The organism is Rhodococcus sp. I2R (assembly GCF_020889545.1).
Taxonomy (GTDB): Bacteria; Actinomycetota; Actinomycetes; order Mycobacteriales; family Mycobacteriaceae; genus Rhodococcoides.
In genome coordinates, this window is sequence record NZ_JAHUTG010000009.1 from 57672 (window position 1) to 115342 (window position 57671).

Genomic DNA, 57671 nt, shown 5'->3' on the forward strand with positions numbered 1-57671 from the left:
GGCAATCGACCTGCGATGGTTCCGGTCAGTTTCGTGACCTCCTCGACGCTGCGGAAATTGCAGTCGAGGACGATTCGTCTTTTCGCCCCAGGTTCGGCCAGATCAGCGACGAAGGAGGCATCGGCGCCCCGGAAGGCGAACACGGACTGATCCGGGTCACCGGCGATCACTGTCGATTCGGTGTTCGTACCGATCAGTCGGACCAGCTCCGCCGCCTGAGGATCCAGATGCTGTGCGTCGTCGACGATCAGGTGCCTGATGCGTGCACGCTCGGCACGAAGCAGTTCCGGGTCGGTGGCGAATGCCATCAGGGCGCTGCCGATCAACTCCGCAGCATCGAGCCCGGGAGCAGAGGCCCCCGCCGCCTCGACGCCGACCGAACCGCGAAGCAGCATCGCCTGCTCGTACCTTCTGGCGAATCTGCCGACTGCGATCCACTCGGGACGCGAGTGTTGTCGTCCCAGCTTGATCAGATCCTCCGGCCCGATCCCGCGCTCGGCCGACCGCAGCATCATCTCGCGCACCGCAGTAGCGAAGCCCGTCATCGCGAGAGCCGGCCGCAACCTGTCCGGCCAGTCGCGCGCCTCGTCCTCGAGATCGCCGCGAAGCATCTCGCGAACCACGGCGTCCTGCTCGGCTCCGGTGAGCAACCGGGGAGGCGGGTTGCCGTGGATTGCGGCCTGCAGTCGCAGGACGGCGAACGCATAGGAATGGACGGTCCGTACCAGCGGTTCTCGGGTCGCGCGAACCGAGTGCGCACCCGCAAAGACACCGCCGGTGATCTCGTGCCGCATCGCCACCGCAGCGCGTTTCGATTGTGTCAGCACCAAGACCGATTCCGGGTCGGTGGAGACGACGCGCGATACGGCGTAATCGGCCAGCAGCGCCGACTTGCCGGTGCCCGGCCCACCCAGGACCTGCCAGGGACGCCAGGAAGGCTCTCCGACCGACACCGCGGAAATGGAGTCGAGATCGCCGGCGAGCAACGCCTGCGCAGGCCCGGACCAGGAACGAGGACTCGCGACGGCCACTGGTTCCCGCACCAGGGTCGTGGCATTGCCCTGCCTGCCGTCATCACGCACGCCGACCGGCGAAGTGCGTGCTGCGATGTCGGTGTCCATGGGAGAAATTGCATCACGCACCACCGACAGACTCGGCATCGACGGCAAGACAGTCTGGACGGCAGCGCGACGCGTCCACCCGGGTACGGCATAGTGAACGTCGTGCCAGATCTGAATTTTCACACGTACGGGCCTGCCGACGGCCCCGAGATTCTCGCGGTTCACGGAATGACCGGTCACGGAGCCCGCTGGGCCGACCTGGCGGACAACCATCTACCCGAGGCGCGCATATACGCGCCCGATCTGATCGGTCACGGCCGTTCGCCGTGGACACCTCCGTGGGACATCACTGCTCAGGTCGATGGCCTGGCCGCACTGCTCGACGCCCATGCCCGCGGACCGGTCCTCGTCGTCGGACATTCCTACGGGGGCGCCATCGCAGTGCATCTCGCCCAGCGAAGACCTGAACTCGTGCGCGCACTCGTACTGCTCGACCCCGCAATCGGACTCGATCCGGCCGATCTGCTCGAGGTCGCGGAACTGACTGCGAAGTACCCGGATTACACCGATGCCGCCGAAGCGAAATCCGAGAAGGTCAACGGGGCCTGGGCCGATGTCCCGCCGGAACTGCTCGACCGCGAAGTCGACGCCCATCTCGTCGCCGCGGACAACGGCCGGGTCCGGTGGCGTATGTCCACGGCCGCGATCGTCGCATCGTGGGGTGAGCTGGCGCGTCCGATCGTGGTACCTCCGGCCGACACGCCCACCGTCGTCGTGCAGGCGGAGAGGGTTCAGCCGCCGTACGTGAGCGAGAAGTTCAAGACCGCGCTGCGAGAGCAACTCGGTTCGAGTCTCACTGTCGTCGAGCTGGACTGCGATCACATGGTCCCGCAAGCCAAGCCCGCCGATGTCGCAGCGCTGGTGCGTGAGCTTCTGTAGATGGCGGCGATCACCGAAGTCCAGATCGAGAGGGTGCGGTCGCTGGTCGCGTCGGTACCTGCCGAGCTGTCCAGCCCCCGAACGGTCGGCGCGATCATGCGCATGGACTCCGCGGATCTTCCCTGGCATCGGGTGCTCTCCGCGAGCGGGAAGCCCGCTCCGCACCTCGCGGAACGGCAGCTCGCCAAGCTTCGAGAGGAGGGCGTGACCGTCCGCGACGGTCGCGTCGATCTGCGCCTCGTTCGGTTCACCTTTTCGTGACCTGGCCGTACCCGCCCACGGCCACCTACTAGGGTTCCGGGTATGGACCTGGGACAGTTCGATCCGCGTGCGACGGCACCGTATGCCCTGTCGAAAGCGAGCCCGTTCGTCGCCTCGGCCGGTCTCGTCGTCGACGACGTTTCCGGTGTCCGCGTCGTCGGTCACATCGAGTTGGGCCCCGACCACTTCACCCCGTGGGGCGTCGTGCACGGCGGTGTCTACACGACGGCGGTCGAGACCGCGGCGAGCATCGGCGCCAGCGAAGCAGTCAAAGACCGAGGGGAATTCGCGGTCGGCGTGCACAACGGAACCGATTTTCTTCGAGCGAGCAAAGGTGGACGAGTCGACGTCGTTGCCGAGCCACTGCAACAGGGCCGCGTCCAGCAACTGTGGCTGGTGACTATCACGGCCTCCGACAGCGGCAAGACCATCGCGCGTGGTCAGGTGCGGTTGCAGAACGTACCACTGCCGCCGCGGTGATGACCGACGACGCTGTAACCGTCGACGCTGTGATCCTTGCCGGCGGAACCGCGCGCAGAATGGGTGGATTGGACAAGCCCGGCCTCACGGTCGGTGGAGTTAGCCTGGTTCAGCGCGCGATCGATGCCGCGTCGAGCTGTCGACACATCGTGGTGGTCGGGCCGCACCGCGCCGAGCTCGAGACGTACGTGAAACAGGTGCGCGAGGACCCAGCGGGCGGAGGTCCGGTCGCTGCCATAGCCGCCGGTCTGGCTGCTCTCGGTCCGGACGTCGGGGACGTCGTTCTCGTGCTCGCTGCCGATGTCCCCTTCGTCGGGACCTCCACTGTTGCAAAGCTTGTACGTGCCGCAGCACAGCAGTCCGCCGCGTTCGTCGTCGACGAGGCCGGCCGGACACAGTATCTGCTCGGCGCGTGGCAACGCCGAACCCTTGTCGAGGCCGTCACTGGACTCGATACCGTCCACAACGCCCCCCTGCGGGTGTTGGTCCCCACCGATCACGGTGAAATCAGGGTCGACGGCGTCGGCGACTGCGACACCGTCGAGGATCTCCGGCGGGCGCGGCTGCGAGCGGCTGCGGAGAACCCGCGAACTGCCGCAATCGACTTCGATCGAGTCCGCGCCGTCCTCGACAGCGGCCTGGCCCCGCTGCCACCCCGACCCATAGCGGTCAACGATGCAGTGGGTTGCGTTCTCGCGCAACCACTTTCCGCTGCCGCAGCGCTTCCACAAGTGGACATTTCGGCGATGGACGGTTACGCCGTGTCCGGCGAAGCGCCGTGGACGCTGCGCGCGGATGTGGCCTATGCCGGCACATCCGATCTTCCCGCTCTGCTCGCGGGTGAAGCCGTCCGGATCGCCACCGGCGCCGCGGTACCCGTCGGGGCGACGGCTGTGGTGCGTGATGAGTTCGTCGAGCATTTCGACGGCGAACTGACATTACGGAAGGGCGCACCCGCGCGGGACGATCGCCGACGAGTGGGGGAAGACTGGCACGTGGGAGCGCTGCTCGTTCCGGCGGGCACAGTGGTCTCCGAGGCAGTGATGTCCGTCGCACTGAGCGCGGAGGTAACCGAGTTGACCGTTCGCGGGCCCGTTCGTGCGCGAATTCTGTCGAGTGGCAGTGAGATTCGTGTCAACGGCCCCCTTCACCCTGGGCAGACCAGGGACACGATCGGTCCCGTCATTCCCGCTTACCTCCGCGCCTGCGGCATCGACGTAGTCGGGTCCGCACACCTCGAGGATTCACCGAGCGCTTTCGACGACGCACTGATCGACCCGGGTGATGCGGACATGCTGATCGTCATCGGGGCGACGGGCGGCGGCGCCGCTGACCGACTGCGGACCGCGCTGATCTCAGCGGATGCGCATGTCCTGATCGATCGAGTTGCTGTCCGTCCCGGTGGGTCGCAAATCGCCGCGGTGCTTCCGTCCGGGGTCGTCGTTCTGGGACTGCCGGGCAACCCCCTGGCCGCCATCATCACCACGATGACGACGGGCGCCGCGATCGCCGACGCCCTGACCGTCCGCCACCGGGCGCCGAGCCATCTCGGCCGCGTGTCCAACGCTGACGCCGTGCGTTCATCGGTCACACGGATCGTTCCGGTCACCAGTCAGGGCATGGTGTGGCTGGCCGAATCGCACCTGCGGACCGCGCATCTGCTGCAGATCGCATTCCACGAAGCGTTGGCCGTGGTGCCTCCGGACGTCACATCCGATATGCCGGTAGAACTGATCTTCCTACCGTAGCCAACTGCCGGCTGCCCTCCAGGTATCGATCAGCGACGAGGTCGATGATCGCCGGATGAACACCGAGAGGATCGGCAACGCCGTCGGCTCCCGCATCGGCGAGGCGATTGTGAAAAAGCCCGCGCGCCAGCAGATACGACGCCACGAATACCCTCGTGTGGCCGCTGGCCCGCAGCGTCGAAACCGCCTCGGCGACCGTCGGGGTGGCAGTGGCGACGTAACCGATGCGCACTGGCGCCTGCGTGCGGTCGGCGAGCATGGACGCAGCTCGGCGGTGTTCCAGAAGCGCCCTGCGATCGGACGAGCCGGCAGCGGCGAGCACTACTGCCTCACCCGGTTGCCACCCCGCGTCGCGAAGCCGGGCAAACATCACCTCGGCGAGCACGGGATCCGGCCCCAGCGCCCTTGTCACCACCACGTTTCCATGGTTGCTCTCGGCGATTTCACGCGGGACGTCGGTGTGGACGTGGTAGCCGGACGCGAGAAACGCGGGTACGACGACAGCAGGTTCGGACAGTTCCCGGAGCACCTCCGACGGCGACGGGCCCAGGACATCCACGAAGGCAACACGGGTGGTGCCCACTTGCCGAGCCAGTACCTCGGCCATGTCGGCCACCATCTGAACACCACGGGCATTGCGCGTGCCGTGCGCAACGAGGACAAGGACTGGATCTGCGGTCGTGCCATCGACGGACATTTCAGTACTTTCCTTCCGAGACAACGGTAGGCACCTTCGAGTAGGTCTCCACACCGAACGGATCCGCAACCCCGGTCGGTTCCGAAATCGGCGCATCGGGCTCCATGGCCAGCCGGTAGCCGCGCTTGACGACCGTCTGAACGATTTTGGGCGCGCCGAGCGAGGATCGAAGTCGAGTCATAGCGGTCTCCACTGCGTGCGTGTCATCACCGCCACCGGGCAGCGCGGCGAGGAGCTCATCCCTCGACACCACGCGCCCCGGCCTATAGGCCAGAGTCTTGATCAAGGCCATCCCTGCTGGCGATACCGGCCGTACCTCACCATCGACGACGACGCATCGGCTGCGGACACTGAGTGCGTGTCCCCCGGCGTCCACCGGCATCGATCGCCGCGGCAGCTCCTCGGCGATGTGGCGCGCAAGAGCACCGAGCCGGGCCCGATCCGGTTGCGTGGTACACACTTTCATCTGTTCCAACGGCGCCGCCGTAACGGGACCGACGCACACGGGCAGCACACGGGTACGCATCGAATGAAGGAGCGGCTCGAGCACACCGTTCTCGTCGGCCCGCATGAGCAGCGAAGCCACGGCAGGCGCGCTGGTGAAACTGACAGCGTCGAGATCCCCGAGAACCACCGCCTCGATCATGCGGTCCATCGGACTACTGTCGTCCGGCGCCGTCCACCGGTACACGGGAACCGGAACGACGTCAGCTCCGGCGTCGCGCAGCGCCTCACAGAAGTCGGGCATCGGCTCCCACTCCGTTGTCGCCCCGTGCAATTGCACAGCGATACGGGTTCCCTTCACGCCCTCGCGCAGCAGGTGTTCGAGGACCTCCGCAGAGGACTCCGACACCGGACTCCACTCCTCGCGCAGATCGGCGGCACGAATGGCACCCTTCGCCTTGGGCCCACGCGCAAGCAAGCGGGACGTGGCCAACGCGCGGCCGAGACTCTCGGCGCGACCCCACCCCTCAGCTGCCTCCATCCAACCGCGGAAGCCAATTCCCGTTGTTGCAACCGTGATCTCAGGAGGATTGTCGATGATGCTCGACGTCACGCGCTCCAACTCGGCATCGTCGGCGAGCGGAATGATTCGAATCGCAGGGGCGTGCATCACCGACGCGCCGCGCCGAACCAGTAGCGTCGCCAACTCCTCAGCCCTGCGCGACGCCGTGATCCCGACAGCGAACCCAGCGAGCGGCTCCGCTCCGGCTTCCAAGATCATGTCGATTGGCCGCGCACGAAGATCACGCCATCGACGACGGACGTTTCGAACGAGCCGAGCCCTACTGTGTCATCGTCCAAGCATCGACCGTCGACCAGCGAGAACACCTGCTTGAGCAGCGGCGACGCTACCGTAGGCTCGCCAGCACGGTCCCCGACCAAACCACGCGACATGACCGCGGCGCGTCCGAACGGATCGATGTTGCCGACCGCACGCAGCCCACCATCGGCCAGTAGAAACAGCGCAACCTGTGTGCCGCCACGAAGCAGAACAGCGACACCTCTACCCGGAACCAAGGCATCCAGGGCACATGCAGCGGTCCACCCCTCAGCGGTTCGAGGAACCGTGTTGGTTCGAGAATCGGTGTTGGTTCCAGAATCGATGACAGTCATCACGTACCTCCTTGTGCTATTGCACGTTGCCGATGTTTCTTCGTCGTTAAATAGCGATTACCCGGGTGTGCACATGTCTCGATAGTCGCGATAGTCGTGATCGGCTCAGCTCGACTAGCCGCCGAACGTCGGCATTCCCATGAGGACGGGCACCTTGCGGGCCCCGCTTTCGTCGAACGCAACCGTCGGGTCCGGTTCCTCCGGTGCGTTGACGAACGAGACGAACCGCCCCAGCTTCTCCTCGTCCTCGAGCACGCCCGCCCACTCGTCCCGATACCCCGCGACGTGGCGGGCCATGTCCGCTTCCAGCTCCGCACCGATACCCAGGCTGTCTTCACAGACCACCGCCTTGAGATGCTCGAGACCGCCGTCGAGAGAGTCGAGCCACGGCGCGGTGCGCTGCAACCGGTCGGCGGTGCGGACGTAGAACATCAGGTACCTGTCTATGTAGCTGACCAGGGTCGCATCATCGAGGTTCGAAGCCAGCAGCTGCGCGTGCTTGGGCGATTGGCCGCCATTGCCTGCCACGTACAGGTTCCAGCCGCCCTCGGTGGCGATGACCCCGACATCCTTGCCGCGAGCCTCGGCACATTCGCGAGCGCACCCGGAGACACCGAATTTGATCTTGTGCGGCGAACGCAATCCCCGGTATCGGTTCTCGAGATCGACGGCCATACCTACCGAGTCCTGAACGCCGTACCGGCACCAACTCGATCCCACACAGCTTTTCACCGTCCGCAGGGATTTTCCGTAGGCCTGACCAGACTCCATACCGGCATCGACCAAGCGCTTCCAGATCGCCGGCAGCTGCTCGACGCGTGCGCCGAACATGTCGATCCGTTGGCCTCCCGTCACCTTGGTGTACAGACCGAAATCGCGCGCAACCTCACCGATCACGATGAGCTGCTCGGGTGTGCATTCGCCGCCAGGCATACGCGGCACCACCGAATACGTGCCGTTCTTCTGGATGTTCGCCAAGAAGTGGTCGTTGGTGTCCTGCAGCGAGGCCTGCTCACCGTCGAGAATGTGGTCCGAGGAAGTCGACGCCAGGATCGAGGCCACCACAGGCTTGCAGATGTCACAGCCGGTTCCCGTGCCGTACTTGGCAATGAGCGAAGAGAACGTGCGCGTATTCGTGGCCCGCACGATCTCGTACAGCTCGGCGCGCGACTGACCGAAGTGCTCACACAGAGCCTTCGACATCACGACACCGGACGCTGCGAGAAGTTGCTTGATCGACGGTAGGCAACCACCACAGGTCGTGCCCGCCGACGTGCAACTCTTCACGGCAGCGACGTCGCCGGCACCATCGGCGATGGCCCCGCAGATCGCACCCTTGGTGACTCCGTTGCACGAGCAGATCTCTGCCTCGTCGGGCAAAGCTCCCATGCCGACCTGTTCGGCTGCCGGCGAGATCAACGAACCCGGATCCCCCGGCAGCTCACGCCCGACCAATGGTCGCAGGAGAGAGTACGCACTCGCGTCGCCCACGAGAATGCCGCCGAGGAGCGTCTTTGCATCGTCGGATACGACCAGTTTGGAGTAAGTGCCCTTGGGCGCGTCGCTGAAGACCACCTCGAGCGCACCCGGTGTCGCGGCCATCGCGTCGCCGAAGCTGGCGACATCGACTCCCATGAGCTTGAGCTTGGTGGACATGTCCGCTCCGGGGAACTCCGCGGCGCCGCCCAGCAGGCGATCCGCGACGACCTCGGCCGTGGAGTAGCCGGGAGCGACCAATCCGTAGCAGCGCCCCTCCACGGCAGCACATTCACCGATGGCGTAGACGGCGGGATCGGCTGTACGACAACCGGTATCGACCATGACTCCACCGCGCTCGCCGACCTCGAGACCACAATCTCGGGCCAGCTGATCCTGCGGACGAACACCGGCGGAGAACACCAGCAACGCGGCATCGATGACGCTGCCGTCCGACAGTTCGACGGTCAGTCCGGCGCCGTCGGGCTTCTCGGTGATCGACGAGGTGCCCACTCCGACGTGGACGTCGAGACCGAGTTCGGTGACCAGGCGGGCCAGCAGAGCTCCGCCGCCCTCGTCGACCTGCAACGGCATGAGCCGGGGCGCGAATTCGACGACATGCGGTGTCATGCCCAGCTTCTTCAGCGCGTTCGCCGCTTCGAGACCGAGTAGCCCGCCCCCTACTACGACTCCGACTGCACCCGGTCCCGCCGCCTCGGCACGCGCCCTGATCCGGTCGAGGTCATCGAGCGTCCGGTAGACGAAACACCCGTCGAGATCGTGACCGGTGATCGGCGGTACGAATGGGTAGGAACCGGTGGCGAACACCAGAGCGTCGTAATCGACGATCTCGCCGGTGGAGGTCGTCACCGTCCTCGCGGTGCGATCGACACTGTCCGCGCGAACTCCGAGGCGCATGTCGACCACCGTGTCACCGGGGTAGTCGTTGCCTGCGAGCGCGAGTTCCTTGTGATCCCAGGCGCCCACGTATGAGGACAACCCCACGCGGTCGTACGCCGGTAGTGCTTCCTCGCAGAGCACCGTGACTTTCCAGTCACCAGAGTCGTCACGTGCGCGCAACGCCTCGACGAACCGGTGTCCGACCATGCCGTGTCCTATTACCACCGCGTTCTTCACGTGGGGTCCTTTCCGAAGTACTTTGGTCGAGATGTTTCGCGAGCGGTCGTATCAGACCGAGCGGCCGGCCGGAGCGGCGTTCGAATCTGCGCCGCTTTGCTTGCGGAGGTAGACCGCCCAGGTGAGGAAGCAGCACACCACGTAGAAGATCAGGAAGACCCAGAATGCAGTCGTGGCCGACTTCGCTTCACCCGAATACGAAGCGCGGAGAACGAGATTGATCCCTACTCCACCCAGTGCACCGACGGCACCAGCGATTCCGATGAGTGCGCCCGACATCCGACGAGACCAGTGCTGCTGTTCGTCGACCGTCATGCCCTTCAGCTCGACCGACTTCGCTGCGAAGATCGCCGGGATCATCTTGTAAACCGAGCCGTTACCGATTCCCGAGAGCAGGAAAAGCAGGATGAAGCCCACGACGAAGAGAACCATCATCGTTCCGGTTGCCGCGCCTGCCGTGTTGTCGTGCCAAGTACCGGCCACGACGAGCAGCCCCGTGGAGAACACCATCGCCACGAACGTGTAGAGCGTGATCTTGCCGCCGCCGATCTTGTCGGCGAGCTTGCCGCCGTAGGGACGAGAGATGGAGCCGAGCAGTGGTCCGATGAAGGCGATTTGAGCGGCGCTCAGCGATGCCTGCGCCTGCTGAGCTGGGGTTGCAGGTGCACCGTCGGTCAATCCGGCCAGGAAGTTGATCTGCAGTACCTGCCCGAATGCAAAGCTGAAGCCGATGAACGATCCGAATGTGCCGATGTAGAGGAATGCGATCCACCACGAGTCCGCGAACTTCATGACGTCGATCATCGAGCGCCCGTTGGTCTTCTGGTTGTCGAGATTGTCCATGTACAACGCAGCACCGACAGCGGCGGCGGCGATGAGGACGAGGTATATGGCGCAGACGATTTCGGGTGCAGTGTTGCCGACAGTAGCGATGACGAGCAGACCGATGAGCTGGATGACCGGCACACCGATGTTTCCGCCACCTGCGTTGAGCCCCAGAGCCCAACCCTTCTCACGCTGGGGGTAGAAGGCGTTGATGTTGGTCATCGACGAGGCGAAGTTTCCACCACCGAGCCCGGCAAAGGCGGCGATGATGATGTAGGTCGTGTACGAAGCGGGATTGAGCATGAAGTACATGGTCAGCACCGTGGGAACGAGCAGAACCAATGCGCTGAAGATCGTCCAGTTGCGACCGCCGAACTTGGCGGTGGCGAACGTGTACGGGATTCGCAGTATCGCGCCTACCAGGGTCGGTACCGCGACGAGGAAGAACTTGCCCGCTGCATCGATGCCGTACACGGAGAGGGGCATGAACAGCACCATCACCGACCAAATGGACCAGATGGAGAATCCGACATGCTCCGCGATGACGGACCAGATCAGGTTGCGCTTGGCGATGTGCTTCCCGCCGGCTTCCCAGGCGTCGATGTCCTCGGAATCCCAATGGCGGATGTGGTGGTTGACCGAAACGGGGACGGTTCCCGGCTTCGGGCGTTGAGTCGAGGACGTATCGGTTGATGGAGCCTCGGGGCTACTTGTCACGTTGGGCCTCCTGATCACGTGGGAGACCCAAAGATAGAAAAGCCATGTTGCGCAGGCGCTGCCTGCGATGACCTGCTGATTAACTTGGTCTCACCTCACCCGAACGCAGCGAGTGAGGCAATTCTCGAGATCGCTGCGCGGGATGTGAGGTCCTCACCAGGTGTCTTCGAGCATCCTCGGCTTGCAGCAGAAGTACCCCGCGACGAGCAACACGGCAACACATCCGGTCAGCATCAGCATGGGAACGGCCCAGCCTCCCGACAACGAGTGCACCAGACCGAACGACAGCGGTCCGGTGGCCGAGACCACGTAACCGAGTCCCTGGGTGAAGCCCGACAACCTCGAGGATCCGACGGGTGTGCGAGTACGCAGGTTGATCAGTGTCAACGACATCGGGAAGGTCAAGGTACCGAGACCGATGAGGCACACCCAGAAGGCGGTGCCCTCGGTCGGCGAAAAGTGAAGGCCGGAGAAGCCGCCGAGGTAGAACACTGCAGCACCGAGGACGAGGCCGTAAGGATTGTTCAGACGCGCACACAGGCTGGGTGCGACCAGGGAAGAGATCAGGCCCATCGCACCGAATGCTGCGACGGAGGCACCGGCGCGAGCCTCACCGATCCCAGCATCGGTGAGGATGGTCGGCAGCCATGTCAGCATCGCGTACGTAATGAATGACGTCATCGCGAACATCCCGGCCATTCCCCAGGCGAGCGACGAGCGGAAGATTTGCCCTTCGGGTGCGGCAGCGGCAACCGCAGTGTCACCGGCCCGGTCTGCGCTGCCGATGTCGAGGCCGGTCACGGCGAGAGCCCTCGTCCGCTTCGTTTCGTGCCGGTGCACCAGCACCACGCCGAGCCACGGCACTGCTGCGGCCAGCGCGACCAGGGCCCACACACCGATCGACACACGCCATCCGTACACATCGGCGACGGGTACCGCGAGCAGAGGCGGCACCATCGTGCTGATCTGCATCGCGCAGATATATATCGTGCTGACCACAGCGAGTCGTTCCGAGAAGTATCGCTTCACCAAGGGTGGGATGACGACGTTGCCGATACCCATCCCGACCAGCGCCACCGCGGACAGCAGGAGCAAACTCGCCGTGTCGGGTGCGAAGGCGCGCGACGCCATGCCCACCGTCGTCAGTGACATGGCGATCAACGCCGCGAGTTCGAGCCCGGTCCGCTTCGCGAGTATCGGCGTCAACAGACCGGACACGGCGAACATTGCCGGTGGCAGCATCCCGACCAAACCAACCACAGTGGACCCGAACTGCAGGTCGGCGCCGATTCGACCGAACAACGGGCTGATCGAGGTCACCGCAGCCCGCAGCGTCAACGCCGAAAGGACTATTGCAGCGAATACGAGAGCGCGCCCCCGCAGCACGCGGCGCGAATCGGCGCGATCCTCGGTCTCCGTTGCGGCAATGGTACTCACCGGCAAATCATAGGATGACCGGATCACCTGACGCAAAGCAGTAAAGTGGACGCGACACGCCACACGGACACCCGGGGAGATTCACACGTGCAGCAGGTTCAACGCTCCAGCCTCATCGCGCAGGTCACGGCGCAGTTACGCGAGCAGATCGTCACGAAGCAATGGCCGGTGGGTGCGCGCATCCCGACCGAAGCCGAACTGTGCGAACTGACCGGAACCGGTCGAAACACCGTCCGCGAAGCGGTGCAAGCGCTCGTACACGCTGGAATGGTCGAACGCAGGCAGGGTTCGGGAACATTCGTGATGGCCGCCTCGGACCTGGGTGGCACGCTCGGCAAGTACTTCGCCGACGCGCAGGATCGCGATGTGACCGAGCTTCGCCGCACCCTCGAGGTCACCGCCGCCACATTGGCTGCCGAACGGCGCGATGCCGAAGACATTCGCGCGCTCACCGAGGCCCTGGGCGACCGCAACAAGTCCTGGGCGAGCGACAGCGTAGACACTGCGGTGTCCGTCGACGCGCGATTTCACCGAGCCATCGTCGCGGCGAGCCACAACGCCATCTATTTGGAGTTCTACGATTCACTGCTGCCGATAATCGAGCAGACCATGCACCATCACGTGACCCTGCACGGACACGATTACGTCGACGAGCACGTGGCCCTCGTCGACGCCATCGTCAGCGGCGATGCCGACAAGGCCCGCGCCGCCGCGCTGACGTTCTTCGACGAACTCGGACATGACATCTGCTCCGGCGGACCGACGCAGACACCTTCAGAGCAATAGCCGCACGAGGTCGGCGGTGCGCGCCAATCCCGGAAACGCCTCCGGCGTCGATCGGGGATGCAATGCGTGTACGGCGAAGCGGAAAACCAGCGCACGAAGCAACATCTGCGGCCATTCGGGGAGATCCTCCCACCGCCCGATGAGTGCGTCGTCGGCACCGCCCCACGAGATCGCGTCGACGACACTCACTGCCGCAGCCCACGAAGCCGGACGCCAATACGGTGCGATGTCGGTGATCCCAGGCGCTGCATTACCGTCGAACAAGACCGTGCCGAAAAGGTCCCCGTGCACGAGCTGGTCGGGCGACTGAACCGGTTTACGCAGGCTGGACAACTGCTTGATCAGTTCGAGGCTCTGCTTCCCGTCACTCGAACTCACCTCAGGCGCCCCGGCCGCCCGAGCCGCGCGCAGCGGCGTCGCCTCCCACGCCGACCGATCCGCAGCGACGAAGACGTCTGCGTCCGTCCAGGGAGCGACGGGCGGACCTACCAAGAATCTTGGCTTGTCCAACTGAGCGGTGGCGGTATGCAGCCGGACGGACAGCGAGACCACCTCATCGTGACGGGGTTCCGGTGAACCGACGATGAAGGTATCCGCCCGCCAACTGCTGACCACGTAGCGCCCGTCGGTCGAGCGCACCGGCCGTGCCAACCGCACACCATCTACGGCCAGATTCTCGCGCACCTTGGCCGACCACGCGGCGCGCGCATGGTCGGCGACGGGCGAGAGGACGACGTCGCCGAGCCGCCACCCACCGTCCCAATCCGCGCCGAGCGGAATCGGGGGTACGTCGCGCAGCCCGAACGTGGAAATCACGTGTTGAGGGGGTTCCACTGAGCTCACTCTCTGCACGCTACCGCCGCACAGACGGTGCGGACGGCAGGCGCGCTAGTAAACCGGTAACGACGGATCCACCTGTCTCGCCCATGCGGCTATCCCGCCCCGTAGATGTACGGCGTCGGCAAAACCGGCACGCTTCACCGCCGCGAGCGCTTCCGCCGAACGAATGCCGGTTTTGCAGTACAGCACGAGACGACCGCTCTGCGGCAGCGAAGACAAGGCCTCACCCGACAGGATTTTCCCCTTTGGAACCAGCCTTGCACCCTCTATGTGGACGATGTCCCATTCGACAGGTTCACGCACGTCGATCAGTGCGAGTTCGTCCGACCCTTTCATCAAGTCCGCGAGCTCAGTCGGCGTGATCGCGGAATCGGCGGCTGCAGCTGCGGCATCCTCGCTGACGACGCCGCAGAACTCGTCGTAGTCGATCAACTCGGTGACGGGTACACGAGCGGGGTCACGTTGGACCCGAATGGTCCGGTACGACATGGCCAACGCGTCGTAGATCATGAGCCGGCCGAGCAACGTTTCTCCGATGCCGGTAATCAACTTGATCGCCTCGGTCACCATGACCGAACCGACGGAAGCACACAGCACACCGAGTACGCCGCCTTCGGCGCAGGAGGGCACCATTCCCGGGGGTGGTGGCTCCGGGTACAGATCACGGTAGTTCAGACCACGCCCACCGGGTGCGTTCTCCCAGAAGACCGACACCTGACCCTCGAACCGATAGATCGAGCCCCACACGTAGGGCTTGCCGGCCAGGATCGCGGCGTCGTTGACGAGGTAGCGAGTGGCGAAGTTGTCGGTGCCGTCCAGAATCAGGTCGTATTGCTCGAACAACTGCACTGCATTGGCCGAGTCCAACCGGTACTCGTGGAGCCTGACCTCGACGCCATCGTTGATCTCTCTGATCGAATCCCGCGCACTCGCAGCCTTCGATCGGCCCACATCCGATTGTCCGTGGATGACCTGCCGCTGCAGATTCGACAGCTCCACCTCGTCGAACTCGACGATCCCCAACGTGCCGACGCCCGCCGCAGCCAGGTACAGCAGCGCCGGGGATCCGAGACCGCCCGCGCCGATCACGAGCACCCGAGCCGAACGCAACCGGCGTTGTCCGATCGTTCCGACATCGGGAATGATCAGGTGCCGGCTATAGCGCGCGACATCGTCGAAGGTCAGCTCGACCGACGGTTCGACCAGGGGGGGCAACAGCGTCATTTACTCCTCCACTCCTCAGCCCCGCGGGTGCGGCCACGGATTGAATCGGCACGTCTTCCCGTCCATCGGCACCACACCCTCCGGGTCGAGTCGCGCGATGTCGTCGTTGGCGGTGCCGAATGTCTGCTGCATCATCACCGGCGCGAGTCCGCCCTCGGTTTCGCACGGCTGGTGTTGCTGGTAGCCGATCGCATGACCCACCTCGTGATTGATCTGATACTGCCGGTACGAGCCGATGTCACCCTGGAACGCGATCGCTCCGCGGACCCATCGTGGCTCGTTCAGTACAACTCTGCCGATTCCGGGGTTGTAGCACGACACCTCGAGCTGAATGTCGTATCCGCAGGCAGGGCGAATGCTCAACTGGGACGTCAGCGATATCCGAAAATCCGGCTCACCCTGATCGATCCGCCGAAATGCGAAGCGCGGGTCGTTGGTCCAGCTCTTCGGATTGCTCAGCGTCTGATCGACCAACCGCGCGAACGACTCGTCGCCGCCGAATCCGGCAGTGTCGACGCCGTCCTCCACTTCGACCGTGTACGAGAAGACTCGCTCGGTACCCTGACCTACTTGCTCGGTGAAGCCGGGAACGATGTGCCACGTCCCTGCACCTTCGACGGCGAACGGACCGCCGTCCGGCAGTTGACCCGACGGTATGGACTCTGCGAAGTTCCCGTCGGCTGCAGGCGGGACACCGATGACGCCCGTGGTATCGGTGGTGTCGGAGCTGAGGGCACCGAATCCTGGATCGGCGGGCTGGCCGTTTCCGGAGGTCGCGGTGGTCATCGGATCTCCGGTCTTGACCGCATCGAACACCACGAGAGTGGTCACCACGAGCAGAACTGGAATCGCGTACGCGCGCCACCCGTACACCGAGGCGAACTTCCCCAGTTTCGACTGCTTCTTGGCCCGCCGATCCGGCCGAGTGTTGCGAGGCCGGTGCGGCTCGTTGCGAGCCGTCGGATCCCACTGCGCTCGCAGGGGCTGGTGCGAGCCTCGTCCCCCGTGCCGAGCGTCGTCGACGTCGGCATCTGCCCACGCCCGTCCGCCGCGCTGCGGCCCGCCTCGGTCAGTCACCCCGCCAGAATCTCACAGACGAACACGTACGCCGATCGCCGCGCCGATGTTTGTCTGTTCCAACAACGTCCCGTCGGTGACAACGGGAAAAACCGACAGGTCGGTCGGCGTGCCGGCCCTGCTCACCGCGACCGAGCCCACCGCCATCCCAACCGCTCGGGCCATGGCGGGTATCGTTGCGTTTTGATCTGCGCTACGGAAATCGCCCACCTGACAAGAGGTGGGGGCGTCCAACACGGGTGCAGTGACGATGCGGATGGGAACAACCACAATGACAGAACTCGCGGATCGGATGTCTTCGGATCGTCCGACCTCCCCTGCAGGCCGTCGAAGTGCGCGGCTGCCCCGCGATGCCAGGCGGGCGCAACTGCTCGCCGCGGCCAGCGAGGTCTTCGTGACCCGCGGCTATCACGCGTCGGGGATGGACGAGATAGCCGAATGCGCCGGCGTCAGCAAGCCGGTTCTGTACCAGCACTTCCCCGGGAAGCTCGAGCTCTACCTCGCGGTTCTGCAGAGTTATGTCGACACCTTGATCGCCGGCGTACGGCAAGCACTCCGGTCCACGACCGACAACCGCAAGCGCGTCCGAGCGGCGGTGCTCGCGTTCTACGACTTCGTCGACACCGACACTCAGGGATTCCGTCTCGTATTCGAGTCGGACCTCATGGGCGATCCCCAGGTGAACGCGCGCGTCGAGCAGGCAACCGAAGCGTGCGTGGACGCCGTGTTCGACCTCGTCGCTCACGATTCCGGCCTGGATCCCTACCGGGCGCGAGTGCTGGCAGTCGGTCTGGTCGGCGCCAGCCAGTTCACCGCCCGGTATTGGCTCGAGGCGGACCGGCCCATCTCGAAGGAAGACGCCGTCGACACGACCGTGTCGTTGGCCTGGGGCGGCCTGTCTCACGTCCCCCTCCAGGCGCCCTGACAGGCGCACCACGTGTCACGAAAAAGTCCGCGTATCGAATGCGATACGCGGACTTTTTCGTGTCGGTGGCCAGCAGCACCTGACCGCCGGCCTCGCCTCTAGCTGGGTGCGAAACCGACCTTGCGAGCGTCAGCGGGGCTGATCTCGACGTATGCCACCTTCGCCGACTGCACGAGGTATTTGCGTCCCTTGTCGTCGACGAGTGCGAGCACATCCTTCTTGCCAGCGAGAGCGTCGGCGACGAGCGCCTCGACCTCGGACGGCGACTGGTCGCTGTTCACCACGAGCTCGCGCGAGCTTTCCGACACACCGATCTTGACCTCCACGGCCAACCTCCGAACTCATAGACAACTTCAGCTGCTCCGCCCAGGCTAGTGCAGTCCGGGGTCGGGAGGCTCATCCCGCCGCTGTGCTGTCAGCGAACACTCTCGCCGGGTGCAGACCACCGGCCCGCGATTCAGACGAGACCGAGGACACGCATGCGCTCGGCGTGCTGCTCCTGCATCCGGTCGAACAGTGCGGCTACCCCGTTCAGATCGCCGGACGCAGTGATGACCAGGTCGGTCAGGCTCTCCCTCTGGGCCAGAACGTACTGCGCCTGCGTGATCGCCTCACCGAGCAGCCGCCGACCCCACAGCATCAACCGCGCCTTGTCCTGGGAGCTCGCCTGCACACGGGTGAGCACCTCGTGGACGACGAACTCGGAATGCCCGGTTTCGGCCAGCACCTCGCGCACGGTCGACGCGACCGCGGGGTCCAACGTGTGCGCGATCTCGCGGTAGAAGTCGGCAGCGAGTCCGTCGCCCACGTGGGCCTTGACAAGGACCTCGAGCCAGGTCGAGGGGTTCGTCGACGCGTGATAGTCATCGAGCGCGCGCACGAACGGATCCATCGCCGCGTACACCTCGACACCGCGGTCGGACAGCGCCTCTACCAAGGATTCGAAATGGCTCATCTCGGCTGCAGCCATGCTGGCCAAAGCGACGCGGCCCCGCATGGACGGAGCCATCCGAGCGTCCTCTGCGAGTCGGTAGAAAGCCGAGATCTCTCCGTAGGCGAGCACGGCGTACAGCTCCGAGACCCCCGGGTGATCGAACGCTATCCGCACCTCCGCAGCGGTGTCGGCCGGAGATGCTTCGTCGGTGATCGATTCAGGCGAGTGGGCTCCCATGCGGTCGATCGTAGTCGTGCGCCGCCGCTCCCCGCGCGGCCCGCGTACACACGCGGCTTCGACCTCCGACCCGGCCCACTCGACCAGCACGTCCCGCCTCGATGGGTGGTTTGAGTGCTCCGCGAGCTATCATGGTGGCGGATCCTCGCCCCGTGCCGATAACATGCACGATTTCCACGCGAGGGTCCCGCAATGTGTGCGCACCTGATTCGGGTCGCTACGACTGCTTCGCCCGTCGAGTTCTGCACAAGTTCCTCCGACACGGCTGAGGCTCGACGCGACATCACATCGGATCGAGGGCATCGACTTCGGCCGGCAATAGGCCTGTGCCCTTCCTTGTGCGTGCGTGTGACCACGAGGAAGGCCAGAACACTGAGCAAAATCGTTATAGACCAAGAATCCGAGACCGGCGACACCACGTTGTCCGCCCAACTCGACGACACCCACGTTCCTCCGACATTCGCCGAGCTCGGCGTCCGCGAGGACATCGTCCGTTCGCTGACCGATATCGGCATCGAGCGGACGTTCGCGATCCAGGAGCTGACCCTTCCGCTGGCGCTCGCCGGCGACGATCTCATCGGTCAGGCACGTACCGGCATGGGAAAGACCTTCGGCTTCGGTGTCCCGCTCCTTCATCGCATCACCACCCCGGACTCCGGCACCACCCCGCTGGACGGCACGCCGCGCGCACTGATCATTGTTCCTACTCGGGAACTGTGCGTTCAGGTCAGCTCCGATCTGTCGAACGCGGCGAAGCACTTGAAGTCGAAGAACGGCCCCGTCGAGATTCTCTCGATCTATGGTGGGCGGCCGTACGAAAGCCAGATCAGCGCGTTGCAGAAGGGCGTCGACGTCGTAGTGGGCACTCCAGGTCGCCTGCTGGACCTGGCAAAGCAGGGTCATCTCATCCTGGGCAAGGTCGGCGTGCTCGTCCTCGACGAGGCCGACGAAATGCTCGACCTGGGGTTCCTGCCCGATATCGAGCGAATTCTCGGCATGGTGCCCGACAGGCGGCAGACCATGCTCTTCTCGGCGACGATGCCTGGCCCCATCATCACTCTGGCCCGCACGTTCCTCACGCAGCCCACGCACATTCGAGCCGAAGAGGCCGAGTCCTCGGCTGTGCACGACCGCACCGCGCAGCACATCTATCGTGCGCACGCCCTCGACAAAGTCGAAATGGTCTCGAAGGTGCTCCAGGCCAACGGTCGCGGCGCAACGATGATCTTCACTCGGACCAAACGCACCGCCCAGAAAGTCGCGGACGAGCTCCTCGAGCGGGGTTTCGCCGTCGGCGCAGTGCACGGTGACCTCGGGCAGATTCAGCGCGAGAAGGCGCTCGAGAAGTTCCGCACCGGTGGGATCGATGTTCTCGTCGCAACCGACGTCGCTGCCCGCGGTATCGACATCGACGACGTCACTCACGTCATCAACTACCAGTGCCCGGAGGACGAGAAGACCTTCGTGCACCGCATCGGGCGGACCGGTCGCGCCGGTCGAACCGGAATCGCAGTGACGCTCGTCGACTGGGACGATATCCCTCGCTGGCAGCTCATCGACAAGGCTCTCAACCTAGGCATCCCGGACCCGGTGGAGACGTATTCGAGCTCGCCGCACCTGTTCGAGGAACTCGACATACCGACCGATGTAGCCGGTTCGGTGAAAAAGGCTCCGGCACCGCGGTCGGCGAATTCCCGCGCCGACGCAGCGGAGCCCGCACCGACCGATCTGACGGCAGGCGCGCCGTCTGCCGATGCGGAGACCGCGGGCGAGCGCCCATCGAAGCCTCGCCGGGCACGTTCTCGTCGGCGTACCCGCGCGGGACAGTCGGCGGCTGCCGAATCGACCGGTGGGTCCTCGGACGTCGCAGCCGATCGCTCCGATACCGAGCCCAGGTCGGCCGGGTCTTCCGAGGCCGACGCCAGCGAGGACCGTTCCGAGGACGGTGCACCGCGGCGCCGACGTAGACGTCGGCGCTCCTCGGCATCGGCGTCGTCCAGCACGAGCGCAGCCGAGTAGTCTTCGTTCGTGCTGGTACCCGAACGTCGTCGACGATCCGACTTGGTCGTCGCGGCGATCATCGTGACGGTCGCGTCACTCGTCCTCGGGCTGATCTGGCTCGGAAGCGATGCGCGCGGCACGACGTCGGTGACAGCTCAGACTCCTCTGCCTCCGGCACAGGCGGCTTCGACTGTGCCTGCGTCGTTATCGGAACTGTGGCGGGCTCACAGTCCGGCCACATCGACGCCCGTGGTGGCCGGCGGCGCTGTGGTCGCGGCCGACGGCGGCAGTGTGGCCGGTTTCGATCCGGCGACCGGTTCGCGGGCCTGGGAGTACAGCCGAGACAGATCGCTGTGCGACATCGTCGGCGCCTGGGACTCTGCCGTCGCGGTGTACCGAGACGAGCGGGGATGTGCTCAGGTCACCGAACTGAATGGATCAACCGGTGCCCGCGAGAAGCAGCGCACCTCCGACGCGGACGCCGCGATCGAGCTCAGCGAAGATGGGACCTACGTCACCTCGAGAGGTGACACGAGGCTGGAGGTGTGGCGCTCCGATCTGGTCCGCACCCTCGAATACGGCAGAGTCGATGCACCGGTCAATCCGGATGGCCAACCCAGATCCGGATGCACCCTGCTTTCCTCGGCATCGAACAGCTCTCGCCTTGCCGTTCTCGAAAGTTGTCCCGGGGACGCTGCGGCCAGGCTGACCACGCTCCATCCCGCACCCGAGGATCCGCGGGAACCGGAGGAGTTCGGCTCGACTATCGTGACCGCGCTGACCGGCGCAGACGGACCGATAGCCGGTGCGGCTGTCCTGGCCACAGTGGGTGACCGCGTGGCTGTCGCCATACCCGAACATGATGACGCTCCGGCAGCAGTGGCTCTGTTCGATGGCGTTTCCGCGCCCGTGATGGAATTCGACCTACCCGAGGAGCTCACGGACGGTTCCGAGTTCGACCAGTCCCCTGCCGTGATCGACGCGGCGAGTGTCTTCAGTTGGTGGACCGGAGCGGGAACGGTTGCTCTGGCGCTGGGCGATCTGTCCCCTCGGTGGATGATGCCGGGGGCACTCGGACCGGGGGCGCTCATGGCTGGACGATTGTTGATTCCGGTACCGGGTGGCATTGCCGTAGTCGAGGCCGAGACCGGTTCGATCGAGCAAACCATTGCATTCGATCGTGGCGATTACTCTGGGCCGGTCTCCACGGCCGTGATCGGCGATATCGTCGTCGAGCAACGCGGCGACGAACTGGTCGCGCTCACCGCCGACCGCTGAGCCGTCTGGCGATCGAGCGCAGCGTCAGTCGGCGGGCGAGTAGGTCGCGAGCGGCGAACCCTTCTGCCAGTGGGCCAACAAGTTCTCGGAAAGTTCGCGATATGCGATCGCGCCCTTGTTCTTTCGTCCGGTCAGGACGGTGGACCCGGATGCCGATGCTTCCGCGAAGCGCACGGTACGCGGGATCGGCGGCGCCAGAACCGGAAGATCGTAGCGATCGGATACGTCACCGAGCACGTCGCGACTATGCGTGGTCCGTGCGTCGAACAACGTCGGCAATGCCCCTAGCAGTGTGAGGTCCGGGTTGGTGATCTGCTGGACCTCGGACACGGTCCGCAGCAGCTGACCGACCCCCCGATGAGCCAACGTCTCGCACTGAAGCGGAACCAACACCGATTGCGCCGCGGTCAGGCCGTTCAGCGTCAGAACACCGAGGGAAGGCGGGCAGTCGATGATGACCACGTCGAAGTCGTCGACGATCGGGGCCAACGCTCTCTTGAGTGCGTACTCGCGCCCGGCACGCATCAGTAGCAGCGCTTCCGCCCCGGCGAGATCGATGGTGGAAGGCAGCAGCATGATGCCCTCGGCCGTCTCGATGAGAACGTCGGCAGCGTCGGCGTCCCCGGTGAGCACCTCGTGCACCGAGGAGTCGAGTTTGTCCGGGTTGTGCCCCAGCGAGAAGGTCAGACACCCTTGCGGGTCGAGGTCCACCACGAGGACTCGTTGTCCGAGCGCATGCAACGCGGCCGCAAGAGACGCCACCGTGGTGGTCTTTGCGACGCCGCCCTTCTGGTTGGCAACCGCTAGTACTGTCGTCACAGGCTAGATCCTTGCCTACATCTGCTCGCAGAGCCAGGGACCGACAGTTGTGGGCGAGTCGGACTATGAGACTCGACACGGCATCATGTCCAGCATGACCGCAATCGACATTCCCTCCGGACGCATCGTGCTTCTGCGCCACGGCCAGACCGACTGGGCGAGAACCGGCCGCCACACAGGGAAGACGGATGTACCGCTCACGAACATCGGCGAGGAGCAGGCGGTGGCTGCGGGAGAATTGATCGGCGAGTTGGATCTTCGGACGCCTCTCGTTGTCAGCAGCCCTCGTGCACGTGCGAGGAGAACGGCTGAGCTGGCCGGCTTGACGGTCGATCGTGAGTGGGATGCGCTCTCGGAGTGGGACTACGGCGACTACGAAGGTCTGACGACTCCTGAGATTCGCCAAACGGTGCCGCAGTGGACGGTGTGGACCTACCCGTGCCCGGGCGGCGAGACTGCGAACGAGACATCCGCTCGAGCCGACTTGGTTCTCGAGGTAGCCCTCGCGGCGCTCGCGGACAGGGACGTGGTGCTCGTGGGACACGGGCATTTCTCGAGAGTGCTGTTGACGCGCTGGCTGGAGCTCCCGGTCACCGAGGGGAAGCGTTTCGCGATGTCACCCGCGGCGTATTCGGTACTGGGCTTCGAGCATTCGTTTCGGCAGTTGATCGTTCACAACATCCACCCGTCGGTTCGAACCGGCAGGGATCACCGGACCGAGGACGTACGCACCTAGGCCGCGTCGTCGCCGTGGTCGTGGGCGTATTCGGCGGCCATCCACTGCGAGGACGGTGGACTGAACAGCAGCACGAGGATGGCGAGCACACCGATTCCGAGCAGCGCGCCGTAGAGGGGTTGATGCGAGTCGGTGAGCAGTGCCCACACCACCGGCAGCAGAAGCAGTTGCACGACGAGGGCGACGGCGCGTGCCCACCGCTTGCCCAGGACGAGCGCTATGCCTGCCGCTCCGACGATGATTCCGATCATCGCGAACCATCCCGCTGTGCCGTAGCCGTTTGCCACGGCGTCCTGCACTCCGTTTACCGCTCGCACTACCAGGACGACGGCCGCGACGAGGGCGATGAAGCCTTCGAGTGCGACGAGGACACCGGCGGCCCTGAACGTCGAGGGTGGCACCTGGGGCAAGGATGGCGTCGACACCGGGCCAGCCTAGAACACGTTTCCGACCCAACAGGCAGGAGTGGAGCCAGCGGAACGACCCAACAGGCAGGAGTGGAGCCAGCGGAACGACCCGTTAGGCTGATCTCCCGTGCGCGCGCTGCTGATTGTCAACCCGAATGCGACGTCGACGACCCCGGCTGCGCGGGATCTTCTGGCGCACGCTCTGTCGAGCCGTGTTCGTGTCACTGTCGCCCATACGACGCACCGGGACCACGCTGCGGAGCTTGCCCGTGAGGCTCGTGAGGATGGCGTTGGGTTGGTCATTGTGCACGGCGGTGACGGCACCGTCAACGAGGTGATCAATGGTCTGCTCGGTGTGCCGTTGCCGAAGTCGATGCGTTCGGTGACCATCGGCGCAATTCCTCCGTTGGCTGTGGTGCCCGGGGGAAGTGCCAATGTGTTCGCGCGGTCGCTGGGGATCGAATCGGATCCGGTGGCGGCGACCAATCAGTTGATCGACCTTCTGGCAGCGCGGTCGCGTCGGACGATCGGGCTCGGTCACTGCGACAACCGGTGGTTCACCTTCAACGCGGGTCTTGGACTGGACGCTGAGGTGTGCCAGGCGATCGACGCGAGCCGCAAGGAGGGAAAGCCGGTGTCGGCGACTCGGTATGTGCGGGCAGCGGTCGGCGCATTCTTCCGTAACAAACGTCACGATCCGAGGTTGACGGTCGAGATTCCGGACCATGATCCGGTGGCGGGTGTTCATTACGCTTTTGTTTCGAACTCGAGTCCGTGGACGTACCTCGACGAGCGGCCGGTCGAGACGAATCCCGGTACGTCGTTCGACACCGGCCTCGGCTTGTTTGCGATGACGACAACGAAGGTACTACCGACTCTGATGTTGTCACGGAAACTGTTGTCGCCCGGATCGAATCTGAAGTCTCGCAATCTTTTTCGGGTGGACGACGTCCCAAGAATTCGTATCACCGCCAGCGAACCCATCGGTTTGCAGATGGATGGTGACTTCATCGGGATGCGCACGGAAGCGGAGTTCTTCGCGACACCGGCAGCGCTGGAAGTGGTGGCGCCGACACCGCTTCCACGGTGAGATTCGCTCGATAATCGGCCGCCGACGAGGCGATACGTGGCAGTTTCGGTGGAAAACTTCTGCGCGAACGCCGCCAGGCGAGTACAAAGGTGCAGAGGAAGCTGAATGCAGCCTAACAGAGTGAGCTTGACCACGGTCACGCGGCTATCTCTTGACTTCCCCTAAGTTCGTGAAAGCATTCACAAGCAACAGTGCGGAAACATTGCATACGCACAAGTGAACGACAGCGGAATCTAGAACGAACAACGACGATGAAATCGAAACGGCGCTTCGGCGCCCGGTAAGGAGCAGAGGATGGACTGGCGCCACAAGGCTATTTGTCGCGATGAAGATCCGGAGCTATTTTTCCCTGTGGGAAACAGTGGTCCGGCGCTCGCGCAGATCGCCGATGCCAAGGTCGTCTGCACGCGGTGTCCTGTCACTGCCGAGTGCTTGTCCTGGGCTCTCGAGTCCGGCCAGGATGCCGGCGTATGGGGCGGCATGAGCGAGGACGAGCGTCGCGCTCTCAAGCGTCGCAACGCACGGACGCGGGCTCGTAGCTCCGTCTGATGCCTGTCGGTGTGCACGCAAGCGCACTCCACTGACGACACCCGCATTACAGAGAACGATCTCGGTGCAGCAAACAAAGAACCCGGCTCACTCGAAAGAGAAGCCGGGTTTTTTGCATCCGATCTCGCGATCACAGGCGCGGGGCACGCCGTCCCAGTGGGACCCTCAGCGATGCATCGGTCCCGCCGCCCGGCGCGGGTCGCAGGCCCAGCGACCCACCCAACTCGACCGAGACGAGCGTGCGCACGATCTGAAGTCCCAGTCCCTCTGACTTCTCCAGCGAGAATCCGGTAGGCAATCCGCGCCCGTCGTCGCCGATGACCACATCCAGCCACCGGGCGGAGCGAACAGCGGAAATGCGGACGATCCCCGCTGTCCCCCCGTCGAACCCATGTTCCATTGCGTTCTGCACCAGCTCGGTCAGAACCATCACCAAGGGGGTGGCGCGTTCCGCGGAGAACACGCCGAGCTTTCCCTCTCGAACAACTTGTACGCGCGGGTTCACGGTGGCGACATCGAGCATGATCGGAACCAGTCGTGCCACGATCTCGTCGAGATCGATCTCCTCGTCCACGGACATCGAGAGCATCTCGTGGACGAGAGCGATCGACGTCACACGCCGAACGGATTCCGACAAAGCCGTTCGAGCTTCTGCGTTGTCCAAACGGCGAGATTGAAGTCGAAGCAACGCTGCGACAGTCTGCAGATTGTTCTTGACCCGGTGATGGATCTCGCGAATGGTTGCGTCCTTGCTCAGCAACGCGCGGTCTCGACGCTTGACCTCGGTTACATCGCGCACAAGCACAACGGCCCCTACGGACCGGCCGTAGGGCCGCAGCGAAAGAGTCCGGATCAGAACTGTCGCTCCTCGCGCATCCGCCTCCATCCGGTGGCCTTCACTACCGGTGAGCGACGCGCGGATGTGGTCGGCGATCTCTTGTGAGTCGAACGGATCGGTGATCAGGGAACGTGTTACCGCAGCGAGGTCGCGCCCCGACAGTTCGGTGGTCAGGCCCATCCGATGGTAGGCAGAGAGCGCGTTCGGGCTCGCGTACACAACTCGCCCCTCGGTATCGAGGCGAATGAACCCGTCACCGGCGCGGGGGGACGAATTGACGTCGGTTCGCTCGACCGGCGACGGGAACGTTCCTTCACTGATCATTCGGCACAGATCATCCGCGCATTCCCTGTACGCGATCTCCAGCGCACTGGGCGGCCTCAGCTGGGTCGGGTTGGTGTCTCGGGTCAGCACCGCGATGACGTGCTCGCTGCACCTGACCGGGACACTCTCCGATGTAGCGCCCTCCCCACGCACGATTTCACGGGTGAGGAGCGAATCGATGACGCTCGGATGCTCGAATTCCGACACGATCGTCCCCACCATGTCCTCGGTGAAAGCCGTGGGTGCCGTGGTGGGCCGACACTGCGCCACGCACAGGACTTTCGCGTCAGGGCTGCTGCCGACATCATCGGTGCCAACCCATAACAGGACGTCGGCGAATGACAGATCCGCCAGCAGTTGCCACTCCCCGACCACCCGCTGCAGGTGGTCCACCGAGTCGCCCGGTAGATCGGTGTGCTCGGCGAGCAGGTCACTGAGCGTGGACACGACGCGGCCCGAGACTCAGGACACGACGGCGATGAGATCGCCCTTTTGGATGACGTCGCCGACTTCGACGTCGATCTTGCTGACCGTGCCGGCGGCCTCCGCCAACACCGGGATTTCCATCTTCATGGACTCGAGGATGACCAGGGTGTCACCGACCGTGACCGTGTCACCTTCGTCGACGACGATCTGGAACACAGTGGACACCATCTCTGCGCGTACGTCCTCGGCCATGGCAGTTCCTCTCGATCGGGGCTGATTCGCAGCTGGTATCGACCACCCCTGGAAGTACAGCCAATCACACGTGAAAGACTGTAGTGAATCCGCAGAGAGGAACTCATCATGGGTAAGCGTGGGCGCAAGAAGCGCAGTCGTAAGAACAACAAGGCAAACCACGGCAAACGTCCGAACGCCTGACGAGTTGCCGCAAGCACGAAAGAGGCCGGGAAGCGTGAGCTTCCCGGCCTCTTTCGTGTGCAAGTGCCCGCCCGTGAGCGAGACCCTCACCTAGCGGTCGCCCTCGGCCTGCCTGATGAGTACGGTCCGACGAATTTCGACACTGAGTCTCTCGCGAAGTCCTTCGGGGGCCTGATCGCCTCCGCACTTGCGGCTGATCAGACTCTTGACCTTCTCCTCGATGCCGTACACCGCGAAACACGATCCACACTCGTCGATGTGACGTTGCAGTCGCTCACGACTGGCGATGTCGCATTCATTGTCGAGCATCAGCCATACGTCGGCGATGACGGCGGAACAATCGAGTTGCTCGAACTCGCTGCTGCCGTCGTCCGGCGCGCCACCGATGCGCGATGCCTTCTCTGCCTCCGAACTCACTGCGAAACCTCCTGGTCGTGCCTGTCGACCGCGCCGTTGCGATTGAACCCGCGCTCGCGCGCCACACCTGAGAGCAGCCCTCTGAGCTGCTTGCGACCGCGATGCAGCCGCGACATCACAGTTCCGATCGGAGTGCCCATGATTTCGGCGATTTCCTTGTACGGGAAGCCCTCGACGTCGGCGTAGTACACCGCCATTCGGAACTCCTCGGGCAGCGACTGCAACGCGGCTTTGATGTCGTTGTCCGGTAGCGCGTCGAGCGCTTCCACCTCAGCCGAACGCAGACCTGTCGATGTGTGCTCGGCGGTCGCTGCCAGCTGCCAGTCCGTGATCTCGTCCGTCGGATACTGGGCCGGCTGCCTTTGCTTCTTCCGGTACGAGTTGATGTAGGTGTTGGTGAGAATCCGATACAGCCACGCCTTCAGATTGGTTCCTTCGCGGAACGATCTGAAAGCGGAGTACGCCTTGATGTAGGTCTCTTGAACGAGGTCCTCGGCGTCTGCCGGATTACGCGTCATCCGCAGAGCTGCGCCGTAGAGCTGATCCAGCATCGGCAGCGCGTCGCGCTCGAAACGCTCGGTCAGCTGCCTTTCGGACTCGATTTCCGGTTGAGTCGCCTGAGCTGGGCTCTCGACATCCTCCACGCTGATCCCTTCGGTAGCCATGTTCGACCAGGTTACCGCGGGCGTGGACAGATCCTTCACGTAGATCGTGCCGACTTCCGAGCCGGCGCGCGTTGGGCGCCCGATGGTCGTCACTGCCACAGTGGATCCTCCCTCTCAACCTCGTGTGCACACTTGCCGGTGAACACGCTCTTCGACGAAGAACACCGTCAGCTGCCTCGCTGTTCCCGCTCGCTCAGCTCCCGCTCGCTCAGCTCCTGGTCGCTACAGTGACCACCGTGTCCGCTGCGCCCACCCCTGCCATCGCAGCATTGATCCGCGCAGCAGTCCCCCATCACATACACACCTACGAGCACGATCCGCGAGCCCAGTCCTACGGAACAGAGGCGTCCGAGCTGCTCTCGGATCGGTTGAAGCTCTCCCCCGACCAAATCTTCAAAACGCTCGTGGTGCGGCGGTCCGACGGCACCCTGGCGGTCGCTGTGCTCCCGGTCACGCGGTCGCTTTCGCTCAAGCGGGCGGCGACAGCGCTCGCGACACGCAAGCTCGTCATGGCCGAACGAGTCGAAGCCGAGCGGTCGACGGGGTACGTCTTCGGCGGGATCTCACCGCTCGGTCAGAAGCGGGCGTTACCCACCGTCGTCGACGACTCCGCCCTTCACTGGAGCCGCGTGCTGTGCAGCGGTGGCCGACGTGGGCTCGAGGTGGAGCTCGATCCCCGCGAACTGGTACGTCTGACTCGCGCGGTGACCGCTCCCGTGGCGGCGCACTGAGCACGATGCGCAAAGATGGACGGGTGACTACCTGGACCGCGCCGTCGACCTCCGCACCCGTCCACGCGACGGTCGCCCTCCCCGGGTCGAAATCCATCACCAATCGCGCACTGATCATTTCGGCTCTGGCGAGTGGCGAATCGACCATCTCCGGTGCACTTCGCAGCCGCGACACCGACCTGATGATCTCGGCTCTTCGGCAGATCGGTGTACGCATCGATATCGACTCGGTCGACCCGACGATGCTGACGGTGACCAACGCCCCACTGCACGGCGGCTCCATCGACTGCGGGCTGGCCGGAACGGTCATGAGATTCGTTCCCCCGTTGGCCACCCTGGCGGCGGGCACGGTCTCTTTCGACGGGGACGAACAGGCCCGAACCCGCCCCCTGGACACGATCCTCGGTGCACTGCGATCCCTCGGTGCACAGGTCTCCGGAGACGCCCTCCCGTTCACGGTTACCGGCGCAGGCCGGCTCAGAGGTGGGGAAGTCGACATCGACGCCTCGGGATCCTCGCAGTTCGTATCGGGTCTGATGTTGTCGGCGGCCGCCTTCGACGACGGCATCACCGTCCACCACATCGGCAAACCGGTCCCGTCGATGCCGCACATAGAGATGACCGTCGAGATGTTGCGACGCGCCGGTGTTCGGGTCGAGACTCCAGGAGACAGCGGTGACGCAGATACCTGGCGCGTTCGGCCCGGCCAGGTGAATGCCGTGAACTGGGCCATCGAACCGGACCTGTCCAACGCCACACCGTTCCTCGCAGCAGCTGCTGTGACGCGCGGCGAGGTCCGTGTTCCCAACTGGCCTTCTTCGACGACCCAGCCGGGCGACGCGATCCGCGACATCCTCGGGTCGATGGGCGCCGATGTCACCGTGCGCGAGGGCACCCTCCTCGTCCGAGGTCCCGGCTCTCTGCACGGTATCGACATCGATCTGCACGAGGTCGGCGAATTGACCCCGACAGTTGCCGCGCTCGCCGCGCTCGCCGATGGGCCGTCCCATCTCCGAGGCATCGCACACCTTCGCGGACACGAGACCGACCGACTCGCCGCGCTCGCAACCGAGATCAACAGACTGGGCGGGTCGGCGACGGAGACGGAGGACGGCTTGCGCATCGAGCCGGCATCGCTGCACGGTGGGCTGTGGCACGCTTACGCCGATCATCGGATGGCGACGGCCGGCGCCATCCTCGGCCTGGTCGTTCCCGGCGTGGAGGTCGACGACATCGGCACGACGTCGAAGACGCTGCCCGGATTCGAGTCGATGTGGGCAGACATGCTCGCGGGTACGCCTGCGCGGGAAGGGATGTCGTCCTGATCAATCGCCGCTACGACGAATCGGACGTGCGGGTACGTCCGGGGAAAAGCACGCGTCCGCGCACGAAGACGCGGCCGGAACACGCCGATGCTGAATCGGCAATGGTGGTTTCGGTCGATCGGGGACGCTGGGGTTGCGTCCTCGGTGGTGACCCGAGCCGCGGTATCGTCGCGATGCGGGCTCGTGAACTGGGACGCACTCCCATCGTGGTCGGGGACGACGTCGACATCGTCGGCGATTTATCCGGCAAAGTCGACACCCTCGCACGCATCGTCCGGGTGGCAGAGCGCCGCACCGTACTGCGGCGCACGGCCGACGACACCGATCCCTACGAACGGGTCGTCGTTGCCAACGCCGAGCAGTTGTTGGTGGTCGCCGCGCTGGCAGACCCACCGCCGCGCACCGGGTTCGTCGAACGCGCCCTGGTCGCCGCGTACGTAGGCGGGCTCGAGCCCATCCTGTGCCTGACGAAGAGCGACCTGGCCGATCCTGCCGAGTTCACCGCCGCCTTCGCCGATCTCGATGTGCCCGTGATCCTCGCCGGGCAGAGCGAGGATCTGACCGAACTGACAGCCACTCTGAACAACAAGCTCACCGCGCTGATCGGCCACTCGGGCGTCGGAAAGTCGACGTTGGTAAACAGGCTGGTCCCCGATGCTCACAGAGCGACAGGGATCGTCTCAGGCGTCGGCAAAGGTCGACACACCTCGACGCAGTCGGTGGCGTTGCCGCTGCCGGGCGGCGGATGGGTGGTCGATACACCGGGGATCCGCTCGTTCGGGCTTGCCCACATCTCGCCGGAAAACGTTGTCGCTGCGTTCTCGGACCTCGCCGAGGCGATCTCGAACTGTCCGCGTGGTTGCACGCATCTCGGACCACCTGCAGATCCGGAATGCGCTCTCGACGGGCTGACGGGAGACGCCGCTCGCCGCGTCAGCGCCGTACGATTGCTGCTCGAAGCCGTACGCACGAACGACGCCTGGTAGTCGTCGCTCCCAGGCGTCGTTCGTCGTGCTGTACGGCTCTTTGCTAGGCGGCTCTCTTTGCGATGAGTCCGCGTATGCCCTTCTTCTTCTTCGATTCCGCGATGGCAGTACGAAGGCCGCGCCGTTTTCCGGTCTCGGGATCGACGGTCAGGAATCCGGCTGTGCCGCCCGCGAACTTACGTTCGGACGCCGTTTCAGGGGCGTCGTCGGCCGTGGCTCGGAGGTACTTGTTGGGCAGCGAAAGCTTGGCGATGGTCCGCCACGACAGTAGGTACTGCTTTCCGATCGACCCGGTCGTGTACGGCAGGTCGTACTTCTCGGCAAGTTCGAGCACACGCACCTTGATCTCCCGCAAGCGATTGCTGGGAAGGTCGGGGAAGAGATGATGTTCGATCTGGTAGCAGAGATTGCCGCTCATGAACTCCATGACCGGCCCGGCCTCGAAATTCGCACTGCCGAGCATCTGTCGCAGATACCACTGGCCCTGAGTCTCGCCCTCCATGTCGGCCTTGGTGAACTTCTCTGCGCCGTCCGGGAAGTGGCCGCAGAAGATCACGGTGTTCGTCCAGACGTTGCGGATCATGTTGGCCACGATGTTGGCGGTGAGGGTGCTCTTCCACGCGGGTCCGGTCAGCGCCGGGTACATCACGTAGTCCTTGGCGATCTGCTTGCCGATCTTCTCGAGCACCTCGCGACGCTTGCGTTCGAATTCCTCGCGCGGGATCCGCCCCTTGGCCACTTTGCCGAGCTCCAAATGCTGTGCAGCAACGCCGTATTCGAAGAACAGCTGCAACAGCAAGTTGTACACAGGATTGCCCAGATTGAACGGCTTCCAGCGCTGATCGCGGGTGACGCGCAGCAGTCCGTAGCCCACATCGTCGTCCATCCCGAGCACGTTGGTGTACTTGTGGTGGATGTAGTTGTGGGTCTGCTTCCAGTGTGCCGACGGGCCCGTGTTGTCCCACTCCCACGACGTGGAATGCACCTCGGGGTCGTTCATCCAGTCCCACTGCCCGTGCATCACGTTGTGCCCGAGTTCCATGTTCTCGATGATCTTCGCCGCACCGAGCATGCCGGTGCCGAGCAGCCAAGCCGGGCGTCTACGGCTGGCGAACAGTACGGCGCGACCGCCGATCTCGAGCGAGCGCTGCAGACGGATGGTGTTGCGGATGTACCTGGCATCGCGCTCGCCGCGCGAGGACTCGATGTCGCGGCGGATGGCATCGAGTTCGACGCCGAGCGCCTCGACGTCGGCGTCGGTGAGATGCGCGTATTCTTTGATGTCCGAAATCGCCATGGGTTGAAGCCCTCCCGGCAGTCGTCGGTGATGCACTTGGTGCACGTTCATCCACCACCGTACCGTAACCTACGGTTGCGTAGGTTACGACTGCGTAGGTGTGACTGACTTCACCCTATTGCGCTGAGCTTGCCGCATCAACTTGGCCTGCCGCTTGGCTTCCTTCTTCGCATTCCGAAGCGAGACCCGCGCCTCTGCGATCGCCGACCGCAATCCCCGTCGCTTACCCGTCAACGGGTCGATCCGTAGCGCATGCACGGTGGAGGCTTCACCCGAGCGGAAACGGCGTTCCGAACTGGTCTCGGGAGCGTTGTCCGATGTCGCGCGCAGCCATTGATCGGGCAGCGAGAGTTTGTGGATGGTGCGCAGCGCCAGCAGGTATTGCTTGCCTAGCGACCCCGTCGTGTAGGGGAGGTCGTACTTCTCACACAACGCATGCACGCGCTCCGATATCTCCTGATAGCGGTTGCTGGGCAGGTCCGGGAACATGTGGTGCTCGATCTGATAGCACAGGTTTCCACTCATGAAGGCCATGACCTTGCCGGCATCGAAGTTTGCGCTACCGAGCATTTGTCGCAGGTACCACTCGGCCCGCGTCTCCTTCTCGAACTGGCCCATGGTGAACTTCTCGGCGCCATCCGGGAAGTGGCCACAGAAAATCACGGCGTACGCCCACAGATTCCGGACGAGGTTCGCAGTAGCGTTCGCCGTCATCGTGCTCTTCCACGCCGGCCCGCTCAAAGCCGGGAACAACACGAAGTCCTTGCCCACCTGCCGCGCAATCTTTCGCCCGAAAGCGAGGTGCGCCGGGGACTTCCAGATCCGCTTCTTGTCTCCACCGTCGAGTCGCTTCTGCGCATCGAGATCGTGTAGCGCGATGCCCCACTCGAATGTCGTAGCGAGCACCACGTTGGCGAGCGGCTGCAGCAGGTTGATCGGTTTCCACGGCTCGTCGCGGGTCATCCTCAGGATGCCGAAGCCGATGTCGTGGTCCATACCGACGATGTTGGTGTACGTGTGATGCGAGTAGTTGTGCGCGCGCTTCCACTGCTCGGACGGACCGGTCTGGTCCCATTCCCAAGACACGGAGTGGATCTCGGGATCGTTCATCCAGTCCCACTGACCGTGCATGACGTTGTGCCCGAGTTCCATGTTCTCGATGATCTTGGACACACTCAACATTGCCGTGCCGATCAACCACGCCGGGCGATACTTGCTGCCCAGCAACACCGCTCGTCCCCCTAGCTCCAAACTCCGCTGGAGCCGGATGGTACGGCGAATGTATGCGGCATCCTTCTCGCCGCGTGAATCCTCTATGTCGCGGCGTACCGCGTCGAGTTCGCGTCCGAAGGATTCCAGGTCTTCTTCGGTGAGGTGTGCGAACTCCTTGATGTCCGTGATGGCCATCGTGGTCCTCCAGAAGTAAGGGGCGTTTCTCGAACGATACGTTCGCGTTATGACGCCGTTATCAGCGTAACCGAGGTTGCTGTGAAAGCCGTGTGTGCTCGTTCACCGACGACACCGGACCTACTCCGTCAAAGCTCGAGGGTGCAATCACCGGCAGCGGCGGAGATGCAGGTCTGAACGCGCTCGCCTTCACCGTGTTCCTTGCCGGATCGAAGATCGATCACGTGGCCCGCTGTCAGCGGAACCACACACGTCTGGCAGATTCCCATGCGGCATCCGAACGGCATTTGTACACCGAGGTTTTCACCGGCTTCGAGCAACGTGGTGGCACCGTCCACGTTTGCGGAACGATCGGATTTCGAGAAAGTCACCGTGCCACCTTTGCCGGAAGTGTCGGCGCGGGCGATCTCGAACCGTTCGAGGTGAAGCTTGTCCTCGATGCCCTCGTGCTTCCACGTCCGCTCGATGTCCTCGAGAAGCGCGGCCGGCCCGCACGCCCAGGTCTGACGAGTCCTCCAGTCCGGATACATCTCGTCGAGGGAGGCCAGCGCGAACTTGCCATCGGATCTAGTCAGCTGAATGTGCGAGGTGAACTGGGGATGACTCGACGCAAGAGCGCTGAGTTCGTCGCCGAACATCACTTCGTCCTCTGTCGGAGCGGAATGAATGTGCACCGTGTCCGGCATGTCACCGTGACGGTCCAGGGTGCGCAGCATCGACATGATGGGCGTGATTCCGCTACCGGCGGTGACGAACAAAATCTTGTTCGGTGGGGGCGTCGGCAGGGCGAAGTTTCCCTTGGGCGCAGCAAGGCGCACGATGGTTCCGTGCGGTACGCCGCCGACGAGGTGGCTGGAAAGAAAACCCTCTGGCATTGCCTTGACCGTGATCGAGATCAACTTCTCGTCCCAGTTGGGCGGCGAGGTCAACGAGTACGAACGCCAATGCCAGCGACCACCGATGTGAAGGCCGATGCCGATGTACTGGCCGGGCTGGTAATCGAAGTTGAATCCCCATCCGGGCTGGATGACCAGCGTCACCGCCGTCGCAGTCTCCTTCTTGACTCCCACGACTCGGCCTCGCAGTTCACGAGCCGACCAGAGCGGATTGGCAAGATGGAGGTAGTCATCGGGAAGCAGCGGAGTGGTGATGCGAGTGAAGGCACCACGAAGCAGGTTGAGCTTGGGCCGCTTCGGCGCGGAAACACCCGCGGCCGGGGCCTCCAACCACTTCTTGAGATCCATCCGGTATTTCATCCCCTCGCTCGATACAGTTGTCCGAACTCCTCGCAGGACGCCTCATGTCGAACGCCCCCTGCCAGGTTACGCTACCGTAGGTTACCGGGAAGCTGGCTGCAGTCAGAGAAATTCCAGCAGAAACTGTAGTTCCTGCGTCGCATACCAGGCGAGAGTGTGATCTTCAGCATCTCCCAGCACGAACTCGGCGTCCGCGTCACCCATGTCCGCCGCATCGATGATCGATACCGCCTTCTCGACCGCGGGCTCGGCCGCCTCGAGGTCGACGTGCACGGATGCGACCTGATCCATTCGCAAGGGTTCCTTCAGCCGCACCACGGAGTCGTCCAGGTCCGGCCGCAACGTCGGATCGTCGACATCCGCAGCGATCACGGCCCGACGGAACACAGCATCGCCGCGATCCTCGCCGTCCTCGTGATCGTCGAGGGCCGCAGCAACGAGACGCAGCGACGCCCTCGCCGCCTCGTTCATCGCCACCTCAGCCAGTTCTTCATCGTCGCCGGACGAGTAAGCCTCACGGAGCGTCGGCGTCACCGAGAAGGCGGTGCGACTGACCGGATGGAACTCTCCGTCGGCAACCAAGGTGCGCAGCATGGCAACCGTTGCCGGGACATAGACCCTCACGCGGACCTCACACTCTCGATTCGTTGCTGGCGTCGATCAGTTCCTCCAGCGCTTCGAACAGCAATGCCGTGATCACGTCGACGTCCGGCATCGCACCGCGATCGGCATTGAGACCGAAACACACGAAGCCGTCGTACGAGGTCAGTCCGATACTCAGTGCCTGATTCTCGAACAGCGGCGAAACGGGAAACATCTCCAACATACGGGCACCGCCGACGTACAGCGGAAACTGAGGACCCGGCGCGTTGGTGATGATCAAGTTGAACAGACGCTGCGAGAGCCGGCTGCCGGCGCGGGCCCCCATCGCGTGCAGACTCGCCGGAGCGAAACCCGAGATCGTCATCAGCGTCTGCGCGGTGACGCCCGGCGACTGCTTTGCGTGAGCCTCGGTCGCGTGAGCGATGTGCGACAGTCGCACCACGGCGTTGGGCTCACCGACCGGCAGGTCCACCAGGAAGGAGGAGACCTCGCTGCGCAGCTGCTCATCCGTTGGCTCCCCCTCGTGGTCGCCACTCAGCCGATCTGCGTACTGGTCGTAGCCTGCGCCCTCGTCCGAGACGTACACGGACATCGGAACCATCGCTCGCACCGTCGATGATGCCGTCACCGGTTCGCCTCGGGAGAGCAGCCAGTTCCGCAGCGCTCCAGTGACCACGGCGAGAACGACGTCGTTGATCGAGCACCCGAACCGGGTGTGGATCCGCCGATAGTCCGACAATTCGGTCTTCGCAACCGCGAAGCGTCGGTTGCGGGAGATCGGTGCGTTCAACGGACTCGAAGGCGCAACCTGCGCTGCGGTGCGAACCAGCGAGAACACCTTGCCCGACGCCGCCAGCACGCCACCTGCCACGCCCGCGAGACCGGCCGCGGCACCGCGGAGGACCTCGACGCTCTCGTTCGGCGACGCAATCAACTCGGTAATCGCGTCGAGGACCAGCGCGGATTCCTTCGGCTCCCGAGCGGGCATCCACAACTCCTCCGCCATGGCGACCGGGCTCTTGCTCGCGTCGAGAATCACCTGACCGATTTCGAGAGCCTTCTCCCCGTCCACCAGCGCGGAATGCGACTTGGTGAAGATCGCAAACCGGTTCTTCGTCAAACCCTCGACCAGATACATCTCCCACAGGGGCCGCGACCGATCGAGGGGCCTCGACGTCAGCCTGGCGACCAGGTCGTGCAGCTGCTCGTCCGTACCCGGCTTCGGAAGAGCAGATCGACGGATGTGGTAGGTGATATCGAAATCGCTGTCGTCCACCCACACTGGGCGAGCCAGGCCGAATGCCACTTCGCGGACTTTCTGCCGGTAGCGCGGCACCAGGACCAACCGCTGCTCGACAAGCGAAAGCAACTTCTCGTAGCTGAAGCCGCTGCGTGGAGTTCGGAACACAGCGAGCGAACCGAGGTGCATGGGTGTACTGCTCGCCTCGAGATAGTAGAACGACGCGTCCTGCGTTGTCAGCCTGTTCGCCATCGTGTGTACCGGTCCCCCGCTCTGGCTAGTCCGCACCGGACATCATTGTTCCCGGGATTCCGGAAAGCGTCCTGCGCTTGTCGAACCTAGACGAACCACGAGGCTACAGCCATCCGGCCCGAAAGCAGTGGAACCGATGGGCACGCCGATCCGTCTGAATTGAAGACAGGGCCCGATACACGCCAAGAGGTCCTCCGACAACAAAGGAGCGCCGTGGAGACGACGAACGGTTTCACTTCCTATTCTTTCGTCAGGCCTGCCCCGGTCTTCGAACCTCCAGCCGACGGCCACTGCCTCTGCAGTACCCGAAACACCGCCCGATGCAGTCGATCTTCGGAGAACACCGTTCGCTCCGGCAGCGACCGTCGAAGACCGTTTGCGCGAAGTCTTGGGACGCATCACGGGCCGGCCCGACACGACGCCGCCCGACGCGACGTGGATGTGCCGGAGGATGCGCGCCGAGGCGCGGAGCAGGCGCTGAGACTGCTACTGGAGGTGCTCGACCACCGACGGCCCGCCGAGAAAATGGGCAAGCTCTTCGCCCCCAATGTGGTCGAAGCGATCAAGACGATCGCCTCGACCCACCCGCCGGGACGCCGTCTGGGGCCGGCGTCGCTGCGCCGGGTTCACATCGCACGCTCGGCCCCCGACGCCGCTGAAGTGTTCGGTACTTACGCGCGGGGTCCGCGGGTGTTCGCGGTGGCGGCTCGCCTGGAGTATCGGGCGACCACTCGCAGATCAGGATGGACGATCACATCACTGCGGGTCTGCTGACGGAACAGCGACAGACCGGCCGCCCTAGCGCTTCTTCTTCCCCCTCGACGACTTTGGTGACTTGGCCTGCGCTCGAGCGGCCTCGCGTCGTTCACGGCGCGTCCCCTGCGCGGCCGCATTCCCACCCGTCGCCGCACCGGCTGCGCCACCCGTTCGGCGGACGGCCGTCCCGCCATCCTCGGCCGGACCCGAGAACGTCAGACGCTCTTCAGGCCGCTCGTCGAGCCCCTTTGCGCGGAGCGCAGTGGGCACCGGCGCTGCGGCAGTCTTCGCGGGTTCTTCTTCGCTCGGCGCCGGCGCAGGCTTGCTCGCACCGAGCGATGCGGCCGCGGGCGCCTTCGGCGGCGCGGAACTCTTGGTTCCGCCCGCCCCCACAGGCGAGGCAAGTCCGGGCGACACAGTCAGACCGGCACCGCGAGCCGGTCCCGCCGGCGCTGGTGTTGGTGTTGCTTCGACCTGAAGGTTGAACAGAAAGCCGACAGATTCTTCTTTCAACCCCTCGAGCATGCCCTGGAACATGTCGTAGCCTTCGCGCTGATACTCCACCAGCGGATCGCGCTGGGCCATCGCGCGCAGACCGATTCCTGCCTTCAGGTAGTCCATCTCGTAGAGGTGCTCGCGCCACTTGCGGTCCAGAACCGACAGCAGCACGCGCCGTTCGAGCTGACGCATGCCGTCCGGTCCCGCGATCTCCTCCACCTCGCGTTCACGTTTGGCGTAGGCCGCGCGTGCGTCCGCCAGCAGAGCCTCGAGAAGCTCGTCGCGGCTGAGATCGCTCTTCTCGCCGAGTTCGTCTTCGTGCGAGAGCTCCTTGTGGTCGAGTCCCACCGGGTAGAGAGTCCCCAGAGCGGTCCACAGCTGCTCGAGATCCCAATCCTCGACGTATCCCTCGGCTGTCGCGCCATTGACGTAAGCGGTGATCACGTCGGTGATCATGCCTTCGACCTGGCCCTCCATATCAGCGCCTTCGAGAATTCTCCGACGCTCCGCGTAGATGACGGTGCGCTGCTGGTTCATGACCTCGTCGTACTTCAGAACGTTCTTGCGGATTTCGAAGTTCTGCTGCTCGACCTGCGTCTGTGCGCTCTTGATGGCCTTGGAGACCATCTTGGCTTCGATGGGGACGTCGTCCGGCAGGTTCAGCCTCGTCATGATCGACTCGAGCGCACCGCCGTTGAACCGACGCATCAACTCGTCGCCGAGCGAAAGGTAGAAGCGGGATTCACCCGGATCGCCCTGACGACCCGATCGGCCGCGGAGCTGATTGTCGATGCGGCGCGAATCGTGCCTCTCGGTGCCGAGAACGTAGAGTCCGCCGGCGTCGCGGACAGTCTCGGCGTCAGCTTTCACCTGCTCCTTGACCGCCTCGAGACTGGTGTCCCACTCCGCCTGATACTCCTCCGGCGTCTCGACCGGATCCAGGCCCTTCTTGCGAAGCGCGAGGTCGGTGAGGATGTCCGGGTTGCCACCGAGCACGACGTCGGTACCGCGACCCGCCATGTTGGTGGCGACGGTGACGGCGCCGAGTCGTCCGGCCTCGGCGACGATCGTTGCTTCCTGTTCGTGGAACTTGGCATTGAGAACGCTGTGCACGACACCGCGTTTGGTGAACTGCTTGGACAGATACTCCGAGCGTTCCACGCTGGTGGTGCCGATCAGAACCGGCTGGCCCTTGCCATGCCGCTCGACGACGTCGTTGACCACAGCATCGAACTTGGCCTCTTCTGTCTTGTAGATCAAGTCTCCGTTGTCCACCCGAACCATCGGACGGTTCGTCGGAATCGGGATGACACCCAGACCGTAGATCTGGTGGAGTTCGGCGGCCTCGGTCTGGGCGGTGCCCGTCATCCCGGACAGCTTGTCGTAGAGGCGGAAGTAGTTCTGCAGGGTGATCGTGGCCAGAGTTTGGTTCTCGGCTTTGATCTCCACCTTCTCCTTGGCCTCGATGGCCTGGTGCATGCCCTCGTTGTAACGGCGGCCCACGAGAATGCGACCGGTGAACTCGTCGACGATGATGACCTCGCCGTCGCGAACGATGTAGTCCTTGTCCTTGGCGTACAACTCTTTGGCCTTGATGGCGTTGTTGAGGTAGTTCACCAGAGGCGAGTTCGCTGCCTCGTACAGGTTGTCGATACCGAGCTGGTCCTCGACGAGCTCGACTCCCGCTTCGTGCACACCGATGGTGCGCTTGCGAATGTCCACCTCGTAGTGGACATCGCTTTTCATCATCGGCACGATTCGGGCGAACTCGCCGTACCACTTCGAGGAGGCGTCGGCCGGACCCGAGATGATCAAGGGTGTACGCGCCTCGTCGATGAGGATCGAGTCGACCTCGTCGACCACCGCAAAATTGTGACCGCGCTGGACCAGGTCGTCCAGCGAGTGGGTCATGTTGTCGCGCAGATAGTCGAAGCCGAACTCGTTGTTCGTCCCGTACGTGATGTCGGCGGCATACGCAGCCCGGCGTTCCGCGGGCGTCATGCCCGCGAGAATCACGTCGACCTCGAGGCCCAGGAAGCGGTGGACGCGGCCCATCCATTCCGAGTCGCGCTTGGCCAGGTAGTCGTTGACGGTGACCACGTGGACACCCTCGTCGGAGATCGCATTGAGATACGCAGGCAGAACGCAGGTCAGCGTCTTGCCCTCGCCTGTCTTCATCTCGGCGATGTTGCCGAAGTGCAGCGCTGCACCACCCATGACCTGGACGTCGAAATGTCGCTGCGAGAGCACCCTCCACGACGCTTCCCGCGCAACGGAGAAGGCCTCGGGCAGGAGTTCGTCGAGGGATTCGCCGCCGGAGTAGCGCTTCTTGAACTCGGCGGTCTTCGCTCTCAGTTCCTCGTCGGACAAGCCCTCGACATCCGGGGACAGAGTGGACACGTGGTCAGCGATGTTCTTGAGTCGCTTGACCATGCGACCTTCACCAACACGGAGCAGCTTGGAAAACGACAGCGAAGGCACGGGCTTTCTCGTCCTCGATCCTCGGTTACTGATACTGGGCAAAAACTGATACTGGCAAAAACTGTTGCGGCGCGCCGCTCTGCGACACACACGGGGACTACACGAGCACTCGCGATCTGCATGCAGACGCGGTCCCGCGCGTCCATGGTAGGCGTTCTCGCGCGACCCACAGTAGACCCACCGCAGTCGAACAGGCCCGACCTGGGGTTTGCTTCCCAAGTCGGGCCTGTCTGTGTCAGCGAATCGGTGCGCTCAGGTCAGCCTGATGAGCCCGTAGTCGAATGCGTGCCGCCGGTAGACCACCGAGGGTCGATCGGTGGCGCTGTCATGGAACAGGTAGAAGTCGTGCCCGACGAGTTCCATTTCGTAGAGTGCGTCGTCGACACTCATCGGGGCTGCAGAGTGAACCTTGGTGCGAACGATCTGGCCGGGTCCGGTGGGCTCGTCTTCGAACGTGTCCAGGCGAGTCTCGGGGTCGAGCGCCAGACTGTCGTCCTCGGCCAATTCGGCGGTGGCTTCGGCTACCGAGACCGGGGTCTTCTCGCCGTAGTGGACCTTGCGGCGGTCCTTGGTCCGTCGCAGCCGGTTTTCCAGTTTCGACGTCACCGATTCGAGGGCCGCGTAGAAGCTGTCGGCGCTCGCCTCGGCACGGACGACAGGTCCTTTGCCCTTGGCCGTGATTTCGACGCGCTGGCACGCCTTGGCCTGTCGGCGGTTGCGTTCGTGCTGAAGTTCGACGTCGAACAAATAGATGGAGGGGTCGAATCGCTCGAGCCTGGAGAGCTTGTCGGACACGTATATCCGGAAGTGATCCGGGATCTCGACGTTGCGGCCTTTGACCACAACGTCCGCCTGGGTCTTGCTGGATTCGTCCGTTGGCTTCTCGTCGAAGAAGACCGATTCTTGTGAAGGGGTCGTCACGCGTACCTCCCGATATCGGCCGCGCCGCCGGTGCGACGCGGTGAATGCTCATTGCCGAGTGGGGAACCATCCGGCATCATTTTCGGCCGCATCACCTCCGCTGACGAGAAGTCGCAAACGCCCCGTCCGCACTACTAGGGCGTGATCGCGACGTTAGTCCGTCATGGGCCGGTCTGCCACTGTTCACCCGAAATTCGGGCGTGGCGGTCGAATACGTGTAGTGCTCACACTGCCGCGACGACGAGGACCCAGTCGGTTCGGATGCCGAAGGAGGAGAGGACGCGCACGGATTCGCATGCGGTCGCACCGGTGGTCAGAACATCGTCGACGAGCAGGATCGTCCGGTCCCGATGCTGAACCGTGGCGCGCGGTTCATCCCACCGCGCAGGCAAGAAGTCGATCCTTCCGGCCACGTTGGCTGCTCTCGCCGCAGCCCCCAGACCGACGGAATCGCGTACCCCCCTGCGCATTCGCAGCACCTGCGGTACCGAAACATGCTCCGGCGCCAGTACCCCGGCCGCCGCCCGAGCAAGGCGTTCGACAGGATCGCCACCGCGGCCGCGGGCAGCACGTGCACGCGTCGGTGCCGGGACGAGAACGAGGTCGGCGAGTTGGGGCGGGTCTATGTGACCGAGAGTGCGTAGCCGCGCCACAGTGCGGCTGACGGCACGTCCTAGAGGTGCCGCCAGGTCGCGCCTGCCACGTTCTTTCAGCGCCAGCACGGCGCCGCGACGCGGGCCCGTGTACGTTCCCATCGCCCAACACGGCACGCCGGGATCAACTCGCGGGTGCACTTCGAGTGGGGACGTCGTCAACTCGTCTTCGCACCGAGCACACCACAGCGTGCCCACTGCTTCACACCCTCCGCATTCACGCGGCAACACCAGATCCAGCATCGACGACAGTACAGAGGTCATGTCGCGCAGTATTTCTCACAGGTACGACATCTCACACAGGTACGACATCTCACACAGCTGCGACACTCGGGTTCGCACTCACCCCGGCAGGATCGGTATGGCTTTCACACCGGCGAGCCCGGCGACTTCGCGCCAGTATCGGTCACCGGCGGGGTCGTTGTTGTTCAGTTGGAATACCGCTCGCGAATCCGCCACGTACGCGGTGCTGGTGGACGCGTCCACAGCAAGCACCGGAGGTGTCAGGTTCCGGCTCGGCAGCGCATCGAGCCGCGAGCCGTCCGTGTTCACCTGGACAACCGGCACGTCGGTGGCGATACGCACCACGACCACAGCATCGCCGGTGCTCCAGTCGAGCGCGAGAGCGTCGCTCCCGAGACCGTTCGCCACCGCGCGCGGCGACACCAGTGAATGGGTTCCGTTCGCTTGGCGCACCACGGTGGCGACGTAGACCAGACCGTCGACGATCATTGCCGCGCGTACGCCGTCGCGGGAAAGCCGTAGATCGGTGATCCGCGCGCCGAGCGCTAGGACGGCCCCCGCATCGACCGGTTGGACCGAAACCTGGCCGTTGGTGGGGTCGCGCGCGGCTCGGATGACGTTGGTGCCGTCGATGACCGCCCAGGCGGCGTTGTCGTCGACTCCCCACGTCGGGCGGGTGATCGACTGGCCCTCGGCGACGGGGAACGCACCGCCGTCGTATCCGCCGATCATCAGCGTCGACGCCGGTTGCGGTGCCGGGCGTCCGGTGTCGGCCACGCCCGCGACGAGGGTTCCGTCGGTGGAGAGCGCCGCATACTGCAGATTCTCGACGGTGCCGAAATAGCCCGGCACCGGTGTGGTGTCGTTCTCGCCCACAGACACCAGTTTTCCACTCACCAATGCGTGCAAACCCACATCAGCGGCGGGTTCGGCGTTCGGGTCGAAGGACGCGACGTCGGCCGTCGTCCAGCCGTTCGGCATGTCATCGGCCAGCGGCTGGCCGTCGGCGAGCAACACGTACGGCCCCGCCACGCTCGCTGAGGCGAGGGTCCACACCACCTGCGCCGCCAGCAGTTCGCGATTCTGCGTGCCCATCGACTGCAGACCGTCGAAGTCGATACGCACTCCCCCGCCACCGACACCGACCTGATTGGTCCCACCTTCGGTGTCCGTGATCGGCCCGCGAATCCCTACATCGGAACCCAGTTCGTTCGATACCGCCGGCGCAAGCGTCGGCCTGGGTCCGTCGATCAACAACTGGACGAGTTGGTTGGCCATCTGGTTCGTTCCGCCGCTGACCCATCGAACATCCGGCACAAGCGCGGCACCGAGCGGGTCGACGAAGAACAGTGATTGACGCGCAAAGGCATTGAAGAACTGCGACCGATCCATGACCACGCCTGGCGGTAACTCGTTGATGCGCCATTCGCCGTCGACACGGACCATGGTGATGGCCGAGTCGACCGTGCCCGCGCCCGGCTGATAAACGCCGCCGGGTGCCAACAGTCCCACGATGTTCGACCGCAGGGTGAACTGGGCCTCGTCGTCCGTGCGCGGCCCGGTGAGCAAATCGACTGCGTCCGCGATGACCGTCTTGGCACCGTCATCCCAGGAGTTCGATGCTGATTCGGTGAGAAACTGCCTGGCGGCCTGATGTCTGTTGGCGCTGCTGGCACTCGCCGTGACGAAATCCCGCACCAACAGGTCCGGCTCACGTCCAGGCGCCGGTGGCGGTGGCGTCGTCGACTCGGCACCGCCGCTGAACGAGCCGATAGCCTGTGGGCTCGAGGACTCGGGAAGGCTCGCACAACCGGATACCACCAGCATCACGACCGCGGCGATCAGGAGCAACGATATTCGCGCGGGTGTCCGGTTCATGTCCATTCCTCCGGATCATCGGCAGTCCCCGCCGACACACCGAGCGCGCCGTTCGTACTCGGGGTGTCGAATTCAATCTGGGTGGATGCGGCGGGAAGCGGTTGCCCCTGCGCGTACCGTCGCGTGCTGGGTTTGAGCGGCAGCGGGCTACCGATCACTTTGTGCCCTCTGACCAGCGGTAGAGTCAGACGGAAGCACGCACCCTCGCCCATTGCACCCCACGCCTCGAGCTTACCGTCGTGAAGTCTCGCGTCCTCGACGCTGATTGCCAGTCCCAGGCCGGTCCCGCCCGATCTGCGCACACGCGACGGGTCGGAACGCCAGAAACGATTGAAAACAAGTTTTTCTTCTCCGGGACGCAGCCCTATGCCCTGGTCTCGAACCACGAACGCCGCCGCATCACTGTTCGCCCGAAGACGGATCAGCACGGGTTTGCCTTCGCCGTGGTCCAGCGCGTTGGCCAGCAGATTGCGCAGTATTCGCTCCACCCGGCGAGGGTCCACCTCGGCGATGACCGGGGCGTCGGGAAGATCGACGATCACTTCGGTTCCGGTCTCGCGGGCGAGATGGCGAACGGTGGACACCGCGGCGCGGGCGCACATTCTCAGATCGAGCTGTTCTGCGGCCAATTCTGCGACGCCGGCGTCGTGTCGGCTGATCTCGAGGAGGTCGCCAAGCAGGGTCTCGAACCGGTCCAGTTCGTTCACCAACAACTCGGAGGAACGTCGCAGAGCTGGGTCGAGGTCCGCGCTCCCGTCGTGGATCAGGTCGGCAGCCATGCGAACCGTCGTCAACGGCGTCCGCAGTTCATGGCTGACGTCGGAGGTGAAGCGACGCTGCAGGCTGCCGAACTCTTCGAGTTGCGTGATCTGTTTCGACTGGCTCTCGGCCATCTCGTTGAATGACATCGCCAATCTGGCCATATCGTCCTCACCGCGCACCGGCATGCGTTCCTTCAGCCGTCCGTCCGCAAATCGGACGGCGATACGCGAGGCCGAGCGGATCGGAAGCACGACCTGCCTCGCCACGAGCATCGAAATGGCGGCAAGCAAGACGAGAAGAACCGCTGCACCGATGAACAGAGTCCCGCGGACGAGCGAGAGAGTTCGCTCTTCGCTGCCGAGCGGAAACACAAGGTACAGCTCCAGGTCCGCGATATCGGAGGCCGTCGGGGTCCCGAAGATGATGGCCGGACCGGAGTAGCCACCCTGCTCGGAGTCGAAGACCGTCGCGTACTGCCAGCTGATCAGGTTACTTTGCACGAAGTTGCGAAGGCTCTGCGGTATCTGTGCCGCCGGGCCGACGGACGAGTCCGCGCGCACGCTGTCGCCTTCGACGATGAGTACTGGCTCGAAGGTGCCGGCCGAGCCCGCTGTCTGGCCGGCGTCGCTGTCCCGGTTGGACAGTTGGGCGCGCGCCCGTTCCAACCTCGCGTTGAGCCCGTCGGAATCCTCCGCGCCTGCCAGCGCACCCTCGACCGTGGTGCGTGAGCGCTCGAGTTCTTCGGTCGCGGCACTGATCTTGGCCTCGAGCAGACGGTCGGTGATCTGACCGGTGAGAACGGCGCCGAGAATGACGATGACGACCAGGGACAACGTCAGCGTCGAGACCACCACGCGAAGCTGAAGCGACCGTCTCCACGCGTGACCTGCCGACGTTCCGATCGATCGAAACCACCGCAAGAGCGGCGTGAAAGTACCGTTGATCTTTCGCCGCGAACGAGTGAACCAGATCACGGCGGTCCGGCCTTGTAACCGACCCCCCTCACCGTCAGCACCACCTCGGGATTCTCCGGATCCTTCTCGACCTTGGCGCGCAGCCGCTGGACGTGCACGTTCACGAGCCGGGTGTCGGCGGCGTGGCGGTATCCCCAGACTTGTTCGAGCAGGACCTCACGTGTGAACACCTGCCTGGGCTTGCGAGCAAGGGCGACCAACAGGTCGAACTCCAGCGGGGTGAGCGAGACCAGCTCGTCGCCACGACTGACCTTGTGGGCTGGAACGTCGATGACGATATCGGCGATGGACAGCAGCTCGGCCGGCTCGTCCTCGGTGCGGCGCAGGCGTGCGCGGACCCGTGCCACCAACTCCTTCGGCTTGAACGGCTTCATGATGTAGTCGTCGGCGCCGGACTCGAGACCGAGCACCACATCGACGGTGTCGGTCTTGGCCGTGAGCATCACGATCGGCACCCCGGAGTCGGCGCGCAGCACGCGGCACACGTCGATTCCGTTCATACCGGGAAGCATCAGATCCAGCAGTACCAGGTCAGGCCTGTTCTCACGGACCGCGGCAAGTGCTTGGGTGCCGTCGCCGACCACAAAGGGCTCGAACCCCTCCCCGCGCAGGACGATGGTGAGCATTTCGGCGAGAGCCGAATCGTCGTCGACAACAAGAATCCGAGGCTTCATGGTCTTATGTTGTCACTTTCTCGCTGAGGGGTGGCTGATTGGACACGTCGGCGGCGAGTCGATCGGGATCGACGTCAGGACCCACCACGCGCCAGGGCGAGACCCAGCTCGCCGCAGCCAGTCGCCCGTAGACCTCGGCGGTGCGATTCTGCAAGGAACCATCACGCTCGTAGGCGTCGCGCGCACGTGTGGAATCTTCGATCTCACGCATTGCAGCACGTTCGGCCGCAAGCTCGATCGGTACGTCGAGCAGTATCTGCACGTCGGGCACAGGAACGCCGAACCGCTCGAATTCGAGCGTCTCGACCCACCCGACGGCCTCGCCGTCCTCGCTCTGGTGCAGCCGCGCCGCGGTGTAGGCCGCATTCGAAGCGACGTAGCGGTCCAGCAGAACAATGTCGTTGTCAGACAACAGTTTTCGAAGTTCAGACGCGGCATCGCGGCGATCCAAGGCGAACATCATCGCCATCGCGTGCACGCTCTGTGCCAAATCACCATGCTCACCGCGAAGTGCTTCGGCCGCGAGATCTGCGTGAATCGAGCGTTCGTACCGCGGAAACCCGATGCGGACGACATCGAGGCCGTCGCGTTCCCACGCCGAAACGAGTCGACGGGCGAGCGTGTTCTTGCCCGCGCCGTCGACTCCTTCGATCACGATCAACTTGCCCATGTGGTGTGCGCGTCGATCAGTAGCGGTAGTGCTCGGGCTTGTACGGGCCCTCCACGTCCACACCGATGTACTCGGCCTGTTCCTTGGTGAGCTTGGTGATGGTGCCGCCCAACGCTTCGACGTGGATACGCGCCACCTTCTCGTCCAGATGCTTGGGCAGGCGGTAGACCTCGTTGTCGTACTCGTCCGGCTTGGTCCACAGCTCGATCTGAGCGATGACCTGGTTGGAGAAGCTGTTGCTCATGACGAACGACGGGTGCCCAGTCGCGTTGCCGAGGTTGAGCAGACGGCCCTCCGACAACACGATGATCGAGTGCCCGTCGGGGAACTGGAATTCGTCGACCTGCGGCTTGATGTTGATTCGGACGACGTCCTTGGCCTTCTCCAGGCCGGCCATGTCGATCTCGTTGTCGAAGTGACCGATGTTGCCGAGGATTGCCTGATGCTTCATCCGCTTCATGTGCTCGAACGTGATGATGCCGAGGTTGCCGGTCGAGGTGATCACGATGTCGGCCTTTTCGATGAACTCCTCGACGGTGCGAACGTCGTACCCGTCCATGAGCGCCTGCAGCGCGTTGATCGGGTCGGCCTCGGTGACCGTCACGCGAGCACCCTGCCCCTTGAGCGCTTCGGCACTGCCCTTGCCGACGTCCCCGTATCCACAGACGAGCACGGCCTTGCCGCCGATGAGCACGTCGGTGCCGCGATTGATGCCGTCGATCAGCGAGTGGCGGGTGCCGTACTTGTTGTCGAACTTGCTCTTGGTGACCGAGTCGTTGACATTGATCGCCGGGAAGGTGAGTTCACCCGCCGCAGCGAACTGGTACAGACGCAGAACACCGGTGGTGGTCTCCTCCGTCACACCCTTGACCGAGGCAGCGATGTCCGTCCACTTGGTCTTCGACTCTTCGAGCGAGCGACGCAGCAGGCCAAGAAAGACCTTGTACTCGTCGGAGTCCTGGTCGTCGTCGGTGGGCGGCACGACGCCGGCCTTCTCGAATTGCGCACCGCGCAGCACCAGCATCGTGGCATCGCCGCCATCATCGAGAATCATGTTGGCAGCCTGCGGGGTTCCATCAACTGCGGCCGGCCAGGTGAGCATCTGCTCGGCGGCCCACCAGTACTCTTCGAGCGATTCGCCCTTCCACGCGAATACCGGCACACCCTTGGGTTCGTCCGGTGTGCCGTGTGGACCGACGACCACAGCCGCCGCGGCGTGATCCTGTGTGGAGAAAATGTTGCACGATGCCCACCGCACCTCGGCGCCGAGCGCAACGAGGGTTTCGATGAGCACTGCAGTCTGAACGGTCATGTGCAGCGACCCCGATACGCGTGCGCCCTTCAGCGGCAGCACCTCCGCGTATTCGCGACGAAGCGCGATCAGTCCGGGCATCTCGTGCTCGGCGAGGCGAATCTCCTTGCGGCCGAATTCGGCGAGCGACAGATCTGCGACCTTGAAGTCGATTCCACCGCGACGCTCCGCAGCGAGTGCCGATCCTGTGGCCGAACGATCGTCCGGCGTTACTGAGGTCGTCATCTTCCCTCTCCTGTATTTACATCGAAAATCCTGCACAAGGCTATCGGGTCGACGCAGGCAAAGCTCGCGCTACCTGTCCGCGCCCTGCAAACGCCGACGCGTACTTGTCCTCGATCGCGGCCCGCTTGCGCGGCAAGATGTTGGCACGAGTGACATCTCCGTCGTAGTGCGCAACGACCTTGGAGTCCATGAGGCGTCGCCACAACGGCGGAACGGCGGCGAGAAGAACCATCGTGGCGTATCCGGCAGGCAGTTGCGGAGCTTCGTCGCAACTGCGCAGCGTTTGGTAGCGCTTACCTGGATTCGCGTGATGATCGCTGTGCCGCTGCAAGTGATAGAGGAATATGTTGGTGCACAATCGGTCGCTGTTCCAGCTGTGTCGTGGTGAGCACCGCACATAGCGGCCGCGGTTGTTCTTCTCCCGCAGCAACCCGTAGTGCTCCACGTAGTTGACCGCCTCGAGCAGCAGAAACCCCACCACGGCCTGCACCGCGAGGTACGGAAGGATCTCCGGACCGAAGACGAGCGCGAGCGCTGCAAAGAGCGCGGAACTCATCAGCCAGGAATGCAGCAGATTGTTGCGGATGCTCCACCGATGGACCCCGCGCCGATCGAGGCGCTCGTGCTCGAGCTTCCACGCCGAACGTAGCCCGCCGACGACGCTGCGCGGAAGGAAGGACCAGAGGCTCTCCCCCAGCCGAGCGCTGGCGGGATCCGCGGGGGTGGCCACCCGCGCATGGTGTCCGCGATTGTGCTCGACGAAGAAGTGCCCGTAGAACGTCGGTGCCAGCGCCACTTTGGCCAACCAGCGTTCGTGCTCCTCGATCCGGTGGCCGAGCTCGTGCGCGGCGTTGATACCGGTACCCGCCACCAGACCGACCGTGACCGCCAGGCCCACCTTGTCGACGACGGTGAGCGTTCCGAACGCCCACATCCAGCAGGCGACCAGTAGGGCGATGAACTGAACCGGTAGGAAAAGGTAAGTACACCATCGATAGAAGCGGTCGTCCTGCATCTCTTCGAGGTCCGAGTCCGCCGGATTGTCTCCGTCTTCGCCGGCGAGGTAGTCGACCAGTGGAATGATCACGAAGAAGACCATGACACCGCTCCACCAAAAAATCGGCATGCCCGTCCAGAGCACCAGTTGCGACGGCAACAGAGCCGACGCGGGAGCGAGTAATCCCAACAGCCAGAGTGGACGCTTTCCGGACCGTCTTTTAGCGGCGTGTTCGATACATGCCTCCTGCTCCTCGGCAGTGGCTGCGTCCCCCGACACGCCGCCACCGGGATGTGCACCCCCGAGGTGGGGGCGACCGGCGCGCTACTCCCGCGAATGGCTGGACAGAACGCAGAGTTTGTTACTACGACTTTATATCAACTTCTCGATAGTTGGCACCAGCACCCCCGACGACGTACTAGGAGTGTGGTCGCATCGATCCAACGGTCGCGTCGAACACTTCTGCCTCACCCCAGCGGGCGTGCACGGTGACAGCGGGATCGGAAGCCGACACCCACATCGCCGCCCCCTGCTCGAGAATCGACACGCTTGCACCGCAGGAGAGTTCGACCCTGCCGCTGGTACACAGCACTATTCGAGGCCCCCTACGCACCAACTCGACCGAAGAACCGTCCTTCAGAACGGACCGCGAGAGCGCGAATTCGGGTGCCGGTGTCTCGTAGAGCGGCGGGGCTTCGCCGAAATCGACAACCGGCTCGAGAACGTCGACATCGGCAGGCCGAAAGTCCAGGACTCGAAGCAACTCCGGCACGTCCACGTGCTTCGGCGTCAGTCCGCCGCGCAGGACGTTGTCGGAGTTGGCCATGATTTCCACACCGGTACCTGAGAGGTACGCATGGAGATTTCCTGCGTTCAGATACAAACCCTGCCCTGGAGTCAGCGTGACTCGATTGAGCAGCAGTGCCGCCAACACCCCGGCATCGCCCGGATACGACTCGCCCAGTTCCAGCAATGTACGCGCCTCTGCGACAAATCGACTGCCGTCCTGGTGGGCGGTCGTAGACAGATAGCGAATACATCCCTCTGCCACCAGCGGCAACAGCGTGTCCAACGCAGGCCCAGGCAGCGTGATCCAGGAGGTGAACACTGTCCGCAAGCCTGCGTCGTCGGGTTGCTCGGCGAGCAGCGATCGATAGCCGGACAGTGCCTCGACGCCGAGCGAGTCGATGAATTCGACAGTCGGTCCGGGTGACCGAAAGCCCGCCAGTGCATGGAACTCGGTCAGGGCAACTATCAGTTCCGGTTTGTGCGAGCGGTCGCGGTAGTTACGCACAGGTGAATCGATCGGAACGCGGGCGGCATCCTCACGCGCGAAACCCTCTTGGGCTTGCGCCGAGCTCGGATGAGCCTGCAGTGACAGCGGCTCGCCGGCAGCAAGGAGCTTGAGCAGGAACGGCAGGCGGGAGCCGTACTGCTTCGCGATATCCGGGCCGAGCTCTCCGTCTGGATCTGCGTCGATCGCCCTGAGCAACGAACGTGTCCCCTCGTCCGATACGAGGTGCGCGGGATCGGCTGGGTGGGCGCCGAGCCAGATTTCTGCCTCGGGATGCTCCGACGGCACGGACCGACCCTGAAGCTGTGCGAGCGAAGTTCGAGATCCCCATGCGTACGACCTGACCGCACCGCGCAGCAGTTGCACTATTGACCACCCATCAGATGAAGGTATGCGGCAGATAGTTCCAGCCGCGTCGCCAGAATCGCCATGGACTCGACGTCGTCGAGTCCGCTTGCCGCGGAGTCTCCCGGGTCGTGGGAGGGGCTCGTGGCGTGGCCTGCATCCGACGTCGCCTGAGTCTGCGGGGGACTCGCAATCAACAAATCAACCTCAGGGAGCGCGGCAGTACGACGTTCGGCTTCGAAGGTACGCGCAGACGGGGCGAGTACGAGAACACGCACGCCGGCCTCCGGCCGAGGTCCATCGACCTGATCGTCGTGGAAGAACGGGTCGTAATCGGCCGGGCTTGCCGATCCCGTGTCCCTTACCGCAATCGCAGCTGCGACGACCTCGGATATCTCACCGGCCGCGGTCACTGCCCCGGCGGCACGGAGCATGATCTCACTGCTGTGTCGCGCGGTGTCCGTGCCTGCCGCACCGATACCGGTGAAGACGATACGTTTGCCCACCATCCGGGTCGCGACCGATTTCGCCGGATTGCGAAACACCTCGCGCAGTGGGTGATTCTGCGCGGCTTCGTCGTCGAGCCGATCGGCCAAACGACCCAGATCAGGAAGGGCCGAACCGTACACGCCGTCGGCAACAGCGCCCAGCACACAGATCCCGGCCGCTACGTAGCGCATCAACATGTTGTGCTCGCGCACTGCGATTCGGGGAGGAAGAAAAAACGCGCGACCGGCGGCCGCCGACCTCAACGGCCCCTCATCGGGAGTGACGAGAATCGTCTCGGCGCCTCGCCGGACCGCTGCAGCTGTCGACTCGGCCAGTCTCGGATCCCCCGCGTCGTCACCGGCGACGACGACCACGTCCAACGGTCCGACCCAGGGGGGTGTGACCGAAGCGCGAACAAGGGGAACGCCGATCCGCGGCGCCACCGCAGCGACCAGGAACGATGACGCCCGGCTCGAACGACCGGCCCCCGAGACGAACACCACGCTGCGCGGCCGGAGGTCACGAAGCCGATCTCCGACGACATCATCGAACGATGCCGCGCTCGCGCGGACTTGCGCGCCGGCAAGCGCAGCGCTGCGCAACGCACCATCGGAATCGGCGACGATGAGAGCATCGGCGTCGTCGAGATCGAGAACTGGCGACACAGTAGTCATGTCAGCGAGCCACCGTCCTTCCGTGCCGAGATCCTCCAGGTACGTAACATCCATCACGTGAGCCGTATACCCATCCTGGCGTCCACTATTCCAGGCGTGCTCGAACCACGCCCAATATCTCGGCGGTGAGGGACTCGACCTCGCCCGCCGTACGTGCTTCCACATTGAGCCGAAGCAGGGGTTCGGTGTTGGACGCCCGCAAATTGAACCAGGCGCCGTCCCCCAGATCCACCGTCACTCCGTCGAGCCTGTCGATCGACACGGTGCGATCGGAGAACGCGTCGACCACCGATGCGGTGCGCGCAGCCGCGTCGTCGACGGTGGAGTTGATTTCACCCGACGCCGAGTACGTTTCGTAGGATTTCATCAGCTCGGACAACGGCCGATCCTGGGATCCCAACGCGGCGAGTACGTGCAGCGCAGCCAACATCCCCGAATCCGCACCCCAGAAATCTCGGAAATAGTAGTGCGCTGAATGCTCGCCACCGAAGATCGCGCCGGTATCGGCCATTTGCTGCTTGATGAACGAGTGGCCGACTCTCGTGCGCACCGGTGTTCCTCCCAGCCTTGCCACCAACTCCGGCACGGCACGCGAGGTGATCAGATTGTGAATCACCGTTGCACCAGGCTCTTTGGCAAGTTCACGTTCGGCGACGAGACCCGTCACTGCCGACGGCGATACCGGGTCACCGTTCTCGTCCACCACGAAGCAACGATCGGCATCACCATCGAAGGCAAGGCCGATGTCCGCACCGGTCTCCCGCACGAACCGCTGCAGGTCCTTCAGATTCTCCGGGTCGAGCGGATTGGCCTCGTGATTGGGGAAAGTACCGTCGAGCTCGAAGTACAGCGGTTCCACCGTGACCGGCAGACCCTCGAAAACTGCGGGAACCGTGTGTCCACCCATCCCGTTGCCGGCGTCGACAGCAATCTTCACGCCGGACACCTGCGACAGGTCCACGAGGCTGCGAACGAACTCGGCGTATTCACCGAGCACGTCCCGCTCCGAGACCGAGCCCTTCGCGCCGTCGTGAACCGGCACTCCTGCCACGAGCTCAGCCTTGATGGTGGCCAAACCGGTGTCCTGGCCGACCGGCTTGGCCCCGGCACGACACAACTTGATGCCGTTGTATTTCGCCGGATTGTGGCTGGCCGTGAACATCGCACCCGGGCAATCGAGCAGGCCGGAGGCGAAGTAGAGCTGGTCGGTGGACGCGAGCCCGATGTGTACGACATCGAGGCCCTGCGAGGTCACTCCGTCGGCGAAAGCACGCGAGAGGTCGGGCGAGGACGCTCTCATGTCGTGGCCAACCACGACCTGTGACGCAGCCGTGCCGGAATCGCGTACCAAACGCGCGAAGGACGCTCCGACGTCACGGACGAACTCTGCATCGATCTGCTCACCCACCACCCCTCGTACGTCGTAGGCCTTGATGACGGCGTTGACGGATTCGGCAGTGCGTGCCACGAACGACTCCTCGGTTGGATGTGAATGAGACCTGACGCGGACGAACGGTTTTCGATGCGAAGACCGGTTGTGACATTCATCGTCCCCCGATAAGAATCTGTCACAGATAGTTGTGGTGGGCGCGACGACGATCACCTGATGTGACTGAAACGACGCCGGAACCGCTCAGAGGAGCGAAGGTACTGGACAAAGCTCCAACGCCCCGATTGCGCTCTCAGGCAGCATGGCGATCTCAGGAAGTGGGGTCGGGCAGTACTCGCAAGTGACCACGACGGCCGGTTCGTGCCGACGATGCTGGTCGGCGGTCACCATCTCGCGCCGAAGGCTGGCGGTGCTCGCGCGGCACTACGGAAACCGAGTGGTCGTCTCGTACTCGATCACCCCTGCCGGCTTCTCGAACTGCCTCGGCCAGAGCGGTCAGATCATCCTCGTCCGGCGAGGTCGTCGAGAACCCGCCTTCGTAGCGAACCAGTTCCCACCCTTTGGGCGCGGTGGTCGTGGATGCGTGCACTTCGCACAGATCCCACGAGTGCGGCTCGTCGACCGTGGCCAGCGGCCCCACGACGGCCGTCGAATCGGAGTAGACATACGTGAGCGTGGCGACGGCCGATCGGTTGCAGCCGGGCCTGCAGCATCCACGCAGTGATCTCACGCCCCAGAGACTATCCCCCCGGTCCGACAGCGAGCCGCTCGACACACCGCGGGCGGTCGGCGATAACCTCACGCCATGGCTCCGAGTGGTTCCCGACGCAGCACTACCTCCCGATCGGCCGCGCGGCGCGGACGCGATATCCGCGGTCCCGTACTTCCGAGCAGTGTGCCCGGTCACCGCTCGCGCGCGGACCGATTCGATCGCGCGGTCCTCGAAGCATTCGCACGAATCGACCATCGATGGCACGAGCGGCTCGAAAAACTGGACATAGCGGTCGACGAAGTTCCGAAGATCCGAGCCATCGACCCCGAGTCGGTGAACTGGCCACCTGAGGTCGTCGCGGAAGGACCTGTTCCCCTGTCACGACTCGTTCCGGCCGGGATCGACAAACGCGGTGAGACGACACGCGCTCGGATCGTGCTGTTCAGGCGACCACTACAACTGAGGGCGAAACACCGCGACGATCTGGAAGACCTTCTCTTCGAGGTTCTGGTGGAGCAGGTGGCGACATATCTGGGCGTCGACCCGGACGTGGTGGATCCTGCTATCGACGACGAGATGTAGGCGACACGCTCGGCAAAGACGAACGGATCAGACGATTCCGCGCTTGAGGCGGCGCCTCTCGCGTTCGGACAATCCGCCCCAGATACCGAATCGCTCGTCGTTGGCCAACGCGTATTCGAGGCACTCGTCCTTCACATCACATCCGAGGCAGATTCGCTTGGCCTCGCGGGTCGAGCCACCCTTCTCGGGAAAAAAGGCTTCAGGGTCGGTCTGCGCGCACAGGGCGCGCTCCTGCCACTGATCCTCGATTTCCTCGAACATCTGATCGAAGCCGGGAATGGCCATCAGCGTGGGCCTTTCGGCTTCGCGCAGTACGACAGCCAAGTGCTCCCCGTCGTCGATATCACCGTCGACATCATCGCTCACCTGGCCGACGCTCTCGTCGGGGACGAGGTCGAGCCCTCGACCTCCGACATATGCGGCCCCAGCATCGACCGGAACCGATGCATTCACGGGAGCCTCTTCGCCGACGCGCTGTGCTGCGCCTGCGTCGAAATCGGTCTGCGGCGCGTCGCTGACCGCGCTGAGGTGAGCAGGGGTTTCGCCCTGTCGTTCACGTATCACGTGCTGGTCGTACATCGCTTCCGCCTCCTCACCATTCGATAGCGCAGTAATCTTCGGTCGGTTCCGAATTCCGTGCCCCGCGCCGGAATTCAGTGTCATACACATATCCTCGATCTTCACTCCACGCTTCCGTGTTATGAAGATGCATGGGAACGCGTGTTCGAATCAAGGTTCACAGCAAGCGATCTCACTCGGTGACCATGGAATGACATACATGTGATTAGACACGCCCCGGTACGTCGCGGTCAAGCCGATGGACATTTTTCCAATACCATCTCTTGCCCCGAAAACAGCGCTCACCCCGGATTAGCGCCCGTCTCGTGCGTGTCGTGTCGAAAAAACTGCCCGAACAGCCGACGCGTTCGGTCTTCGCCGGGCGGCCGTCCACCGAACAGAGGAACAACATAGGCTTCGAACCTGTGAAAGTGACTGTATTGGTCGGTGGCGTCGGAGGCGCGCGATTCCTCCAAGGCCTGCAAGCCCTACTAGGATCCGACGGTGATATCACTGCTGTCGTCAACGTCGGTGACGACGTGTGGATGCACGGTCTGCGCATCTGCCCAGATCTCGACACCTGCATGTACACCCTCGGCGGCGGAATAGACACCGACCGCGGGTGGGGTCGAATCGCAGAAACCTGGCATGCTCGAGACGAACTCGCGGCGTACGGAGCCGACCCGGACTGGTTCGGTCTCGGCGATCGCGACATCGCCACCCACCTGATCCGGAGTCGAATGCTGCGTACCGGCTATCCGCTCTCTGCGGTGACCGAGGCGCTGTGCAACCGATGGAAACCCGGAGTGCGCTTGATTCCGGTGACCGACGACCGCAGCGAGACCCATGTCGTGGTGACCGATCCGGCCGATCCCAGCGGGGACAGCAAGCGAGCAATTCACTTCCAGGAGTGGTGGGTTCGGTACCGCGCCCAGCTCCCCACGCACAGCTTCGCCAATATCGGTGCCGAGCAGGCCAGCCCGGCACCCGGAGTGCTCGACGCCATCGCCGATTCCGACGCCGTCGTGCTCGCTCCCTCGAATCCGGTCGTGAGCATCGGAGCCATTCTCGCTGTGCCCGGTA

56 protein-coding genes (2 of these 56 cut by a window edge) are annotated in these 57671 nt (G+C 64.1%); 18 read left to right on the plus strand and 38 right to left on the minus strand.

The window, feature by feature from the left end:
• Positions 1-1121 carry the start of an ATP-dependent DNA helicase gene (locus KVY23_RS11295; RefSeq protein ID WP_230556467.1) on the minus strand. The gene continues 2272 nt to the left of window position 1, outside the view, so only the first 1121 of its 3393 coding nucleotides appear in the window; it begins with the start codon at positions 1119-1121; its stop codon lies beyond the left edge, outside the window.
• Between the two features lie 102 nt (positions 1122-1223).
• On the opposite strand from KVY23_RS11295, the gene KVY23_RS11300 reads away from it, so the two are divergent.
• The 4 genes from KVY23_RS11300 to KVY23_RS11315 are packed head-to-tail and all read left to right on the plus strand — an operon-like array spanning position 1224 to position 4489.
• A complete protein-coding gene (locus tag KVY23_RS11300) occupies positions 1224-2000 on the plus strand; it encodes an alpha/beta fold hydrolase (RefSeq protein ID WP_230556468.1) in 777 nt (258 codons plus the stop codon).
• Positions 2001-2261, plus strand: a complete 261-nt coding sequence (locus tag KVY23_RS11305) for an MGMT family protein (RefSeq protein WP_230556469.1) — start codon at positions 2001-2003, stop codon at positions 2259-2261.
• A gap of 42 nt (positions 2262-2303) precedes the next feature.
• Positions 2304-2741, plus strand: a complete 438-nt coding sequence (locus KVY23_RS11310; RefSeq protein WP_230556470.1) for a PaaI family thioesterase — start codon at positions 2304-2306, stop codon at positions 2739-2741.
• On the plus strand, positions 2741-4489 hold the full coding sequence (locus KVY23_RS11315; protein ID WP_230556471.1) for an NTP transferase domain-containing protein: 1749 nt from the start codon (positions 2741-2743) through the stop codon (positions 4487-4489). The genes KVY23_RS11310 and KVY23_RS11315 overlap by 1 nt, the downstream gene beginning before the upstream one ends.
• On the opposite strand, the gene KVY23_RS11320 is transcribed toward KVY23_RS11315, so the two are convergent.
• The 6 genes from KVY23_RS11320 to KVY23_RS11345 all read right to left on the minus strand — a co-directional run bounded on the left by KVY23_RS11320 (position 4449) and on the right by KVY23_RS11345 (position 12395).
• Positions 4449-5186, minus strand: coding sequence for a sirohydrochlorin chelatase (locus KVY23_RS11320; RefSeq protein ID WP_230556472.1), 738 nt, complete (start codon positions 5184-5186; stop codon positions 4449-4451). The genes KVY23_RS11315 and KVY23_RS11320 overlap by 41 nt on opposite strands.
• Position 5187: 1 nt before the next feature.
• Entirely contained in the window at positions 5188-6411 is a 1224-nt protein-coding gene (locus KVY23_RS11325; RefSeq protein WP_230556473.1) for a uroporphyrinogen-III synthase, read from the minus strand.
• Positions 6408-6803 carry a nitrite reductase small subunit NirD gene (gene nirD / locus KVY23_RS11330; protein WP_075840190.1) on the minus strand — a complete coding sequence of 132 codons (396 nt, stop codon included), beginning with the start codon at positions 6801-6803 and terminating at the stop codon, positions 6408-6410. The genes KVY23_RS11325 and nirD overlap by 4 nt, the downstream gene beginning before the upstream one ends.
• A gap of 114 nt (positions 6804-6917) precedes the next feature.
• Entirely contained in the window at positions 6918-9416 is a 2499-nt protein-coding gene (gene nirB / locus KVY23_RS11335) for a nitrite reductase large subunit NirB (protein ID WP_294637207.1), read from the minus strand.
• A 51-nt stretch (positions 9417-9467) separates the two neighbouring features.
• Positions 9468-10868 carry a NarK/NasA family nitrate transporter gene (locus KVY23_RS11340; RefSeq protein WP_230556586.1) on the minus strand — a complete coding sequence of 467 codons (1401 nt, stop codon included), beginning with the start codon at positions 10866-10868 and terminating at the stop codon, positions 9468-9470.
• Between the two features lie 243 nt (positions 10869-11111).
• Positions 11112-12395, minus strand: a complete 1284-nt coding sequence (locus tag KVY23_RS11345) for a CynX/NimT family MFS transporter (protein WP_230556474.1) — start codon at positions 12393-12395, stop codon at positions 11112-11114.
• A gap of 87 nt (positions 12396-12482) precedes the next feature.
• On the opposite strand from KVY23_RS11345, the gene KVY23_RS11350 reads away from it, so the two are divergent.
• Complete coding sequence (locus tag KVY23_RS11350) at positions 12483-13181, plus strand: FadR/GntR family transcriptional regulator (protein ID WP_206511252.1); 699 nt, start codon at positions 12483-12485, stop codon at positions 13179-13181.
• On the opposite strand, the gene KVY23_RS11355 is transcribed toward KVY23_RS11350, so the two are convergent.
• The 4 genes from KVY23_RS11355 to KVY23_RS11370 are packed head-to-tail and all read right to left on the minus strand — an operon-like array spanning position 13170 to position 16487.
• On the minus strand, positions 13170-14024 hold the full coding sequence (locus KVY23_RS11355; RefSeq protein ID WP_230556475.1) for a TIGR02569 family protein: 855 nt from the start codon (positions 14022-14024) through the stop codon (positions 13170-13172). The genes KVY23_RS11350 and KVY23_RS11355 overlap by 12 nt on opposite strands.
• A 45-nt stretch (positions 14025-14069) precedes the next feature.
• Positions 14070-15245: an adenylyltransferase/sulfurtransferase MoeZ gene (gene moeZ / locus KVY23_RS11360; protein ID WP_230556476.1), complete on the minus strand. Its 1176-nt coding sequence runs from the start codon at positions 15243-15245 to the stop codon at positions 14070-14072.
• A 15-nt stretch (positions 15246-15260) separates the two neighbouring features.
• Positions 15261-16322: a DUF3152 domain-containing protein gene (locus KVY23_RS11365; protein ID WP_230556477.1), complete on the minus strand. Its 1062-nt coding sequence runs from the start codon at positions 16320-16322 to the stop codon at positions 15261-15263.
• Positions 16323-16334: 12 nt separating this feature from the next.
• On the minus strand, positions 16335-16487 hold the full coding sequence (locus KVY23_RS11370) for a hypothetical protein (RefSeq protein WP_230556478.1): 153 nt from the start codon (positions 16485-16487) through the stop codon (positions 16335-16337).
• 106 nt (positions 16488-16593) lie between these two features.
• Between KVY23_RS11370 and KVY23_RS11375 the strand changes: the two genes are divergently transcribed.
• Complete coding sequence (locus KVY23_RS11375; protein ID WP_206511255.1) at positions 16594-17247, plus strand: TetR/AcrR family transcriptional regulator; 654 nt, start codon at positions 16594-16596, stop codon at positions 17245-17247.
• Positions 17248-17345: 98 nt separating this feature from the next.
• On the opposite strand, the gene KVY23_RS11380 is transcribed toward KVY23_RS11375, so the two are convergent.
• Positions 17346-17573: a DUF3107 domain-containing protein gene (locus tag KVY23_RS11380; protein ID WP_230556479.1), complete on the minus strand. Its 228-nt coding sequence runs from the start codon at positions 17571-17573 to the stop codon at positions 17346-17348.
• Between the two features lie 131 nt (positions 17574-17704).
• Positions 17705-18418: a ferritin-like fold-containing protein gene (locus KVY23_RS11385; RefSeq protein ID WP_075839822.1), complete on the minus strand. Its 714-nt coding sequence runs from the start codon at positions 18416-18418 to the stop codon at positions 17705-17707.
• A 342-nt stretch (positions 18419-18760) separates the two neighbouring features.
• Here KVY23_RS11385 and KVY23_RS11390 point away from each other — a divergent pair, with 342 nt between their 5' ends.
• The gene (locus tag KVY23_RS11390; RefSeq protein WP_230556480.1) at positions 18761-20437 is read left to right on the plus strand and encodes a DEAD/DEAH box helicase; all 1677 of its coding nucleotides are present in this window, start codon (positions 18761-18763) and stop codon (positions 20435-20437) included.
• A gap of 9 nt (positions 20438-20446) precedes the next feature.
• The gene (locus tag KVY23_RS11395) at positions 20447-21697 is read left to right on the plus strand and encodes a PQQ-binding-like beta-propeller repeat protein (protein ID WP_230556481.1); all 1251 of its coding nucleotides are present in this window, start codon (positions 20447-20449) and stop codon (positions 21695-21697) included.
• Between the two features lie 24 nt (positions 21698-21721).
• Here the strand turns inward: KVY23_RS11395 and KVY23_RS11400 are convergent, their stop codons facing one another.
• Entirely contained in the window at positions 21722-22516 is a 795-nt protein-coding gene (locus KVY23_RS11400) for a ParA family protein (protein WP_075839807.1), read from the minus strand.
• Positions 22517-22610: 94 nt separating this feature from the next.
• On the opposite strand from KVY23_RS11400, the gene KVY23_RS11405 reads away from it, so the two are divergent.
• Entirely contained in the window at positions 22611-23252 is a 642-nt protein-coding gene (locus KVY23_RS11405) for an acid phosphatase (RefSeq protein ID WP_230556482.1), read from the plus strand.
• Here the strand turns inward: KVY23_RS11405 and KVY23_RS11410 are convergent.
• Positions 23249-23677: a hypothetical protein gene (locus KVY23_RS11410; RefSeq protein ID WP_075839806.1), complete on the minus strand. Its 429-nt coding sequence runs from the start codon at positions 23675-23677 to the stop codon at positions 23249-23251. The two genes, KVY23_RS11405 and KVY23_RS11410, sit on opposite strands and share 4 nt — an antisense overlap.
• Before the next feature lie 109 nt (positions 23678-23786).
• On the opposite strand from KVY23_RS11410, the gene KVY23_RS11415 reads away from it, so the two are divergent.
• Complete coding sequence (locus tag KVY23_RS11415) at positions 23787-24749, plus strand: diacylglycerol kinase family protein (protein WP_230556483.1); 963 nt, start codon at positions 23787-23789, stop codon at positions 24747-24749.
• Between the two features lie 294 nt (positions 24750-25043).
• Positions 25044-25298: a WhiB family transcriptional regulator gene (locus tag KVY23_RS11420; protein WP_026347946.1), complete on the plus strand. Its 255-nt coding sequence runs from the start codon at positions 25044-25046 to the stop codon at positions 25296-25298.
• Between the two features lie 130 nt (positions 25299-25428).
• Here the strand turns inward: KVY23_RS11420 and KVY23_RS11425 are convergent, their stop codons facing one another.
• Both KVY23_RS11425 and KVY23_RS11430 read right to left on the minus strand, forming a co-directional pair.
• Complete coding sequence (locus tag KVY23_RS11425; RefSeq protein WP_230556484.1) at positions 25429-26907, minus strand: PAS domain-containing sensor histidine kinase; 1479 nt, start codon at positions 26905-26907, stop codon at positions 25429-25431.
• Between the two features lie 15 nt (positions 26908-26922).
• Positions 26923-27138 carry a biotin/lipoyl-binding carrier protein gene (locus KVY23_RS11430; RefSeq protein ID WP_075839804.1) on the minus strand — a complete coding sequence of 72 codons (216 nt, stop codon included), beginning with the start codon at positions 27136-27138 and terminating at the stop codon, positions 26923-26925.
• A gap of 108 nt (positions 27139-27246) precedes the next feature.
• Here KVY23_RS11430 and KVY23_RS25270 point away from each other — a divergent pair, with 108 nt between their 5' ends.
• Complete coding sequence (locus tag KVY23_RS25270; protein WP_139318187.1) at positions 27247-27321, plus strand: 50S ribosomal protein bL37; 75 nt, start codon at positions 27247-27249, stop codon at positions 27319-27321.
• Between the two features lie 90 nt (positions 27322-27411).
• On the opposite strand, the gene rsrA is transcribed toward KVY23_RS25270, so the two are convergent.
• Together rsrA and KVY23_RS11440 are read right to left on the minus strand one after the other, a co-directional pair.
• Entirely contained in the window at positions 27412-27738 is a 327-nt protein-coding gene (rsrA, locus tag KVY23_RS11435; RefSeq protein WP_269417983.1) for a mycothiol system anti-sigma-R factor, read from the minus strand.
• Entirely contained in the window at positions 27735-28403 is a 669-nt protein-coding gene (locus KVY23_RS11440) for a sigma-70 family RNA polymerase sigma factor (RefSeq protein WP_075839820.1), read from the minus strand. The genes rsrA and KVY23_RS11440 overlap by 4 nt, the downstream gene beginning before the upstream one ends.
• A 236-nt stretch (positions 28404-28639) precedes the next feature.
• Between KVY23_RS11440 and KVY23_RS11445 the strand changes: the two genes are divergently transcribed.
• Genes KVY23_RS11445 through rsgA form a run of 3 tightly spaced genes read left to right on the plus strand, consistent with a single transcriptional unit; the run spans position 28640 to position 31445 of the window.
• Entirely contained in the window at positions 28640-29134 is a 495-nt protein-coding gene (locus KVY23_RS11445) for an aminoacyl-tRNA deacylase (RefSeq protein ID WP_230556485.1), read from the plus strand.
• 5 nt (positions 29135-29139) lie between these two features.
• A complete protein-coding gene (gene aroA / locus KVY23_RS11450) occupies positions 29140-30459 on the plus strand; it encodes a 3-phosphoshikimate 1-carboxyvinyltransferase (protein ID WP_230556486.1) in 1320 nt (439 codons plus the stop codon).
• Entirely contained in the window at positions 30408-31445 is a 1038-nt protein-coding gene (rsgA, locus tag KVY23_RS11455) for a ribosome small subunit-dependent GTPase A (RefSeq protein ID WP_371829789.1), read from the plus strand. Before aroA ends, rsgA begins: the two co-directional genes overlap by 52 nt.
• Positions 31446-31488: 43 nt before the next feature.
• On the opposite strand, the gene KVY23_RS11460 is transcribed toward rsgA, so the two are convergent.
• The 5 genes from KVY23_RS11460 to KVY23_RS11480 form a co-directional block, all read right to left on the minus strand.
• The gene (locus KVY23_RS11460) at positions 31489-32742 is read right to left on the minus strand and encodes a fatty acid desaturase (RefSeq protein WP_075839802.1); all 1254 of its coding nucleotides are present in this window, start codon (positions 32740-32742) and stop codon (positions 31489-31491) included.
• A gap of 84 nt (positions 32743-32826) precedes the next feature.
• Positions 32827-34149: a fatty acid desaturase gene (locus KVY23_RS11465; protein ID WP_075839801.1), complete on the minus strand. Its 1323-nt coding sequence runs from the start codon at positions 34147-34149 to the stop codon at positions 32827-32829.
• Positions 34150-34277: 128 nt separating this feature from the next.
• The gene (locus KVY23_RS11470) at positions 34278-35393 is read right to left on the minus strand and encodes a ferredoxin reductase (RefSeq protein ID WP_075839800.1); all 1116 of its coding nucleotides are present in this window, start codon (positions 35391-35393) and stop codon (positions 34278-34280) included.
• Positions 35394-35507: 114 nt separating this feature from the next.
• On the minus strand, positions 35508-36029 hold the full coding sequence (locus KVY23_RS11475) for a hypothetical protein (RefSeq protein WP_075839799.1): 522 nt from the start codon (positions 36027-36029) through the stop codon (positions 35508-35510).
• 7 nt (positions 36030-36036) lie between these two features.
• Positions 36037-37500 (minus strand): wax ester/triacylglycerol synthase family O-acyltransferase, encoded by a 1464-nt coding sequence (locus KVY23_RS11480; protein ID WP_230556487.1) that lies wholly within the window; start codon positions 37498-37500, stop codon positions 36037-36039.
• A gap of 435 nt (positions 37501-37935) precedes the next feature.
• On the opposite strand from KVY23_RS11480, the gene KVY23_RS25275 reads away from it, so the two are divergent.
• Complete coding sequence (locus tag KVY23_RS25275; protein WP_083667838.1) at positions 37936-38274, plus strand: Rv3235 family protein; 339 nt, start codon at positions 37936-37938, stop codon at positions 38272-38274.
• A gap of 24 nt (positions 38275-38298) precedes the next feature.
• Here KVY23_RS25275 and secA read toward each other — a convergent pair whose 3' ends face one another.
• The 13 genes from secA to KVY23_RS11550 form a co-directional block, all read right to left on the minus strand.
• Positions 38299-41235 carry a preprotein translocase subunit SecA gene (gene secA / locus KVY23_RS11490; protein ID WP_075839797.1) on the minus strand — a complete coding sequence of 979 codons (2937 nt, stop codon included), beginning with the start codon at positions 41233-41235 and terminating at the stop codon, positions 38299-38301.
• Between the two features lie 252 nt (positions 41236-41487).
• A complete protein-coding gene (gene hpf / locus KVY23_RS11495) occupies positions 41488-42156 on the minus strand; it encodes a ribosome hibernation-promoting factor, HPF/YfiA family (RefSeq protein WP_075839796.1) in 669 nt (222 codons plus the stop codon).
• Positions 42157-42380: 224 nt separating this feature from the next.
• A complete protein-coding gene (locus tag KVY23_RS11500; protein ID WP_230556488.1) occupies positions 42381-43073 on the minus strand; it encodes a ComF family protein in 693 nt (230 codons plus the stop codon).
• 78 nt (positions 43074-43151) lie between these two features.
• Positions 43152-44930 (minus strand): MtrAB system accessory lipoprotein LpqB, encoded by a 1779-nt coding sequence (gene lpqB, locus KVY23_RS11505; RefSeq protein WP_230556489.1) that lies wholly within the window; start codon positions 44928-44930, stop codon positions 43152-43154.
• Complete coding sequence (mtrB, locus tag KVY23_RS11510) at positions 44927-46666, minus strand: MtrAB system histidine kinase MtrB (protein ID WP_308070747.1); 1740 nt, start codon at positions 46664-46666, stop codon at positions 44927-44929. The genes lpqB and mtrB overlap by 4 nt, the downstream gene beginning before the upstream one ends.
• Positions 46663-47340 carry an MtrAB system response regulator MtrA gene (gene mtrA / locus KVY23_RS11515; protein WP_027496508.1) on the minus strand — a complete coding sequence of 226 codons (678 nt, stop codon included), beginning with the start codon at positions 47338-47340 and terminating at the stop codon, positions 46663-46665. Before mtrA ends, mtrB begins: the two co-directional genes overlap by 4 nt.
• A 4-nt stretch (positions 47341-47344) precedes the next feature.
• Complete coding sequence (locus tag KVY23_RS11520) at positions 47345-48010, minus strand: dTMP kinase (protein ID WP_075839795.1); 666 nt, start codon at positions 48008-48010, stop codon at positions 47345-47347.
• 16 nt (positions 48011-48026) lie between these two features.
• Positions 48027-49547, minus strand: coding sequence for an adenosylhomocysteinase (ahcY, locus tag KVY23_RS11525; protein ID WP_230556490.1), 1521 nt, complete (start codon positions 49545-49547; stop codon positions 48027-48029).
• Positions 49548-49587: 40 nt separating this feature from the next.
• On the minus strand, positions 49588-50823 hold the full coding sequence (locus tag KVY23_RS11530) for an alkane 1-monooxygenase (RefSeq protein WP_371829788.1): 1236 nt from the start codon (positions 50821-50823) through the stop codon (positions 49588-49590).
• Between the two features lie 139 nt (positions 50824-50962).
• The gene (manA, locus tag KVY23_RS11535) at positions 50963-52204 is read right to left on the minus strand and encodes a mannose-6-phosphate isomerase, class I (RefSeq protein WP_230556491.1); all 1242 of its coding nucleotides are present in this window, start codon (positions 52202-52204) and stop codon (positions 50963-50965) included.
• Positions 52204-53346 carry a tobH protein gene (locus KVY23_RS11540; protein ID WP_230556492.1) on the minus strand — a complete coding sequence of 381 codons (1143 nt, stop codon included), beginning with the start codon at positions 53344-53346 and terminating at the stop codon, positions 52204-52206. Before KVY23_RS11540 ends, manA begins: the two co-directional genes overlap by 1 nt.
• 85 nt (positions 53347-53431) lie before the next feature.
• Positions 53432-54814, minus strand: a complete 1383-nt coding sequence (locus KVY23_RS11545; protein WP_230556493.1) for a phosphomannomutase/phosphoglucomutase — start codon at positions 54812-54814, stop codon at positions 53432-53434.
• Between the two features lie 232 nt (positions 54815-55046).
• The gene (locus tag KVY23_RS11550) at positions 55047-55466 is read right to left on the minus strand and encodes a DUF3499 domain-containing protein (RefSeq protein ID WP_230556494.1); all 420 of its coding nucleotides are present in this window, start codon (positions 55464-55466) and stop codon (positions 55047-55049) included.
• A 75-nt stretch (positions 55467-55541) separates the two neighbouring features.
• Here KVY23_RS11550 and KVY23_RS11555 point away from each other — a divergent pair, with 75 nt between their 5' ends.
• Positions 55542-56030, plus strand: a complete 489-nt coding sequence (locus KVY23_RS11555; protein ID WP_075839793.1) for a metallopeptidase family protein — start codon at positions 55542-55544, stop codon at positions 56028-56030.
• Between the two features lie 27 nt (positions 56031-56057).
• Here the strand turns inward: KVY23_RS11555 and KVY23_RS11560 are convergent, their stop codons facing one another.
• The gene (locus KVY23_RS11560; RefSeq protein ID WP_075839816.1) at positions 56058-56315 is read right to left on the minus strand and encodes a WhiB family transcriptional regulator; all 258 of its coding nucleotides are present in this window, start codon (positions 56313-56315) and stop codon (positions 56058-56060) included.
• A gap of 698 nt (positions 56316-57013) precedes the next feature.
• On the opposite strand from KVY23_RS11560, the gene cofD reads away from it, so the two are divergent.
• Positions 57014-57671 carry the 5' portion of a 2-phospho-L-lactate transferase gene (gene cofD / locus KVY23_RS11565; protein ID WP_230556495.1) on the plus strand. Its footprint extends 311 nt past the window's final position, so the window shows 658 of its 969 coding nt (coding positions 1-658); the start codon lies at positions 57014-57016; its stop codon lies beyond the right edge, outside the window.

Excerpts from the sequence above, each read along its gene's own strand:
- KVY23_RS11375 (WP_206511255.1), top strand. The coding sequence starts at position 16,594 with ATGACAGAACTCGCGGATCGGATGTCTTCGGATCGTCCGACCTCCCCT.
- KVY23_RS11500 (WP_230556488.1), bottom strand. The coding sequence starts at position 43,073 with ATGACCTCTGTACTGTCGTCGATGCTGGATCTGGTGTTGCCGCGTGAA.
- KVY23_RS11460 (WP_075839802.1), bottom strand. The coding sequence starts at position 32,742 with ATGGCGATTTCGGACATCAAAGAATACGCGCATCTCACCGACGCCGAC.
- KVY23_RS11370 (WP_230556478.1), bottom strand. The coding sequence starts at position 16,487 with ATGGCCCGAGCGGTTGGGATGGCGGTGGGCTCGGTCGCGGTGAGCAGG.
- moeZ (WP_230556476.1), bottom strand. The coding sequence starts at position 15,245 with ATGACGCTGTTGCCCCCCCTGGTCGAACCGTCGGTCGAGCTGACCTTC.
- ahcY (WP_230556490.1), bottom strand. The coding sequence starts at position 49,547 with ATGACGACCTCAGTAACGCCGGACGATCGTTCGGCCACAGGATCGGCA.
- KVY23_RS11420 (WP_026347946.1), top strand. The coding sequence starts at position 25,044 with ATGGACTGGCGCCACAAGGCTATTTGTCGCGATGAAGATCCGGAGCTA.
- KVY23_RS11405 (WP_230556482.1), top strand. The coding sequence starts at position 22,611 with ATGACCGCAATCGACATTCCCTCCGGACGCATCGTGCTTCTGCGCCAC.
- KVY23_RS11325 (WP_230556473.1), bottom strand. The coding sequence starts at position 6,411 with ATGATCTTGGAAGCCGGAGCGGAGCCGCTCGCTGGGTTCGCTGTCGGG.
- KVY23_RS11555 (WP_075839793.1), top strand. The coding sequence starts at position 55,542 with ATGGCTCCGAGTGGTTCCCGACGCAGCACTACCTCCCGATCGGCCGCG.
- KVY23_RS11305 (WP_230556469.1), top strand. The coding sequence starts at position 2,001 with ATGGCGGCGATCACCGAAGTCCAGATCGAGAGGGTGCGGTCGCTGGTC.
- KVY23_RS11540 (WP_230556492.1), bottom strand. The coding sequence starts at position 53,346 with ATGACTACTGTGTCGCCAGTTCTCGATCTCGACGACGCCGATGCTCTC.
- KVY23_RS11465 (WP_075839801.1), bottom strand. The coding sequence starts at position 34,149 with ATGGCCATCACGGACATCAAGGAGTTCGCACACCTCACCGAAGAAGAC.
- KVY23_RS11320 (WP_230556472.1), bottom strand. The coding sequence starts at position 5,186 with ATGTCCGTCGATGGCACGACCGCAGATCCAGTCCTTGTCCTCGTTGCG.
- KVY23_RS11520 (WP_075839795.1), bottom strand. The coding sequence starts at position 48,010 with ATGGGCAAGTTGATCGTGATCGAAGGAGTCGACGGCGCGGGCAAGAAC.
- KVY23_RS11385 (WP_075839822.1), bottom strand. The coding sequence starts at position 18,418 with ATGGGAGCCCACTCGCCTGAATCGATCACCGACGAAGCATCTCCGGCC.
- mtrA (WP_027496508.1), bottom strand. The coding sequence starts at position 47,340 with ATGAAGCCTCGGATTCTTGTTGTCGACGACGATTCGGCTCTCGCCGAA.
- lpqB (WP_230556489.1), bottom strand. The coding sequence starts at position 44,930 with ATGAACCGGACACCCGCGCGAATATCGTTGCTCCTGATCGCCGCGGTC.
- KVY23_RS11310 (WP_230556470.1), top strand. The coding sequence starts at position 2,304 with ATGGACCTGGGACAGTTCGATCCGCGTGCGACGGCACCGTATGCCCTG.
- nirD (WP_075840190.1), bottom strand. The coding sequence starts at position 6,803 with ATGACTGTCATCGATTCTGGAACCAACACCGATTCTCGAACCAACACG.
- KVY23_RS11480 (WP_230556487.1), bottom strand. The coding sequence starts at position 37,500 with ATGGCGAACAGGCTGACAACGCAGGACGCGTCGTTCTACTATCTCGAG.
- KVY23_RS11440 (WP_075839820.1), bottom strand. The coding sequence starts at position 28,403 with ATGGCTACCGAAGGGATCAGCGTGGAGGATGTCGAGAGCCCAGCTCAG.
- KVY23_RS11430 (WP_075839804.1), bottom strand. The coding sequence starts at position 27,138 with ATGGCCGAGGACGTACGCGCAGAGATGGTGTCCACTGTGTTCCAGATC.
- aroA (WP_230556486.1), top strand. The coding sequence starts at position 29,140 with ATGCGCAAAGATGGACGGGTGACTACCTGGACCGCGCCGTCGACCTCC.
- KVY23_RS11470 (WP_075839800.1), bottom strand. The coding sequence starts at position 35,393 with ATGGATCTCAAGAAGTGGTTGGAGGCCCCGGCCGCGGGTGTTTCCGCG.
- KVY23_RS11315 (WP_230556471.1), top strand. The coding sequence starts at position 2,741 with ATGACCGACGACGCTGTAACCGTCGACGCTGTGATCCTTGCCGGCGGA.
- KVY23_RS11560 (WP_075839816.1), bottom strand. The coding sequence starts at position 56,315 with ATGGCCATTCCCGGCTTCGATCAGATGTTCGAGGAAATCGAGGATCAG.